General features: G+C 70.4%; 47 protein-coding genes (1 of these 47 running past the window's edge). 19 read left to right on the top strand and 28 right to left on the bottom strand.

All coding sequences use genetic code 11. The annotated features are described in order from the left end of the window. The 4 genes from ACFWHU_RS23805 to ACFWHU_RS23790 form a co-directional block, all read right to left on the bottom strand. Window positions 1–1,431, bottom strand: partial view of a SpoIIE family protein phosphatase gene (locus ACFWHU_RS23805; protein ID WP_387226977.1) — the 5' portion only. Its footprint begins 666 nt before the window's first position; 1,431 of the gene's 2,097 nt are visible here — the first part of the coding sequence; the start codon lies at window positions 1,429–1,431; the stop codon falls past the left edge of the window. Between the two features lie 91 nt (window positions 1,432–1,522). Beyond that, complete coding sequence (locus tag ACFWHU_RS23800) at window positions 1,523–2,737, bottom strand: DUF6777 domain-containing protein (RefSeq protein WP_387226974.1); 1,215 nt, start codon at window positions 2,735–2,737, stop codon at window positions 1,523–1,525. Between the two features lie 196 nt (window positions 2,738–2,933). Continuing rightward, window positions 2,934–3,107: a hypothetical protein gene (locus ACFWHU_RS23795; protein ID WP_385800092.1), complete on the bottom strand. Its 174-nt coding sequence runs from the start codon at window positions 3,105–3,107 to the stop codon at window positions 2,934–2,936. A 315-nt stretch (window positions 3,108–3,422) separates the two neighbouring features. Further along, complete coding sequence (locus ACFWHU_RS23790; protein WP_387227271.1) at window positions 3,423–4,823, bottom strand: SDR family NAD(P)-dependent oxidoreductase; 1,401 nt, start codon at window positions 4,821–4,823, stop codon at window positions 3,423–3,425. Between the two features lie 337 nt (window positions 4,824–5,160). On the opposite strand from ACFWHU_RS23790, the gene ACFWHU_RS23785 reads away from it, so the two are divergent. Further along, window positions 5,161–5,688: an SPW repeat protein gene (locus ACFWHU_RS23785; RefSeq protein ID WP_385800090.1), complete on the top strand. Its 528-nt coding sequence runs from the start codon at window positions 5,161–5,163 to the stop codon at window positions 5,686–5,688. A 117-nt stretch (window positions 5,689–5,805) separates the two neighbouring features. Here the strand turns inward: ACFWHU_RS23785 and ACFWHU_RS23780 are convergent, their stop codons facing one another. From ACFWHU_RS23780 to ACFWHU_RS23770, 3 genes are all read right to left on the bottom strand, one after another. Then, window positions 5,806–6,540, bottom strand: coding sequence for a GNAT family N-acetyltransferase (locus tag ACFWHU_RS23780; protein WP_387226972.1), 735 nt, complete (start codon window positions 6,538–6,540; stop codon window positions 5,806–5,808). Beyond that, window positions 6,537–7,457, bottom strand: a complete 921-nt coding sequence (locus ACFWHU_RS23775; protein ID WP_387226969.1) for an NADP-dependent oxidoreductase — start codon at window positions 7,455–7,457, stop codon at window positions 6,537–6,539. Before ACFWHU_RS23775 ends, ACFWHU_RS23780 begins: the two co-directional genes overlap by 4 nt. Window positions 7,458–7,674: 217 nt before the next feature. Next, on the bottom strand, window positions 7,675–10,266 hold the full coding sequence (locus tag ACFWHU_RS23770; protein WP_385800210.1) for a PA14 domain-containing protein: 2,592 nt from the start codon (window positions 10,264–10,266) through the stop codon (window positions 7,675–7,677). Window positions 10,267–10,487: 221 nt separating this feature from the next. Here ACFWHU_RS23770 and ACFWHU_RS23765 point away from each other — a divergent pair, with 221 nt between their 5' ends. The 5 genes from ACFWHU_RS23765 to ACFWHU_RS23745 all read left to right on the top strand — a co-directional run bounded on the left by ACFWHU_RS23765 (window position 10,488) and on the right by ACFWHU_RS23745 (window position 16,651). Beyond that, window positions 10,488–11,510, top strand: coding sequence for a LacI family DNA-binding transcriptional regulator (locus tag ACFWHU_RS23765; RefSeq protein WP_385800084.1), 1,023 nt, complete (start codon window positions 10,488–10,490; stop codon window positions 11,508–11,510). A 412-nt stretch (window positions 11,511–11,922) separates the two neighbouring features. Further along, complete coding sequence (locus ACFWHU_RS23760) at window positions 11,923–13,011, top strand: ABC transporter substrate-binding protein (RefSeq protein WP_385800082.1); 1,089 nt, start codon at window positions 11,923–11,925, stop codon at window positions 13,009–13,011. A gap of 1 nt (window position 13,012) precedes the next feature. Continuing rightward, the gene (locus tag ACFWHU_RS23755; RefSeq protein WP_387226966.1) at window positions 13,013–14,650 is read left to right on the top strand and encodes a sugar ABC transporter ATP-binding protein; all 1,638 of its coding nucleotides are present in this window, start codon (window positions 13,013–13,015) and stop codon (window positions 14,648–14,650) included. Beyond that, window positions 14,643–15,605, top strand: a complete 963-nt coding sequence (locus ACFWHU_RS23750; protein ID WP_385800078.1) for an ABC transporter permease — start codon at window positions 14,643–14,645, stop codon at window positions 15,603–15,605. The genes ACFWHU_RS23755 and ACFWHU_RS23750 overlap by 8 nt, the downstream gene beginning before the upstream one ends. Further along, entirely contained in the window at window positions 15,602–16,651 is a 1,050-nt protein-coding gene (locus tag ACFWHU_RS23745) for an ABC transporter permease (RefSeq protein ID WP_147877874.1), read from the top strand. The genes ACFWHU_RS23750 and ACFWHU_RS23745 overlap by 4 nt, the downstream gene beginning before the upstream one ends. Window positions 16,652–16,717: 66 nt before the next feature. Here the strand turns inward: ACFWHU_RS23745 and glgC are convergent, their stop codons facing one another. Genes glgC through ACFWHU_RS23730 form a run of 3 tightly spaced genes read right to left on the bottom strand, consistent with a single transcriptional unit; the run spans window position 16,718 to window position 19,982 of the window. Beyond that, window positions 16,718–17,935 (bottom strand): glucose-1-phosphate adenylyltransferase, encoded by a 1,218-nt coding sequence (gene glgC / locus ACFWHU_RS23740; protein ID WP_385800074.1) that lies wholly within the window; start codon window positions 17,933–17,935, stop codon window positions 16,718–16,720. Between the two features lie 54 nt (window positions 17,936–17,989). Beyond that, entirely contained in the window at window positions 17,990–19,171 is a 1,182-nt protein-coding gene (glgA, locus tag ACFWHU_RS23735; protein WP_385800072.1) for a glycogen synthase, read from the bottom strand. Window positions 19,172–19,226: 55 nt separating this feature from the next. Then, a complete protein-coding gene (locus tag ACFWHU_RS23730; protein WP_387226963.1) occupies window positions 19,227–19,982 on the bottom strand; it encodes a (2Fe-2S)-binding protein in 756 nt (251 codons plus the stop codon). Between the two features lie 226 nt (window positions 19,983–20,208). On the opposite strand from ACFWHU_RS23730, the gene ACFWHU_RS23725 reads away from it, so the two are divergent. Then, window positions 20,209–21,357 carry a DMT family transporter gene (locus ACFWHU_RS23725; RefSeq protein WP_387226961.1) on the top strand — a complete coding sequence of 383 codons (1,149 nt, stop codon included), beginning with the start codon at window positions 20,209–20,211 and terminating at the stop codon, window positions 21,355–21,357. Here ACFWHU_RS23725 and ACFWHU_RS23720 read toward each other — a convergent pair. Further along, the gene (locus tag ACFWHU_RS23720; RefSeq protein ID WP_387226959.1) at window positions 21,238–22,524 is read right to left on the bottom strand and encodes a transglycosylase family protein; all 1,287 of its coding nucleotides are present in this window, start codon (window positions 22,522–22,524) and stop codon (window positions 21,238–21,240) included. The genes ACFWHU_RS23725 and ACFWHU_RS23720 overlap by 120 nt on opposite strands. Before the next feature lie 233 nt (window positions 22,525–22,757). On the opposite strand from ACFWHU_RS23720, the gene ACFWHU_RS23715 reads away from it, so the two are divergent. Together ACFWHU_RS23715 and ACFWHU_RS23710 are read left to right on the top strand one after the other, a co-directional pair. Further along, window positions 22,758–25,325, top strand: coding sequence for a glycoside hydrolase family 3 C-terminal domain-containing protein (locus ACFWHU_RS23715; protein ID WP_387226957.1), 2,568 nt, complete (start codon window positions 22,758–22,760; stop codon window positions 25,323–25,325). 16 nt (window positions 25,326–25,341) lie between these two features. Then, entirely contained in the window at window positions 25,342–26,523 is a 1,182-nt protein-coding gene (locus ACFWHU_RS23710; RefSeq protein ID WP_387226955.1) for a LacI family DNA-binding transcriptional regulator, read from the top strand. Window positions 26,524–26,690: 167 nt separating this feature from the next. On the opposite strand, the gene ACFWHU_RS23705 is transcribed toward ACFWHU_RS23710, so the two are convergent. Then, entirely contained in the window at window positions 26,691–27,995 is a 1,305-nt protein-coding gene (locus tag ACFWHU_RS23705; RefSeq protein WP_385800060.1) for an ROK family protein, read from the bottom strand. A gap of 140 nt (window positions 27,996–28,135) precedes the next feature. Between ACFWHU_RS23705 and ACFWHU_RS23700 the strand changes: the two genes are divergently transcribed. The 4 genes from ACFWHU_RS23700 (at window position 28,136) to ACFWHU_RS23685 (ending at window position 32,759) form a co-directional block, all read left to right on the top strand. Next, complete coding sequence (locus ACFWHU_RS23700; RefSeq protein ID WP_385800058.1) at window positions 28,136–29,452, top strand: extracellular solute-binding protein; 1,317 nt, start codon at window positions 28,136–28,138, stop codon at window positions 29,450–29,452. A 10-nt stretch (window positions 29,453–29,462) separates the two neighbouring features. Continuing rightward, window positions 29,463–30,473, top strand: coding sequence for a carbohydrate ABC transporter permease (locus tag ACFWHU_RS23695; RefSeq protein ID WP_385800056.1), 1,011 nt, complete (start codon window positions 29,463–29,465; stop codon window positions 30,471–30,473). Further along, the gene (locus ACFWHU_RS23690; RefSeq protein WP_385800054.1) at window positions 30,463–31,341 is read left to right on the top strand and encodes a carbohydrate ABC transporter permease; all 879 of its coding nucleotides are present in this window, start codon (window positions 30,463–30,465) and stop codon (window positions 31,339–31,341) included. Before ACFWHU_RS23695 ends, ACFWHU_RS23690 begins: the two co-directional genes overlap by 11 nt. A gap of 62 nt (window positions 31,342–31,403) precedes the next feature. Then, on the top strand, window positions 31,404–32,759 hold the full coding sequence (locus tag ACFWHU_RS23685; RefSeq protein ID WP_387226950.1) for a GH1 family beta-glucosidase: 1,356 nt from the start codon (window positions 31,404–31,406) through the stop codon (window positions 32,757–32,759). Window positions 32,760–32,851: 92 nt separating this feature from the next. Here the strand turns inward: ACFWHU_RS23685 and ACFWHU_RS23680 are convergent, their stop codons facing one another. The 8 genes from ACFWHU_RS23680 to ACFWHU_RS23645 form a co-directional block, all read right to left on the bottom strand. Next, a complete protein-coding gene (locus tag ACFWHU_RS23680) occupies window positions 32,852–33,811 on the bottom strand; it encodes a PfkB family carbohydrate kinase (RefSeq protein ID WP_387226948.1) in 960 nt (319 codons plus the stop codon). Continuing rightward, window positions 33,808–34,797 carry a zinc-dependent alcohol dehydrogenase family protein gene (locus ACFWHU_RS23675; protein WP_385800050.1) on the bottom strand — a complete coding sequence of 330 codons (990 nt, stop codon included), beginning with the start codon at window positions 34,795–34,797 and terminating at the stop codon, window positions 33,808–33,810. The genes ACFWHU_RS23680 and ACFWHU_RS23675 overlap by 4 nt, the downstream gene beginning before the upstream one ends. Continuing rightward, the gene (locus ACFWHU_RS23670; RefSeq protein ID WP_385800048.1) at window positions 34,794–35,711 is read right to left on the bottom strand and encodes a carbohydrate ABC transporter permease; all 918 of its coding nucleotides are present in this window, start codon (window positions 35,709–35,711) and stop codon (window positions 34,794–34,796) included. Before ACFWHU_RS23670 ends, ACFWHU_RS23675 begins: the two co-directional genes overlap by 4 nt. After that, window positions 35,708–36,694 carry a carbohydrate ABC transporter permease gene (locus ACFWHU_RS23665; RefSeq protein ID WP_385800046.1) on the bottom strand — a complete coding sequence of 329 codons (987 nt, stop codon included), beginning with the start codon at window positions 36,692–36,694 and terminating at the stop codon, window positions 35,708–35,710. The genes ACFWHU_RS23670 and ACFWHU_RS23665 overlap by 4 nt, the downstream gene beginning before the upstream one ends. Beyond that, a complete protein-coding gene (locus ACFWHU_RS23660) occupies window positions 36,691–38,049 on the bottom strand; it encodes an ABC transporter substrate-binding protein (RefSeq protein WP_387226945.1) in 1,359 nt (452 codons plus the stop codon). The genes ACFWHU_RS23665 and ACFWHU_RS23660 overlap by 4 nt, the downstream gene beginning before the upstream one ends. Window positions 38,050–38,194: 145 nt before the next feature. Next, a complete protein-coding gene (locus ACFWHU_RS23655) occupies window positions 38,195–38,956 on the bottom strand; it encodes a DeoR/GlpR family DNA-binding transcription regulator (RefSeq protein ID WP_385800042.1) in 762 nt (253 codons plus the stop codon). Between the two features lie 646 nt (window positions 38,957–39,602). After that, a complete protein-coding gene (locus tag ACFWHU_RS23650; protein ID WP_385804759.1) occupies window positions 39,603–41,372 on the bottom strand; it encodes a discoidin domain-containing protein in 1,770 nt (589 codons plus the stop codon). A 128-nt stretch (window positions 41,373–41,500) separates the two neighbouring features. Continuing rightward, complete coding sequence (locus ACFWHU_RS23645) at window positions 41,501–42,598, bottom strand: DUF1996 domain-containing protein (protein WP_387226943.1); 1,098 nt, start codon at window positions 42,596–42,598, stop codon at window positions 41,501–41,503. A gap of 366 nt (window positions 42,599–42,964) precedes the next feature. Here ACFWHU_RS23645 and gndA point away from each other — a divergent pair, with 366 nt between their 5' ends. Beyond that, window positions 42,965–44,404 (top strand): NADP-dependent phosphogluconate dehydrogenase, encoded by a 1,440-nt coding sequence (gndA, locus tag ACFWHU_RS23640; protein ID WP_385804755.1) that lies wholly within the window; start codon window positions 42,965–42,967, stop codon window positions 44,402–44,404. Window positions 44,405–44,814: 410 nt separating this feature from the next. Here the strand turns inward: gndA and ACFWHU_RS23635 are convergent, their stop codons facing one another. Then, window positions 44,815–45,168 (bottom strand): GNAT family N-acetyltransferase, encoded by a 354-nt coding sequence (locus ACFWHU_RS23635; RefSeq protein WP_387226940.1) that lies wholly within the window; start codon window positions 45,166–45,168, stop codon window positions 44,815–44,817. A gap of 185 nt (window positions 45,169–45,353) precedes the next feature. Beyond that, a complete protein-coding gene (gene bglX / locus ACFWHU_RS23630) occupies window positions 45,354–47,480 on the bottom strand; it encodes a beta-glucosidase BglX (RefSeq protein ID WP_387227269.1) in 2,127 nt (708 codons plus the stop codon). 428 nt (window positions 47,481–47,908) lie between these two features. On the opposite strand from bglX, the gene ACFWHU_RS23625 reads away from it, so the two are divergent. After that, complete coding sequence (locus ACFWHU_RS23625; protein WP_385804669.1) at window positions 47,909–48,331, top strand: DUF350 domain-containing protein; 423 nt, start codon at window positions 47,909–47,911, stop codon at window positions 48,329–48,331. Window positions 48,332–48,403: 72 nt separating this feature from the next. Here ACFWHU_RS23625 and ACFWHU_RS23620 read toward each other — a convergent pair whose 3' ends face one another. Both ACFWHU_RS23620 and ACFWHU_RS23615 read right to left on the bottom strand, forming a co-directional pair. Next, window positions 48,404–49,060 (bottom strand): 4'-phosphopantetheinyl transferase, encoded by a 657-nt coding sequence (locus ACFWHU_RS23620; protein ID WP_385804667.1) that lies wholly within the window; start codon window positions 49,058–49,060, stop codon window positions 48,404–48,406. Then, window positions 49,057–49,995: a metallophosphoesterase family protein gene (locus ACFWHU_RS23615; RefSeq protein WP_385804664.1), complete on the bottom strand. Its 939-nt coding sequence runs from the start codon at window positions 49,993–49,995 to the stop codon at window positions 49,057–49,059. Before ACFWHU_RS23615 ends, ACFWHU_RS23620 begins: the two co-directional genes overlap by 4 nt. Before the next feature lie 168 nt (window positions 49,996–50,163). Between ACFWHU_RS23615 and ACFWHU_RS23610 the strand changes: the two genes are divergently transcribed. From ACFWHU_RS23610 to ACFWHU_RS23600, 3 genes are all read left to right on the top strand, one after another. Further along, on the top strand, window positions 50,164–50,601 hold the full coding sequence (locus ACFWHU_RS23610) for a VOC family protein (RefSeq protein WP_387227267.1): 438 nt from the start codon (window positions 50,164–50,166) through the stop codon (window positions 50,599–50,601). Window positions 50,602–50,691: 90 nt separating this feature from the next. Then, window positions 50,692–50,847, top strand: coding sequence for a hypothetical protein (locus ACFWHU_RS23605; protein ID WP_385804662.1), 156 nt, complete (start codon window positions 50,692–50,694; stop codon window positions 50,845–50,847). Beyond that, window positions 50,844–51,662, top strand: coding sequence for a 2-oxo acid dehydrogenase subunit E2 (locus ACFWHU_RS23600; RefSeq protein WP_385804660.1), 819 nt, complete (start codon window positions 50,844–50,846; stop codon window positions 51,660–51,662). Before ACFWHU_RS23605 ends, ACFWHU_RS23600 begins: the two co-directional genes overlap by 4 nt. A 37-nt stretch (window positions 51,663–51,699) precedes the next feature. On the opposite strand, the gene ACFWHU_RS23595 is transcribed toward ACFWHU_RS23600, so the two are convergent. From ACFWHU_RS23595 to ACFWHU_RS23580, 4 genes are read right to left on the bottom strand one after another with little or no spacing between them, the layout of a single operon-like run. Further along, the gene (locus tag ACFWHU_RS23595; RefSeq protein WP_387226937.1) at window positions 51,700–52,932 is read right to left on the bottom strand and encodes a 2-oxo acid dehydrogenase subunit E2; all 1,233 of its coding nucleotides are present in this window, start codon (window positions 52,930–52,932) and stop codon (window positions 51,700–51,702) included. Continuing rightward, complete coding sequence (locus ACFWHU_RS23590; RefSeq protein ID WP_385804656.1) at window positions 52,925–53,929, bottom strand: alpha-ketoacid dehydrogenase subunit beta; 1,005 nt, start codon at window positions 53,927–53,929, stop codon at window positions 52,925–52,927. The genes ACFWHU_RS23595 and ACFWHU_RS23590 overlap by 8 nt, the downstream gene beginning before the upstream one ends. Beyond that, window positions 53,920–54,963 (bottom strand): thiamine pyrophosphate-dependent dehydrogenase E1 component subunit alpha, encoded by a 1,044-nt coding sequence (locus ACFWHU_RS23585; protein WP_387226935.1) that lies wholly within the window; start codon window positions 54,961–54,963, stop codon window positions 53,920–53,922. The genes ACFWHU_RS23590 and ACFWHU_RS23585 overlap by 10 nt, the downstream gene beginning before the upstream one ends. Beyond that, window positions 54,960–55,235, bottom strand: coding sequence for an acyl carrier protein (locus ACFWHU_RS23580; protein WP_385804652.1), 276 nt, complete (start codon window positions 55,233–55,235; stop codon window positions 54,960–54,962). Before ACFWHU_RS23580 ends, ACFWHU_RS23585 begins: the two co-directional genes overlap by 4 nt. Window positions 55,236–55,584: 349 nt before the next feature. Between ACFWHU_RS23580 and ACFWHU_RS23575 the strand changes: the two genes are divergently transcribed. Next, on the top strand, window positions 55,585–57,671 hold a 2,087-nt coding region (locus ACFWHU_RS23575), incomplete at its 3' end, for a type I polyketide synthase (protein ID WP_387226933.1).

The raw sequence follows: 57,671 nt of genomic DNA, 5'->3' as shown, positions 1-57,671 counted from the left end.
CTCCGCCGACAGCCCCAGCGGCAGCCCGCCCTCGGCGGGCAGCCGGCGGCAACTGCCGTCCGTGTCCCGGATCATCGGATCGACATGGCCCGCCCGGACCACCCGGACGACGCCCGTGGCCAGGTCGGCCTCCGCGTAGACGCACGTCGCGAAGCGGTCGGTGTCGAGTTCGTGCAGGAAGACCGAGGCGCGCGCCATCACCGTGGCCGGGGTGTGGCCCTCGGCCGCGTACGCCCGCAGGACGATCCGCAACTGTCCCATCACGGCCGCGGCGTCGGTGTCATGACCCTGTACGTCTCCGATGACGGCGCCGACCCGGCCGCCGGGCAGCGGGACGATGTCGTACCAGTCGCCGCCGATGTCCCTGCCGAGCCGGGCCGATCGGTAGCGGACGGCGATCTCGGCGCCGGGCACGGCCGGGATACGGCGCGGCAGCATCGCCTGCTGGAGCCCCTCGGCGAGATCGTGCTCCTGCTCGAACAGGACGGCGCGCTGGAGGCTCTGGGCGATGCTGCTGCCGAGGGCGACCAGCAGATTGCGGTCCTCGGTGGTGAAGCCGATCTTGTCGCCGTAGAGCAGCCCGACGGCCCCGATGGGGCGGCCCTGCGCGATCAGCGGCAGATAGGCCGCCGAGGTGATGCCGAGATGGCTGATGTGGGGCCACAGGCCCGAGTAGGAGACGGCGAAGTCGTCCGCGGACTCGATGAACCGCGGGCTGAGCGTGCGGATCACCTCGCTCATCGGATACTCCTCGTCCACCCGTGTGACACGAGTCCCCGGCACGAAGGAGCCCGCGGGCCCCTCGGCGACGAGATGGATGCGTCCCGAGTCGAGGAGACCCATGACCATGCTGGTGGCGCCCAGGTGTTCGAGTCCGTCGGAATGCTTGAGCACGTCGATGACGTCCTGGACCGTCCGGGCGTGCGCGAGGGCGGCGGTGGCGCCCTCGACGACGGTGGTCCTGCGCCGGCGCTCCTCGTCCAGTTCGAGCCGCGCCATCGAGTCGGCGAGTTCCTGGGTGGCGTCGCGGACGATGCCGATGAGACGGCGCGGGCGGCCGTGCCCGTCACGGCGGACGGCGCCCTGCGAATGGGTCCAGCGCAGGGTGCCGTCACGGCGCCGGACGCGGAAATAGGCACCGTAGCCGTCCCCGCCACCGCCGCCGTTCCCGCCGCCGCTGAGCGCCTCCCCCACGACGGCGTCGAGCCGGTCGCCCTCGCCGGGCGGCAGGCGCTCCAGGAGCTTCGAGCGCGTGCCGTCGTATTCGTCGTCGGTCAGATCGAGGATCTCCAGCGCCACCCCGTCCAGATGGAGCAGACCACTGCCGATGTCCCAGTCGAAGCAGCCCATGCCGTTGAGGGACAGGCTCAGTTCCGGCTTCGCGGGCCAGTCGTCGGGGAGCGACGGGGGCCCCGCTTCCCGATCAACCATGGGGTCACTCTGTCATCATTTGTCGGATATCTCGACTGGTCGGGTGGTACCTGGTGCGGGTACGTGGTTCGGCCGGGCCGGGGACCGCCGGTCAGCCCTGGAAGACGGGCCCGGCCGGGTCGCCATCGGACGCCGACGGCGTGAGGGCGTCGTCGGACAGCGTGCCGCCGTCCGACAGCGCGTCAGGGCCGGACAGCGCGCCGGGATCGCCGTCCGGCGTCAGGTCGGGGCCCTGCCGCTCCGGGGACATCGGCATCACCGGGTAGTCCGGGTCGACACCGCCGTCCGGCTCCCCCGTGGGCGTGGGCGTGGGGCAGTCGGACGGGGCCGCCATGTTCTCCGGCTCGTCGGGCGCCGGGGCGTCCGGGGTGAGGCAGTCGGGCGAGGGCGCCGGGTCGCTGCGGGGGGCGTCGGGCTCCGGGACGGCCGGCGCGGTGTCGTCCGGTGCGGGCGGCTCCAACGACGGGTCGATGATGTCGGTGTCCGGGGGGTAGGGGGGCGGCACGTCGGGCTTCTTGTCCTGGTCGCCGTCGGTGCCGGTCCTGCGCTCGATCCAGGCGTTGTCGGCGACGATCACCAGTGCGCTCAGCACCCGGGTGCTCCGGTTGACCACGACGACCCGGTCGGGCCGGTAGCCGCTCCAGGGCGTCCCCTGGCGGACCACGTCGGCGCGCGGCGCGACGGCAGGGCGCAACGGGTTCCCGCCGGCGCAGCGGACCCTGGGCAGTCCGCGGTCGTCCACGAGTACGGCGGTGCCGCTCTGGAGTACGGCCTGGTGGGCGGCGGCGGCCCCGTCCCGGTAGCTGTGGCTGGTGACACGTACGTCGGCGCGCAGCACGACGGGGGTGAGTCCGCGCAGGAAATTCGGGACCGCGGCACCGCTGACGCCCGCGCCGCGGGCGAAGGCGGTGGCCTTGGCGGGGTCGGCGGTGAGCAGCCGGACCTGGGCGCCGACGTCGCAGCTGGTGACGGATTTCGTACCGCCGTACAGTCCGGCGGTGGCACCGGAGACGGAGCGCATCGCCTGGGCGCCCCTGCCGGAGGCGCTCGGTTCGGCCGGCGCGCTCGACGACGGCGGGACCGAGGGCGTGGCGTCCGGCAGCGGCGCCGCCGTCGACTCGGTGAAGGGGGCGGGGCCCGGGGCGGCGAGCGGCTGGAGGAGGACCTTCTTGGACGCCGCGCTCGCGGCTTTCGCCGCCCGCGGGTCCTCGCCGACACCGTCCTCGCCACAGCCGGCGATGATCAGAATGCCGGCCGACAGCACGGCGAGCGCGGCGTGCCGAGGGCGAATGGGTAGGCATTCCACGGGGTCTCCCAGCTGTTCGTCCCGGACTGTGACTCCATATCTGCCGGACACGGAGCCACCCCGCAAGCGGGGGGACACATGTGGAGCACCTGGGCCCAACCGTCGCCGGGCGGGCCGCACATGCGGCCCGCCCGGCGTTCGAGAACGGTCGATGCATCCAGGGCTCCGGGCCCGGACAGGACTCCGCGGAGACTGTCTAGTCGATGCCCTGGAGGATGTGGGGCTCCGCGAGGTCGTCCTCGTAGCCCGCCAGCCTGATCGGCGCGGACCTGGCCCACACCTCGATGTTCCGGAGCTTCTGGGGGCCGTCGCCCCGTCCACCGACCGGTTCGGCCGGGCCGTTCTCGTGCTGAGCGTTCTCAGGTGTCACCGCGCACTCCTTTGTGTCGCGTAACCCCGGGCGCGCCGACTCCGGACTCGTACCGGGCGCCGACCGCCGAACGGGGCAGGGGCAAGGGCAGTTCGGTCGCGGTGGCGCCGGTTTTCGGGCGGGGCGGTGGCCTGGTTGCAGGCCGGTCCCGGGACGGCCGAGGAACCTTCGTGGGTCCCTGGGTGGCGTCCGTGCGCCATACATTAACCAAATGAGCGCGGGCGCGCTCGATGGGGCCCGTGCATTGGGTCACTTCCGGACAACGATCAGGAGACCATGCCGGACGGCGCGCCGCCCGCCAGGAGTTGGCGAGGGTTACCAGTTGGCCGGCGCGTAGTCCTTGAGGAAGCAGCCGTACAGATCCTCGCCGCCCTGGCCGCGCACGATCGGGTCGTAGACGCGGGCCGCGCCGTCGATCAGATCCAGCGGGGCGTGGAAGCCCTCCTCGGCGAGCCGCATCTTGTCCGGGTGCGGGCGCTCGTCGGTGATCCAGCCGGTGTCGACGGCGGTCATCAGGATCCCGTCGGACTGGAACATCTCCTGCGCGCTGGTGCGGGTCAGCATGTTGAGCGCGGCCTTCGCCATGTTCGTGTGCGGATGGCCGGCGCCCTTGTAGCCGCGGCTGAACACGCCTTCCATGGCCGATACGTTCACGACGTACGTGCGCTCGGCCGCCGCCGCGGCCATCGCCGGACGCAGCCGGCTGATCAGGATGAACGGCGCGGTGGAGTTGCAGAGTTGGACTTCGAGGAGCTCCACCGGATCGACGTCGGAAACCGTCTGGATCCAGCTGTTGGTGTCGTGCAGGTCGGGCACGAGCCCGCCCGCGTCGATCGCCGTGCCCGCCTCGATACGGGCGAGCGTGGCCGAACCGCCGACCAGGGCCAGACCGGTGATGTCCGACGCGCTCAGCGCATCGTCGCCCCCGGCGGGCAGCACGGCCTGCGCACCGCTGCCGAACGCGCCGATGACGTGCGAGGAGGGGAGTTCGCCCGCGGGCAGCGGCGCGGACTCGGCGGCCAGCAGCTCGCTGTAGGCCTGCGGGGAGCGGCGTACCGTCTGCGCGGCGTTGTTGATGAGGATGTCCAGCGGTCCCTCGGCGGCGACGGAGTCGGCGAGGGCGACCACCTGGGCGGGGTCGCGCAGGTCTATCCCGACGATCTTGAGACGGTGGATCCAGTCGGCGCTGTCCTCCATCGCCTTGAAGCGGCGGATCGCGTCGCCGGGGAAGCGGGTGGTGATGGTGGTGTGCGCGCCGTCGCGCAGCAGGCGCAGCGCGATGTACATACCGATCTTGGCGCGGCCCCCGGTCAGCAGGGCGCGCTTGCCGGTGAGGTCCGTACGGGCGTCCCGGCGGGCGCGGTTCTCGGCGGCGCACGCCTGGCAGAGCTGGTGGTAGAAGGCGTCGACCTCGACGTAGCGGGTCTTGCAGATGTAGCAGGAGCGCGGCCGCTGGAGGATGCCGGCGATCTCGCCCGCGACCGAGGACGACGGCAGCAGCCCCTGTGTCTCGTCGTCGATGCGCTCGGCGGATCCGGTGGCCGTGGCCTCGGTGACCGCCTTGTCGTTGGCGGTCTTGGCCGCCCGGCGTTCCTGGCGGCGGCGCTGTTTGACGGTCCGGTAGATCCCGGCGGTGGCGCGGCGCACGGCCACCGCGTCGGGGTGGTCGACGTCGAGCTTGTCCAGTTCGTCGAGCACGGCGAGACAGACGGCCATGCGGTCGGGGTCGATACCGGGGCCGTGGACATACGGGCCGTGGTCGCCGGAGTCGTACGCGGCGACCGGTCCGCTCTCGCCGACCGTGGTCCCGTCATCTGTCAACGTCATCGCCGGTGCCGTTCCCTATCACTCGTCATCACCCGTTCGGAGCCGGTCGGGCCCTTCGCGGATACGGCCGTCCGGCCCAGCGGCCTCGAACAGTTTGCCATGAGGTACGGGGCGGTTTGTTCACCGCCCAACTACACATAAGGGTGAATAGGGGGCAGAATGGTCGTGTACCGCTCGATCCAGAGCAACGCGGTCGAACCTCTCATGACCGAAGGAGTCGAGACTCATGGCCGATGTTTCACACACCAGGGGAGACACAGGTTCTCGCCCCGGTGTTACCGACACCAGGGGAGACATAGGTGCTCACCCTGACGTACCAGAGATGCGGGCCAGGTACGCCCGCGTGCTCGGTGGACGTGATGTGGCACTGCTGGACGGGCCGATCTTTCTCGCCGGCCTGTTCATCGCCCTCTCACCGTGGATCCTCCACTACACGGCCAGCCAGCCGGTGCTGGTGGTCCACAACGTGATCATGGGTGCCGCGATCGCCGGCCTGGCCCTCGTGTTCTCCGCGACCCCGACCCGGACGTACGGCTTCAGCTGGGCTCTGTGCCTGATGGGCGCCTGGATGGTTGCCGCGCCGTGGGTCGTCGGTTCCAGTCCCGACCGCGGTGTGTTCCTCAGCAACGTCATCGCTGGTGCACTCGTAGCCGTCCTGGGCCTCATCTGCGGCGCCGCGGCGATGAGGGCGGGCCGTATGCGTAATCGGACGGGCCGTCGGGCGAGCGAGATGAGTCAGCAGACCCAGACGTAGCCCGGACACCCCCGCCCCAGGGGCGGGCGGACGGCCGTTCACAGGCCGTCCACCCGCCCCATCGGCGTGTGCCCGTGTGTCCGCCCGCCGCCCTTCCTGAGCACGGCTCAACTCGGCTCAGCCGCCCGCCGTCGCCGGGACACGGGACGGCTCCGGGGCGCGGATCCCGAGGAACGCGATACGGCGGCGCAGCCGGAACCCCAGCGCCTCGTAGAGCCGGACGGCGTTCTCGTTGTCCCCGGCCGCCTGGATGAACGGCGTCTCGCCGCGCTCCTTGATCCCCGCGGCCACCGCCAGGATGAGCCGGCCGCCCAGCCCCTGGCCGCGGTACCCGGGCGCCGTACAGACCGCGCTGATCTCGGTCCAGCCCGGCGGGTGCAGCCGCTCCCCCGCCATCGCCACCAGCTCGCCGTCGCGGCGGACGCCCAGATACGTACCCAGCTCGATCGTGCGCGGCCGGAAGGGTCCCGGCCTGGTGCGCTCCACCAGATCCAGCATCTCGGGCACGTCGGCGGCGCCGAGGACCACCGCCTCCTCGTCGTGGACCGCGTCCACGGACTCGTCGACGAGCTGGACGCCGTCCACCTGGAAGGTGATCTCCCAGCCGTCCGGGGGCACCGCGCGCGTACCGGCGAGCGTGGCCGTCCCGTCCGCGCCGACCAGGGGGGCGGCGTCCGCCCAGTCCCGTGCGTCGGGCTCCTCCGGCAGGGCGAGCCAGGTCGACACCTCGGGCTGGTAGCCGAGCACCCGGCCGCGCCGCTCGGCGAAGCGGGCGTGCGGGCCGGTCAGCCCGGCGAGCACGGGATTGTCGAGCGGGTGGTACGACACGGGGGCCGGCCGCCCGGCGCTCACGCGCCGACCTCGATGACGATCTTGCCGAGCGCGTGCCCCTCCTCGACCGCGCGCAGCGCCTGCGCCGCCTCGGCCAGCGGGAAGGTCCGGGTCACGTACGGCCGCAGGGTGCCTCCCACGACCAGTTCGGCCACCTCTTCGAGGACGGCGGCCGTGCGCAGCCGTACCACCGCCGCGCCGCCCAGGGTCGCGACCCGCGGCTTGTCCCCCGCGCTGATCAGCTTCGCGAGGTCGGGGACGAGTCCGGCGACGGCCTCCAGGTCCGCGCCGCCGACGAGGTCGAAGACCGCGTCGACCCCGTCGGGAGCGGCGGCCCTCACCCGCTCCTGGAGTCCGGGGCCCGGCGGGACATGGACGGCGCCGAGCGATTCGACGAAGTCCTTCTTGCCCGCGCTCGCCGAGCCGACGACACGGATGCCGTTCGCGACGGCGATCTGCGTCGCGGCCACGCCGACACCGCCGCCGGCGCCGGTGATCAGCAGCGTCGCACCGGCCGGCAGGTCGAGCTGCTTGATGCCGTCGTACGCGGTCGCGCCCGCGACCGGCAGGGCCGCCGCGTCCCTGAACGACACGGCGTCCGGCTTGTGCGCGGTGATCGCGGCGGGCAGCAGGGTGTACTCGGCGTATCCGCCGGTGACGGGGTTGCCGAAGACGGCGTCGCCCACGGCGAATCCCCGGACGCCCTCGCCGACCTGCTCGACCACTCCGGACGCCTCGCTGCCGAACACGGTGGGCAGCGGCTTCGGCGTGGCGCCCGGCCGGGTGTAGCCGGTGCGCAGCTTCCAGTCGACGGGGTTGACGCCGGCCGCGCGGACGGCGACGAGGAGTTCACCGGGGCCGGGAACGGGCTTCGGCAGGTCGAGGAAGGCTTCGCCCTCCGGACCGCCGAACCGGGTGTAGACGTACGCCTTGGGCATGTGATCCCTCGCTCTGACTGCTGACGTCGGTGGCCGCGCCGGATCGTGTGCGCGGTGGGCAGCAGTTTCAAGTCCGGGCTCCGACCTGCTTATTCCCGGTGCGACACGCTGTTCATCCAACTGATGGAAGGACGGGTGCGAGACGGCGGGAGGACCGGTGGGCCAACAGGTGGGCGCCGCACGGCGGATGAAGCCGTGCGGCGCCCTGAAATCCCGGTCAGGAGTTCGCGCACTCCATCGAGGCCGGGTCGGATGCGTCGCGGATCAGGGCGTCGTGTGCCGCCTTGAGCCGTTGGACGTCGGGCTTCATGACCTTGCGGTCGTAGGTGAGCAGCCCGTTGAGTTCACCCTCCACATCGGTGATCTGGGTGTAGACGGCTCCGTTGCTCCCCCGGCAGGCGAGGTCGCGCACGTTGTCGAGCTGCCCCAGATACTCGTCCGTGTACTTCTCCTGGTCGACACCGACATAGGTGTGCTGGACCGGCCAGGCGTGGCCCGGTACGGCGAGCCCGAGGCCGCCGTACTCGCCGCTGACCAGCGCCCGTTTCCCGTCGGGCGCGGGCAGCAGCGGTGTCGGATAGCCGTGCGCGTCCGCGATGTCGCCGTTCTTGCCGTCGACGGCCCCGCAGCAGTTGACGCCGCTCATGTTGTTGACCAGCCGGGTCGGGTCCCAGCCCTTGGCCTGGTCGGCGATCCGTGCCTGGTCGTACTGGCCCCAGCCTTCGTTGAACGGGACCCACATGATCACCGAGGGGCTGCTGGCGTGCTGGTCGATCATCTCCTTCATCTCGTGTTCGAACTGGGCCGCGGCGGGGGCCGCCGGGGACTTCGGCATCGAGGGCATGTCCTGCCAGACGAGGAGTCCCAGCTTGTCCGCCCAGTAGAACCACCGGTCGGGCTCCACCTTGATGTGCTTGCGCACGGAGTTGTAGCCGAGTTCCTTGTGTTTCTTGAGGTCGAACGCCAGCGCCTCGTCGGTCGGCGCGGTGTGCAGTCCGTCCGGCCAGAAGCCCTGGTCGAGTGTGGCCATCAGGAAGACGGGCTTGCCGTTGAGCACGGTGCGCGGCACCCCGTCGACCTTCTCGACGGCGATGGAGCGCATACCGAAGTAGCCGCCCACCCGGTCACCGTCGGCGCGCTCGCCGCCGATGCGCACGTCGAGCTTGTACAGATGCGGATCCTCCGGCGACCACAGGCGCGGGTCCGGCACCGGCACGCTGAGCGGTGCTCCCGTACGGCCCTTGACCGTGCCGACCTTGCGCTTGCCGTCGTACGCGGTGGCCGTGACCGGCACCCCCGCGCGTACGCCGCGGACCTCGACCGCCAGCTTCTCGGCCGTGATGTCCGGGGTCAGCTTCAGTGAGTCGGCGTGGTCGTCCGCGACCGGCTCCATCCAGACCGTCTGCCAGATGCCGGACGACGAGGTGTAGAAGATGCCGCTCGGGTCGAGGCGCTGCTTGCCCATGGGCGGGTTCTCGCCGTCCGCGGCGTCGGTCGGGTCGTACACGCCGACGATCAGCTCCTGCGTACGGCCGGGCTTGAGCGCGTCGGTGATGTCGACGGAGAACCGGTCGTAGCCGCCCTTGTGTTCGGTGACCTTCTTGCCGTTGACGTACACCTCGGACTGCCAGTCGACGGCGTCGAAGTTGAGCTTGAGACGCTTGCCGGCCTTGCCGTGGTGCTCGCGGTCGTTGATGTCCCAGCTCTTCGGGACGGTGAAGGTCCGGCGGTACCACATCCGGTCCTCGTGCCGTTCGAGCCCGGAGAGCTGCGACTCGACGGGGTACGGGACCAGGATCTTCTCGCGCAGCTTCTTGCCGACCGGGGGGCGCTCGCCCTTCTCGGCGGCGGCGAACTGCCACTCGCCGTTGAGATTGCGCCAGGCGTCGCGGGTCATCTGCGGACGCGGGTACTCGGGCAGCGCGTTGTCGGGGCCGACGTCCTTGGCCCACGGAGTGGCGAGCTGGTACTCGGACTTGTTCGGTCCGCTGCTCCAGAACGCGCCCACGGGGTCGGCGCCCTGTGAAGCGAGCCCGCCCTGGCCGTCGTAGCGGATGTCGGCGGTGCCGCCCTTGCCGACCACGGGTTCCTTCAGGCCGACGAGCAGGCTGCGGGCGTCGGCGGGGTCCTTCTTGACCGATCCGAGCGGCCATTCGGCGCCGCCGATGACCGCGTCGAGGTGGCCGGCGATACCGGCCGGGGGCGCGGCGAGCTCCTGGGCGAACTCCATCCGCACCGTGCGGCCGTCGGCCAGGACGGTGGTGGCGATGGCACCGTCGTACGCGTAGCCGTCGGGGAGACGGAAGGCGGAGGTGGGCACCGGCTCTTTCGCGCCACCGGGTTCGGTCCAGTTGAGATGGAGGTTCGAGCCGCCGACGTTCTCGAAGAACTCGACCTTGATGTCGTACGCCTGGCCTCCGGTGAGCTCGACCGGGTCGCCGGTCTGCTCCTTCTCCCAGTCGTCGACCCAGTGGTCGATGACGATCTCGCCGTCGACCCACAGGCGGAACCCGTTGTCGCCGATCATCGAGAAGGTGTGCGGGCCGCTCTGTTCAGGGACGATCTTCCCGGTCCAGCGGACAGTGGCGTGGTCGGCGCTGCCGGTGGCCGTGGTGAGTCGGGATTCGAGGCTGTCGAAGTCGATCTGCGGGTCGAATCCGGTGGCCTTCAGCTCGTGGAAGTCGAAGGCGCCGGGCGCGGACGACGAGTAGTAGTCGCCCTTGAGTCCATGGGGCACGACCGGGTCGTCCGCGGCCGATGCCGACGGGACCGCCGTGAGTCCGGCGACGCCCAGGACGGCGGCGAGCATAAGAGCGAGATTTCTTCGGATGCGCACAAATCCTCCTTGGAACTGAGGGTGGCGGCTCGTTGCGACAGTCTGTACAACGTTGGAAGGAACGGCAGTTGGCATGACAACATGCCGTTCCACTTGCTGTCCAGGGCAATGACAAAGACCCGTCCCGCAACGTATATAACGTTGTACAGATTGGGCAGGGGCGACCTTCGGGCCGGCCTCGGAGGGGAAATACGGTGACCGTCAGCCTCAAGGACGTCGCGGAACGAGCGGGCGTTTCCATCAAGACCGTCTCGAACGTGGTGAACAACTACCGGCATGTCACGCCGGCGATGCGGGCCCGGGTCCAGCTGGCCATCGACGAACTCGGCTACCGGCCGAATCTCACGGCCCGCCATCTTCGCAAGGGGCGCACCGGGATCATCGCCCTGGCGGTGCCCGAGCTTGGCAACCCGTACTTCGCCGAGCTGGCGGGCTCGGTCATCGACGTGGCGGCGGAGCACGAGTACACCGTGCTGCTCGACCACACCGGTGGCCGCCGCGAGCAGGAGGTCCTGGTCAGCCAGGGTTTCCGGGCACGGGTGATCGACGGGCTGATCCTGAGCCCCATCGAGCTGGAGACCGAGGATCTGCTCGGCCGTGACCAGGACGCGCCGCTGGTGCTGCTCGGCGAGCGGGAGTACGACCTGCCGTACGACCACATCGCGATCGACAACGTGGCCGCCGCCCGGATGGCGGTACGGCATCTGCTGGATCTCGGCCGGTCCAGGATCGCGTTCCTGGGCGCCAGGACCGACAAGGTGAACGAGCCGTCGCATCTGCGGCTGCGCGGCTGGCGCGCCGAACTGAAGGCGGCGGGGCTGCCGTCGCCGGACTCCCTGATCGCCCCGACGGGCGGCTGGGACCACGCCAACGGCGCCGACGCGATGAACCAGCTCCTCGACTCGGGCGTGACCCCGGACGCGGTCTTCGCGTACAACGACCTGATCGCCATCGGGGCGATGCGGGTGCTGTCCGAGCGGGGGCTGCGGGTCCCCGAGGACGTCGCCGTCGTCGGCTTCGACGACATCACGGAGGGCCGCTACGGCGCTGTGACCCTCACCACGATCTCGCCGGACAAACAGACCATCGCCCGCCTCGCGGTGCGCTCCGTCGTCAACCGGCTGCTGGGCACCGGGGACCCGGTCGGCACCGGCCCCCGTGAACTCCGCGCCGATTTTCGGCTGGTGGAACGGGAGAGCACCCTGGGCCGTGTCTGACGGACCCCGCCCGGCGGGCGACGCAGGACACGCACACCGGCCGCGCCGCCGGAGTATCCGCGTACGTCCGGACCGTCCAGCACGCTGATCCTCCGCCTCGCGATCGCACGCACCGACGAGTCATCAGCCGCTCCGCGGCGGGCGCAAGCCACGCCCCGCGGGCGGACGGCGCCATTCGTCGGACCACCGCCTCGGAGCACCGCCTCGGCCGCCGCCGGGACGGTCACCGAGAGCCTCACCGGCCCCCGCACGTACGCCCGTTATCGCGCGAAGGCTTTACAGCCTCCGTACAACGATGTAAAAACCAGTTTCGAACGACTCCAGCACATCCGCAGAGCAGTCCGTCAGTCCGTTGGCGCCGACCTCCCGCGAGCGTCCCGGTCGCCGGGGCCGCGCCGAGATGGGGATCACCATGAAGCTTTCCGCCGTCCGCCGTACCACCACCACTACCGTCCTCGCCGCGAGCCTCGTCGGCGCTCTCGCACTCAGCGGCTGCGCCAAGTCCGAGGACGACGGCTCCGACAAGAGCTCGTCGGCCGGCGACAAGGACAGCGGCCAGGTCGTCGCCACGCCCGGTGCCGACGACAAGACCTGTGACATCGCCCAGTTCGGGGGCGAGAAGATCGACCTGAAGACCGCCACGGTCGGCTTCTCGCAGTCCGAGAAGGAGGCCAACCCCTTCCGGATCGCCGAGACCGCGTCCATCAAGGCCGAGGCCGAGGAGCGCGGGATCAAGCTCCTGTCCGCCAACGCCCAGACTCAGTTCTCCAAGCAGATCAGCGACGTGCAGGACCTGATAGCCAAGGGCGCCGACCTGCTGGTGATCGCGCCCCTCAACTCCGACGGCTGGGGCCCGGTGCTGCGCAGCGCGGCGGCGAAGAAGATCCCGATCATCACCATCGACCGCAAGATCAACGCCACCGCCTGCAAGGACTATGTGAGCTTCATCGGCTCGGACTTCATCGAGCAGGGCAAGCGCGCGGCCGACCAGATGATCGAGGCGACCGGCGGCAAGGGCGAGGTCGCGATCCTGCTCGGCGCCGCGGGCAACAACGTCACCACCGAGCGCACCAAGGGCTTCAAGGACCAGATCGCTGCCAAGGCCCCTGATCTGAAGGTGGTGTTCGAGCAGACCGGTGAGTTCGCCCGCGAGAAGGGCCAGCAGGTCACCGAGCAGCTCATCCAGTCGAACCCCGGCATCAAGGGGATCTACGCCGAGAACGACGAGATGGGCCTCGGCGCGGTCAACGCCCTGAAGGGCGCCGGGAAGAAGGCCGGCGCCATCAAGATCGTGACGGTCGACGGCACCCGCAACGCCGTCCAGGGCATCGTCGACGGCTGGATCTCCGGGGTCGTGGAGTCCAACCCGCGCTTCGGGCCGCTCGCCTTCCAGACCCTCGACACCTTCACCAAGGGTGAGAAGGTCGCGCAGGACATCGTCATCCAGGACGGCGCGTACACCCCGGAGAACGCCAAGGCCGATCTGGGCAAGGCTTTCTGACGTGCTGTCGGTCACCGGTCTGACCAAGACGTTCCCGGGCGCACGCGCGCTCGACGGCGTGGACTTCGCCGCCCTTCCGGGCGAGGTCCACGCGCTCATCGGCGAGAACGGCGCCGGGAAGTCCACCCTCATCAAGGTGCTCACCGGTGTGTACCAGCCCGACGAGGGCGAGATCGTCCACGCGGGCTCTCCCGTGCGCTTCCAGACCCCGCTGGAGGCGCAGCACGCCGGGATCTCCACGATCTATCAGGAGGTCAACCTCGTCCCGCTGATGAGCGTGGCGCGCAATCTGTTCCTGGGGCGCGAGCCCCGGAACAGGTTCGGCCTGATCGACTTCCGCCGGATGCACGGCGAGGCCGACGAGGCGCTGCGCTCGCTCGGGCTGCGGGTCGACGTCAAGCGTCCGCTGCGGACGCTGGGCGTCGGCGCGCAGCAGATGGTGGCGCTCGCCAGGGCGGTCTCCGTCGACGCGCGCGTGGTCATCATGGACGAGCCGACGTCGTCGCTCGAACCGCGCGAGGTGCGCACCCTGTTCGGCGTGATCAGGATGCTCAAGGAGCGCGACATCGCGGTGGTGTACGTGAGCCACCGGCTGGACGAGCTGTACGAGGTCTGCGACAAGGTCACGGTGCTGCGGGACGGCAAACTCGTGCACACGGGCCTGATCTCGGACCTCGACCGGTTGCGGTTGGTGTCGCTGATGCTCGGCCGCGAGATGGGCGAGGTGAGCAGCGAGGGGGTCACCAAGTTCACCGGTGATCATCACGCGGGCCGTGAACCGGTGCTGAGCGCACAGGAGTTGACGGTCCGTCATACGCTGCACCAGGTCTCGGTCGAGGTGCGGCCCGGTGAGGTCGTGGGCCTCGGCGGGCTGCTCGGCTCGGGCCGCAGCGAGACGGCGAAGGCCATCGCGGGCGCGCTGCCGCCGGACTCGGGGAAGGTGGTGGTGGCGGGCTCCGCCGTACGTACGGGCTCCACGCCCGCCGCCATCCGGGCCGGCATCAGCCTGCTGCCTGAGGACCGCAAGGCCGAGGGCATCGTCCCCGGCCTCTCGGTGCGCGAGAACATCGCGCTGGCCGCGCTGCCGGGACTCTCCCGGTTCGGTCTGGTGGACGACGCCAAGGTCGACAAGATCGTGGACACCTTCATGAAGCGGCTGCGGATCAAGGCGTCGGGGCCGCATCAGAAGGTCGGCGAGCTCTCCGGCGGCAATCAGCAGAAGGTGCTGCTGGCCCGCTGGCTGGCGATGCAGCCGAAGGTGCTGCTGCTGGACGAACCGACGCGTGGCATCGATGTCGGTGCCAAGGCCGAGGTGCAGGGCCTGATCGACGAACTCGCCGACGAGGGGCTCGGGGTGCTGCTGATCTCCTCCGACATGGAGGAGCTGATCGAGGGGTCGGACCGGGTGGTGGTCCTCAAGGACGGCGCCGTCGTGGCGGAGCTGACCGGGGACGACGTCACACAGGACCGGCTGCTGCAAGCGATCGCGGCGGCCCCGGAGTCGGACGCGGCACTCAAGACGGTCGCTCCCGACGCCGCCGCGATCGTGGCACCGGGGTCCGCACCGGCACCGGAGCCGGCCCCCGCCGCCGTACCGGTCGACAAGACCTCCTCAGGAGGGGAGAGGGACCATGACTGAACTCGCCCTGAAGGGCGCCCCCGTCGACCGCGCGCGGCTGCTGCGCCTGCTCCAGGACTACGGGGTGTACGCGGGCGTCGCCGTCCTGCTGCTGGTCAACATCGCGCTCACCCCGCACTTCCTGTCCACGGAGAACTTCCGTACCCAGGCCGTGCAGGTGGCGCCGGTGCTGATCGTCGCGCTGGGCATGGCGCTGGCCATCGGCAGCGAGGGCGTCGACCTGTCGGTGGGCTCCGTCATGGCCCTGTCGACCTCGCTGCTGTCGCTGTACCTCGGCTACGGGCCATGGGTGGCGCTGATCGTCGCGATGCTCGGCGGCGCCGTCATCGGTCTCGCGAACGGCTCGCTGATCGCGTTCATCGGCGTCCAACCCATTGTCGCGACACTGGCGTTGATGGTCGCGGGACGCGGTATCGCGCTCGTACTGCTGCCGCAGCTCAAGGACGTACGCGACCCGGGCATGTCCTCGCTCGGCTCGGGCGATCTGTTCGGCATCCCGTATCTCGTGCTGATCGCCGCCGCCCTGGCACTCGCCGTCGGATTCACCGTGCGGCGTACGACCTTCGGCCGCCAGCTCCTCGCGATCGGCGACAGCCGGCCCGCCGCGCAGCTCGCCGGGCTGCCGGTGCGCCGCGTGCTGATCCTCGTCTATGTCATCGCGGGCGTGCTCGCCGCGATCGCCGGTGTGCTCGCCACCGCGAGGCTCCAGGCCAGCGACCCGACCTCGCTCGGCACCCTGATGGAGCTGTCGGCGATCACCGCGGTGGTCGTCGGCGGCACCCCGCTCAGCGGCGGCCGGATCCGGATCGGGGGCACGGTCGCGGGCGCCGTACTGATCCAGCTGCTGACGGCGACGCTCATCAAGCACGATCTGCCGCCCTCCTGGACGCAGATCGCCCAGGCCGTGGTGATCGTGCTCGCGGTCTACGCGGCTCGCGAACGGGGAAAGCGATGACCCACACCCATACGGAGCGTCCGGCCCGCGCCACGGGCACCGGCCCCTCCCCCGGCAAGGATCCGTCCGACGAGGCGCCGCTCGGCGCGAGCCGGGCCGAGCGGCTCAGCGCGCTCGCCCAGCAGCACGGCGCGCTCGTCACGCTGCTGCTCGTCGCCATCGGCGCGTCGATCGGCTTCGACACCTTCCTGACCGGCGACAACCTGGAGAACATGGCGGTCTCGTCGGCGTTCCTGGCGATCGTCGCCCTGGGCATGACCTTCGTGATCATCACCGGCGGCATCGATCTGTCCGTCGGTTCGCTCTTCGCGCTCGGCGGGGTGCTCGGCGCCTGGGGTTCGCAGTACGGCACGCTCGTCGCACTGCTCCTGCCGCTCGCCGTCTGCGGTCTGATCGGGCTGGTCAACGGCCTGCTGATCGCGAAGGCCCGCCTCGCGCCGTTCATCGTCACCCTCGCGGCGATGCTCGCCGCCCGCGGCATCCTGCTGGCGATCACCGACGAGGGCTCCAACACCTATCTGGTGGACGAGAAGTCGTTCTTCGCGAGCCTCGGCCAGGAGAAGCTGCTGGGCGTCGGGGTGCCGGTGTGGATCACGGCGGCGCTGTTCGTCGCGGGCGCCGTGATGCTGCGGCGCAGCCGGTTCGGCCAGTACGTGTACGCGGTCGGCGGCAACGAGGACGCGGCGGCGCTGATGGGCGCGCCCGTGGCCCGTACGAAGATCGCCGTCTACACCCTCTCCGGTCTGTGCGCCGGACTGGCCGGGGCGCTGAACGCGGCCTGGCTGGTCTCGGGCGTCACGATCCTCGGCACCGGCATGGAGCTGGAGGCGATCGCGGCCGTCGTCATCGGTGGCACGCTGCTGACCGGCGGCTTCGGCTTCATCAGCGGCTCGCTGGTGGGCGTGCTGCTGCTGAAGGTCATCCAGAACGTCATCAACCAGATCGGTTCGCTCGACTCGGCGTACCAACAGGTCGTCAGCGGCGCGTTCCTGGCGGTGGTGGTGATCGCCCAGACCTGGCTGGGGAGGCGGCGCCGGATGATGTGAGGGGCGGGTCGTCCACGCGCCGGACGGGACGGACAGGACCGTCCGGCGCGTGAACGAAGAACCGGCCTAGAGCACCGGCTGGCCCTTTCCGAGTGCGATGACCCCGTTCTTCGAGACCGTGTACAGCTCCTCGTCCCGTCCGGGATTGACACCGATCGTGGCGCCGGGCGGGACGTCCACGTTCTTGTCGAGTATGGAGCCGCGAACGACCGCGCCGCGGCCCACCCGTACGTTGTCGTGGAGCACCGACCCCTGCACCACGGCGCCCTCCTCGACCACCACGCCGGGAGAGAGCACGGAGCGGGTCACCTGGCCCCGGATGACACAGCCGGGGCCCACGATGGACTCGCTCGCGATGCCGCCCGCCACGAACCGCGCGGGCGGGAGCTGACCCGCGTGCGTGTAGATGGGCCAGCGTCTGTTGTCGAGGTTGAACTCCGGCTGGTGCGAGATCAGATCCATGTGCGCGTCGTAGTACGAGTCGAGCGTGCCCACGTCCCGCCAGTAGCCGTGCTCGCGCGGAGTCTCGCCCGGTACGTGGTTGTCGTCGAAGTCGTAGACCTGCGCCATGCCCTGCTCGGTGAGCATCGGCAGGATCGAGCCGCCCATGTCGTGGACCGAGGTCCGGTCCTCGGCGTCGCGGTGCAGCGCGTCCACCAGGATCTTGGTGGTGAAGAGGTAGTTGCCCATCGAGGCGAAGACGTGCTCGGGGTCGCCCGGCAGCCCCGGCACGTCGGACGGCTTCTCCTGGAACCGGTCGACACGGGTGCCGTCCGGTCCCGGCGTGATGATCCCGAACGACGAGGCCTCGGCGCGCGGCACCCTGATGCCGGCGACGGTGACCCCGGCGCCGCTCTCGATGTGCCGTTTGAGCATCTGCCGGGGGTCCATGCGGTACACATGGTCGGCGCCGAACACCGCGATGTAGTCCGGCTGTTCGTCATGGACGAGATTGAGGGACTGGAGGATCGCGTCCGCGCTGCCGAGATACCAGCGCGGTCCGAGCCGCTGCTGGGCGGGCACCGGCGTGACGTAGTTCCCCAGCAGGCTGGACATCCGCCAGGTCGTGCTGACATGGCGGTCCAGCGAGTGCGATTTGTACTGAGTCAGCACGCAGTTGCGCATGACGTCGCCATTGACGAGATTCGACAGGACGAAGTCGACCAGGCGGTACGTACCGCCGAAGGTCACCGCCGGTTTGGCGCGGTCGGCCGTCAGCGGCATCAGCCGCTTGCCTTCCCCGCCCGCCAGCACGATCCCGAGCACCGAAGGTCCACCACGCATCGCCGCTCCTTCTGTCCGCGACCCACTACCGGTCGTCCTGATCCATCTACCCGGCTAGCGGGACTTGAGCAGCTCCTCGTACACCTCGTACGTACGCCGGGCCACCCGGTCCCAGCCGAACTCGCGCACCGCGCGGTCCCTCCCCGCCGCGCCCATCGCCGCCGCCGACTCCGGATCGTCCAGGACCCGGTTGAGGGTCTCGGTGAGGGCCGACTCGAAGTCGTCGGGGTGCCGCTCGTCGTAGGGCACCAGCAGGCCCGTACTCCCGTCGTCGACGACCTCCGGGATGCCGCCGACCGCCGAGGCGACGACCGCCGTGCCGCAGGCCATCGCCTCCAGATTGACGATGCCCAGCGGTTCGTACACCGAGGGGCAGACGAACGCGGCCGCGTGGCTGAGCAGTTGGACCACGTCGGGGCGCGGCAGCATCTCGGGGATCCAGAACACCCCGTCGCGGCTGCCGCTCAGTTCGTCCACCAGCCGGCGGAACTCGGCCTCGATCTCCGGTGTGTCGGGCGCTCCCGCGCAGAGCACGAGCTGTGCCTCGGGATCGAGCGCGCGGGCCGCGCGCAGCAGGTGCGGGACGCCCTTCTGCCGGGTGATGCGGCCGACGAACAGGACGAAGGGGCGGTCGGGGGCGATACCGATCCGCTCCAGCACGTCGGTGCCGCGGTCCGGGTGGTAGAGGCGGGTGTCGATGCCGTTGTGGATCACCCGAACGCGGTCCGGGTCGAGCGAGGGATAGCAGCCGAGGATGTCGGCGCGCATACCGTGCGAGACGGCGACCACGGCGTCCGCGGCCTCTATCGCGGAGCGTTCGGCCCAGCCCGACAGCTCGTATCCGCCGCCGAGTTGCTCGGCCTTCCAGGGGCGCAGCGGCTCCAGCGAATGGGCGGTCATCACGTGGGGGATGCCGTAGAGCATCTTGGAGACATGGCCGGCGAGCGCGGCGTACCAGGTGTGCGAGTGCACCAGGTCGCTGCCTGCCACGGCGGCGGCCATCGCGAGATCGACGGAGAAGGTGCGCAGCGCCTCGTTGGCGCCTTCGAGGCCTGGCGCCGCCCGGTGCCGGACGACACCCGGGGCCCGCTCCTCGTCACTGCCGCCGCGCTCACCCCAGCAGTGCACGCCGAGATCGGTCAGCTCACGCAGCTCGCGCGCCAGGAACTCGACATGGACGCCCGCGCCTCCGTACACGTCCGGCGGGTACTCCCGGGTCAGCAGCCCGACCTTCACGCCATACCCCCGTCGCCCGACGAACTCAGCAATGTCATGGTCACCCGGAAACCTCTCATGCGGAAGGGCGCTGCGGTGGCCGGTCGAAGACACAGTCCCCGCAGAGGCCGCCGGAGGGGCAACGGTAGTAGAGGCAGCAGCTCCGGCGCCGGAAGGATCCGCTCCACGAGGCGCCCGTGGTGCGCAGGTCGGGGTGGGTGAAGAGCGCGGCGCCGATGGCGGCGGCCCGCTCCCCCGCCTCGGGCCGGCCCACCCGGCGGCTCCAGGTGCCCAGTTCGCGTACGGCGCCGGCGAGGGCGGAGCCGGCGTTGCCCCACAGCAGTGCGGGCGAGATCCGGCCGTCGGCGCGCAGGGCCGCCGCCAGGGGGACGAGATGGCCGTGCTGGACCACGTCCCGTACGGCCGCCGCGAGATCGGTGGCGGATGTGCCCCCGGCGCCCTCGGTGGCCGGCGAGGGGCGGGGTTCCGGCAGCCGGAGGTCGTCGGGCGAGGAGCCGAGGGGGTCCCAGAGCAGCCGCGCGGGGTCCAGGTCCGGGACCTCGCCGTGCAGCGCGGCCGAGCCCAGGGCGATCGACCAGAGCCGGGCGGCGAGCCCCAGCTGCGCGACGGACGCGGCGATCCGGCGCTCGGGCGCGCCGAGCTTCGCCGCGACCCTGTCGACGCGCGCCGACAGAGGCGCGATGTCGCCCGCGTAGATCTGTGCGAACGGAACGTACGCGCGGGCGTGCGCCCCCGGCTCGTCGGCCCCGCCGACCGCTCCTGTCCGCAGGGCGAAGAACCCGCCCACCGATCCCACCTCCGCGAGATCCACCTGTCCTCCCTCCCTGATCGTCGCCGTACGTCACTTTCCGTAACGTCCGGTGGTCGCGCCGGGTGCCCGGATCGCGGCACCGGATCCACCCCGGTGTCTCCACCCACGGGTCGAGGCCACCGCCGCGGGAATGACTGAGGCCCTCCCGGCGTACTACTACAGCAGTACGTCGGAATGCCGTCTTCAGGACGACGACTTATCGCACCAGGCGAGAGATCGTGGATATATGAGTGCACTCGCGCTGTCCGTGCTGCTGTCACTGGTCTCCGCGGTCGCCTACGCGGCCGGGGCGATCCTTCAGGAGCGCGTCGCGGCGGACACGCCCGCCCGGCCCTACGCACCCCTGCACCACGGCGTGTGGTGGGCCGCTGTGGCATTGAACGGGGTCGGCGCGCTGCTTCACGTCGTCGCCCTGGCCTACGGCCCCCTGAGCCTCGTACAGCCCCTCGGCGCGCTGACGATCGTCTTCGCGCTGCCGATGGCGGCCGTCTTCGTCCGCCGCAAGGCGGGGGCCGCCGCCTGGCGCGGCGCGCTCATGGCGACGCTCGGACTGGCCGGGCTGCTCGCGCTGACCGGCTCCGCGGGCTCCCACTCGCTGGGCTCGGGCGAGCGCATGGTGGTGGCGGGCGCGACCGTGGGTGTGGTGGCGCTGCTGTTCCTGATCGCGCAGGCCGTGCGCCGTCCGGCCGTGCGCAGCGTGCTGCTGGCGGCGTCGGCCGGTGTCGCCTTCGGTATCGCCTCGGTGTTCACCAAGACCGTCGCCGTCAGCTGGACCGAGGGCACGTTCAGCGGTCAGGTGCCGAGCATGCTGGTCATCGCGGGCCTCGCGGCGGCCGGCCTGCTGCTGTCGCAGGCCTCCTACCGAGGCGCGGGGCTCGCCGCCCCGCTGGCCACGGTCACGGTCGTGAATCCGGTGGTCGCCGCCGCCGTCGGGCTCACCCTCTTCGGCGAGGGATTCCGGTACGGCCTGACGGGCGCCCTGCTGGCCCTCGGCTTCGGTGTGGTGACCGCGGGCGGCCTGGTCCTCCTGACGACGGAGCGGCTCGCCGCGCAGACCGCCGCGGCCCTTGAGGAGCCCGCCGTCGAGGAGCCCGCCGAGCAGGTGGCGGCACCCGCCCCCGGGACGGCCGGAGCGACGGCCGCGCACCACCACGCCGGGCCGGACCACCGGCTGCCCTGGCACCTGATCCCGCGCAGGGGGACGCACGAGCCGCAGCACAAGGCGATGCGCCACACCGTGCGGCGGACCGTCCGATCAGATGCGGACGCCGCCCGCCCGCAGGTAGGAGATGGGGTCGATGTCGGAGCCGTAGCCGGGCCCCGTACGCATCTCGAAGTGGAGATGCGGTCCCGTACTGTTTCCGGTCGATCCTGAGCGAGCGATGCGCTGGCCCGAGTTCACCTTCTGACCGTCACGCACGTTGAGCGCGGACAGGTGGGCGTACTGGCTGTACTTGCCGTCCGCGTGCCGGATGACGACCTGGTAGCCGTAACTGCCCTCCCAGCCCGCCGAGACGACCGTGCCGCCCGCCACGGCCTTCACGGACGTGCCGGTGGGGACGGGGAAGTCGACGCCGGTGTGATAGCCGCTCGCCCAGGAGCCGGCCTTGCGGTACGGGGTGCCGGTGCCCGCGCTGACGGGCGCGCTGAAGCCCGACGACTGCTTCGGCTTCTCCGCCGTCTTCGGCTTCGAGACCTGCTGCTTGGGCTGTTCCTTCGGCTTCTCCGCCTGGGGCTTCGGCTTGGGCTTCTCGGCCTGCTTGGGCGGCTGCGCCTTCTGCGCGGCGGGCTTCTTCGCCTCCTCCTTGGGAGGGGCGGGCGCCTGGGCGGCCGGCTTGTCCTTCGCCGGGGCCGGGACATGCAGGACGAGCTTCTGGCCGGGGAAGATCAGATCGGGATCGCTGCCGATGACCTTGCGGTTCTCCTCGTACAGCCGCTGCCAGCCGCCCCGCAGCTCCTCGGCGGCGGCGATGCCGGAGAGCGAGTCGCCGCCCGCCACGGTGTAGCCCTCGCGCTCGGTCGGCACCGACGTGGGTGACGCGGCCTTCTTCGGATCGCTCCGGGGGGCGCTCTTGGCCGTGTCGCTCGCCTTGCGCGCCGACGCGGCGTCCCGGCTGTCCCTGGTGTCGCGGGCCTTGGCCGGTGACACGTCGGGGGCGTCGCCGCCGCGTGTGAGGCCGGCCTTGACCGAGCAGTGGGGCCACGCCTGCGGCCCCTGGCCCTTGAGGACCTTCTCGGCGACGGCGATCTGCTGGTCCTTGGTGGCGAGGTCGGCGCGCGGCGCGTACTGCCCGCCGCCGAACGCCTCCCAGGTGGACTGGCTGAACTGGAGCCCGCCGTAGTAGCCGTTGCCGGTGTTGATCTGCCAGTTGTTCGTGGACTCGCAGGCGGCGACCTTCTCCCAGGTGTCCACGGGTGCCGCGTTGACCGTGCTCGCCCCGATGAGTGGCAGGGCGATGCCCGCACCGCCCGCCGTGACGGTGAGCGACGCACGGTTGATACGGCTCGGCTGGTATCTGCGGTGCCGACCGGTTGCGGCCATGATCTCGGCTCCCCCACTGGCTGGTAAGGACGTCTGGGACACGTCGCAATCGGTCAACTTAGGGCAGTCGCATGTGCAATGACAAGGGCTCACATCGGTAGCCCGCGCGGCATGTGTGCGCCCGTTGTGCGTCATCGCAGCACAAAGGCCGGCATTGACAGGTCCCGCACCCTCCGGAGACTCTGGGGCGAGCCGACGGGAGAGCGCTCTCCGACAGGATTGAAGGGGGCAGCATGGCCGAGGACGAGACCGGGCGACTGCTGGAGAAGCTCGACATCGGGCAGAAGGTCCGTCTGCTGACGGGCGCCAGCAATTGGCGTACGTACGCCGAACCGGCCGTCGGGCTGCGTCCTCTCACGATGTCCGACGGACCCGCCGGAGTACGCGGCGAGACCTGGGACGAGCGGCGGACCTCCCTCGTCCTGCCGTCGCCGACCGCTCTCGCGGCCTCCTGGGACAAGGAGTTGGTGCACGACCTCGGCGGGCTGCTGGCCGCCGAGGCGCGCCGCAAGGGTGTCCAGGTACTCCTCGCCCCGACGCTCAACCTGCACCGGTCGCCGCTCGGCGGGCGGCACTTCGAGTGCTTCTCCGAGGATCCGCTGCTGACCGCGCGCACGGGCGTCGCGTTCGTCAAGGGCGTACAGGAGGGCGGTGTGGCGGCCACGGCCAAACACTTCGTGGCCAACGACGCGGAGACCGACCGGCTGCACGTCGATGTGCGGGTGACCGAGCGGGCACTGCGCGAGCTGTATCTGGCGCCGTTCGAGGCGGCGGTGGACGCCGGTGTCTGGGCGGTGATGTCCGCGTACAACAAGGTCAACGGCGTGACCATGTCGGCGAGTCCGCTCCTGGAGTGGCCGCTGAAGGGAGACCGGCCGCTGAGGGGGAACGGGCCGGTCCAGGGCGGCTGGGGCTTCGACGGGCTCGTCGTCTCCGACTGGGGGGCGGTGCGCTCACTGCTCGGCAGCGCGCGCTCGGGCCAGGACCTCGCCATGCCGGGGCCGGAGAGCCCCTGGGCGGCCGGGCTGCCGGCCGCCGTGACGGCGGGTCTGATCGATGAGGCGCGGATCGACGACAAGGTACGGCGGCTGCTTCGGCTCGCCCGGCGCGTGGGGGCGCTGGGCGAACCGGCCTCGGTCCGGCGGCCGTTGACCCCGCCCTCCGGTGAACGGGCGCTGCTGCGGCGGGCCGTCGCCGCCGGCACGGTCCTGCTGCGCAACGAGCGGGGCGTGCTGCCGCTGGATCCGGCCCGGCTGCGCCGCGTCGCCGTCATCGGCCCGCAGGCCACGGCCGTTCGGATCCAGGGGGGCGGCAGCGCGGAGGTGTTCCCGTCGTCCGTGGTCACCCCGCTGGAGGGGATCGAGGCGGCGCTGCGTGAAGCGGGCGAAGCCCCTGTGGGGGTCGGAGCCGGTGACCGGGCTGAGGTGACGTACACGCCCGGACTGCCGCCGTACACCCGCCCGCGGCCGCTCGACCTGACCTGGACGCGTGATCCGCGCGACGGCGAACCGGGCGTCCTCGTACGGCTGCTGGACGCCCACGGCGCCGAACTGCACGCCGAACACCGCCTGTCGGGCCGCATCGTGGAGCCCGCCCGTGTCGCGGGCGCCGTCACCGTGGAGATCCGCGCGCTCGTCCGGCCCGCGCGGAGCGGGAGTTGGACACTGGGCGTGGGTGGCTGGGGGCTCATCTCCCTGTCCGTGGACGGCCGGACCCTGCTGTCCGACGAGTTCCCGCTCGACAGCGACGACCCGACCCGCGTGCATGTCTCCCCGCCCTACCGGTGTGTACGGGCCGAGTTGACCGAGGGCGTCGAGTCCGAGGTGGTCGCGCGGCGGCGGCTGGACGCCGGGACGGGTGTGGCGACGCTGCTGGCCGCCGCCCCGCCGCCGGGTGACGCGCCGACGGCGCTCGCCGCCGCCGTGGCCGCCGCGCGGGCCGCCGATGTCGCGGTGGTCGTGGTGGGCACGACCGAGGAGAGCGAGTCCGAGGGCCGCGACCGCGAGTCGCTGGCGCTGCCCGACGGGCAGGACGCGCTCGTACGGGCGGTGGCCCGCGCGAACCCGCGCACGGTGGTGCTGGTGAACTCCGGCGGCCCGGTCGCGCTGCCCTGGCACCGCGAGGTGCCCGCGCTGCTCCTTGCCTGGTTCCCCGGGCAGGAGGCCGGACACGGCCTGGCCGACGTGCTGTTCGGCCGCGCGGAGCCCGGCGGGCGGCTGCCGACGACCTGGGCGCTGGCCCAGGAGGACGTCCCCGTGCTCGACACCAGGCCGCGCGACGGACGCCTTCCTTATGAGGAGGGCGTCCACATCGGCCACCGGGCGTGGCTGCGCGCCGGGGCCCGGCCCGCGTACTGGTTCGGCCACGGGCTCGGCTACACGACGTGGGCGTACGAGGGGATGGAGGCGCCTTCCGCCGTGGGCGGGGACGGGTCGGACGGGTCCGTGGCGGGGATCGACGTACGCGTACGGCTGCGCAACACCGGCCCGCGCAGGGGGCGTGAGGTCGTCCAGGTCTATGTGGCCAGGACGGACACGGCGGTCGACCGCCCGGTGCGGGCGCTCGCGGGTTACGCCGCCGTGGAGGCCGGCCCCGGCGAGGAGACCGTGGCGACCGTACGGCTCGCGGCGCGGGCCCTGTCGCACTGGTCGACGGACGGCGGGCGCTGGGAGACGGAACCGGGCGAGTTCACGCTCCTGGCGGGCTCCTCGGCGGGAGAGCTGCCGCTGCGCACGACGGTCAGGGTGGCGGCGTCGGGGCCGCTCGCGCCGGATGCGTCGATGGAGAGCGCTCTCCGCTGATGCTATAAATGCGCTCATGACGGAGGATTCACGAGCGGTCGGCGCGCCCACGCTGGAGGATGTCGCCAAGGCGGCCGGGGTCTCGCGTGCCACCGTCTCACGCGTCATCAACGGCGTGCGCAACGTCGATCCTCAGATCCAGGCGGCCGTACGGGACGCGGTGGCCGTGACCGGGTACACCCCGAACCGCGCCGCCCGCTCGCTCGTCACCCGCAAGGCCGACTCGATCGCCCTGGTGGTGTCGGGCGCCGGCGACGATCCGCCGCCGGTCGCCGCGACGGCGGGGTCCGCCACGTCGGCGGCCGGCGCGACGGGCGGGGTCCGCGACGGTGGCCACGGGGGCGGCCATGAGGGCCGCCGTGAGGGCCGCCGTGAGGGCGCCGGATTCGACGGGGGCGTGGGCTCCTTCATGACGGAGGTCTTCGCCGACCCGTTCTTCGGGCGGGTGGTGACGGGCGTCGTCAACTTCCTTCGCCCGCGCGGGATTCACCCGGTGCTGATGTTCGCGGAGACCTCGCGTGCGCGGGACGAGGCGGTGTCGTACCTCCGGCAGGGCAGCGCCGACGGCGCCCTGGTGGTCTCGACGCACGCCGAGGACCCGCTGCCCGCGCTCATCACCGACGCCGGTCTGCCCGCCGTGCTGTACGCGCGCCCGGCCCGTCCCGTACGGATCAGCTACGTCGACCTCGCCCACCAGGACGGCGCCCGGCTGGCCGCGGAGCATCTGCTCGCCCGTGGCTGCCGGCGGATCGTCACGATCGCGGGGCCGCTCGACGTACCGGCCGGGCAGGACCGGCTGGCGGGCTTCCGGGACACGATGGCCCGGCAGGGGCATCCGTACGTCCCCGTGGCGGAGGGCCAGTTCACCGAGGAGAGCGGCGCGTCGGCGATGGAGCGGCTGCTCGCGGAACACCCGGACCTGGACGGGGTGTTCGCGGCCAACGACCTGATGGCCGTGGGCGCGTGCCAGGTGCTGCGCGAGCGCGGGCGGCGGGTGCCGGAGGACGTGGCGGTGATCGGCTTCGACGACAGCCGCGCGGCGGCGTCCTGCCGGCCGCCCCTGACGACGGTGCGGCAGCCGGTGGAGGACATGGCGGCGGAGATGGCACGGCTGCTGCTGGATCGCCTGGCGCGGCCGGACCGTCCGGTGACGTCGGTGATCTTCGAACCCACGCTGATCCTCCGATCCTCGGCCTGACCGGCCGGGCTCCTGTCCTCAATCGCCGGACGGGCTCGATCGGTGCTCCCCGTCCACGCGGGACCCAGGCCCCACAGGCCTGGGTTTGTCCTCAAACGCCGGACGGGCTGGGTATGCCCGCAAGTCCGGCCACTCCAGCCCGTCCGGCGATTGAGGACCGAGGCCGGCTACGTCGGCGACGGTGCCCATCGTGGGGGTGGCGCGTTGTCCGGCGGCGGCGGCAGCGGGCGCGTGCCGCCGCGGGCGAGGAAGTCCGTCAGGGGCAGCGTCGCCGCGCCGACCGTCACCGCGTCGGGCCCGAGCCGCCCCATCTCGACCGTCGCCCGCGCCGCCGTGTGCCGCAGCGCGTACTCGCGGGCGTAGCGGCGGATGTCCGGCAGCAGGTGCGGGCCGATCAGGAGCCCCGCCCACCCACCGAGCAGCACCCGTTCCGGCAGGAACAGGTTGATCAGGTCGGCGACGGCCGCCCCGAGGCATTCGGCGGTCTCGTCGAGCAGCGCCACCGCGACCGGATCGGGCGCCGGCCCGCCGGGCGGCGGAAAGGCCGCGGCCAGCAGGGCCGCGAGAGCCGTTTCGTCGTCCGCGTCGGCGGGCAGCGGCCCCCCGGCCTCCTGCCAGCGCTCGCGCATCGCCTCCGCGCCCGCGTACGCCTCCAGGCAGCCGATGGAGCCGCAGCGGCAGCGCCGGCCCCGCATCTGCACGGTCGTGTGGCCCCATTCGAGCGCGCTGCTCCGCTGGTTCTCGTCGAGCGTGCCGCCTTCACCACCGTGAATCACGCTGGCGCCGACTCCGGAGCCGATGAGCGCGATCGCGGCGGTGCCGGTCCCCCGCCCGCCGCCGAACCACATCTCCGCCTGGCCCAGCGTCTTGGCGCCGTTGTCGATGAAGAGCGGGACCTCGGCGGGTATGTCGACGGCGGCCCGCAGCAGTTTCTCGAAGGGCACGGCGCTCCAGCCCATGGTCTGGCCGTGGACGACCGCGCCCTCGGGGCCGTCGCGTTCGATGATGCCGGGGACGCCGATGCCGATGCCGAGGAGTTCGCGCGGGTCGGCCCCGGCGTCCCGCAGGACATGGGCGACGCCGGTGCGCACATGCGCGACGATGCGTTCGACGTCGTGGCCGTGCTGGGCCAACAGCCGTTCGGTGCGGGCGAGTTCGGTCAGGGACAGATCGAAGAGTTCGACACGGACTCGGGTCTCCCCGATGTCGATGCCGATGAGGAGCGCGCCGCCGGGGGCGACGCGCAGCAGTGTGCGCGGCCTGCCGCCGTCGGAGTCGACCACTCCGGCCTCCTCCAGGAGGCGTTCGGCGGCGAGTTCGGTGACGACGTTGCTGATGGAACCTGAACTCAGTCCGGTGGCGGGGCCGAGCTCCTGACGGCTCAGGGGCCCGTCGAAATACAACCGTTGCAACACCCTCGCCCGGTTGCCCCTGCGCAGGTCACGCACTGTTCTTCTGTCCCGTTCGGCCATGGTGCTCCTTCCCAGCAGGCAACATACCCCGGTCCCAGACCTTGACGCGACCTTCCCTCACCTCTTAAATCACGACATAAATTAAGCCGTGAGGCAGCGTTCGACTCTCGAACACAGCCACCCCGGAAAGGGGCCGTCCCATGCGCCGAATCAGAGCCGCAGCAGTCATCACCCTCACCACCGCCCTCGCCGCCACCGTCACCGGATGCGGCGGCGGAACCTCCACCGACGAGGGCGGCAGCAACGACTCGCCGAAGACGCTCACCTACTGGGCGTCCAACCAGGGCCCCAACATCGAGGCCGACAAGAAGATCCTCACTCCCGAGCTGAAGAAGTTCGAGAAGGAGACGGGGATCAAGGTCAAGCTCGAAGTGGTGCCCTGGTCCGATCTGCTGACCCGGATCCTGGCCGCCACCACCTCCGGGCAGGGCCCGGACGTACTGAACATCGGCAACACCTGGTCCGCCTCGCTCCAGGCGACCGGCGCACTGCTGCCGTGGGACGACAAGAACTTCGAGGCGATAGGCGGCCGGGACCGCTTCGTCGACTCGGCGGTCGCCTCCGCCGGCGCCGAGGGCCAGCCTCCGGCGGCCGTACCGCTGTACTCGCTCGCGTACGCGCTCTACTACAACAAGCAGATGTTCGCGGACGCCGGTATCGACGGACCGCCCGCCACCTGGGACGAGCTGGTCGCCGACGGCAAGAAGCTGTCCAAGGACGGCAAGTGGGCGCTGGGCGCCGAGGGCGGCAACCTGTCGAACAACATCCACCAGGTCTTCGCGCTCGGCCAGCAGCACGGCGCCGACTTCTTCGACGCGTCGGGCAAGCCGACCTTCACCACCGACGGCAATGTGGCGGCCGTGAAGCAGTACGTCGACTTCATGGCCAAGGACAAGATCATCGCTCCGGGCAACGCGGAGTACGCCCAGAACCAGTCGCTGACCGACTTCGCCAAGGGCAAGACGGCGATGGTGCTGTGGCAGGCCGCGGCCTCGACGTTCGCCTCCCAGGGCATGAAGCCCGAGGACTGGGGCGCGGCGCCCGTACCCGTGCCGTCCGGCGCGCCCGGCGCCGACAAGCAGGTCAACTCCATGGTCGCCGGCATCAACATCGCCGTCTTCAAGAACACCAAGAACGTCGACGGCGCAAAGAAGTTCGTCAAGTTCATGACGAGCGACGCCGAGCAGAAGCTCCTCAACAAGACCTACGGGTCGATCCCGCCCGTCGCCGCGGCCCAGACCGACCCGGCGTTCGCCGCGCCCGACCTGAAGGTCCTGCGCGACACCCTCGCGAACAGCGCGGCGCCGCTCCCCCAGGTGCCCGAGGAGTCGCAGTTCGAGACCGCCGTCGGAACCGCGGTCAAGGACCTGTGGGCGGACGCCGCCTCAGGGACCCCCGTGACGACCGAGTCCGTCAAGAAGCGGCTGGACAAGGCCCAGCAGCAGATGCAGCAGTGAGGCACCGCCCATGACGTCCACCGTGACTCCCCCCGTACGCAAGTCGGGCAGCGGTGCGGACCGGGGCGACGGGGGTGCGCGGCGGCGACGTCTGCCGCGTATCCCCGACCGGATCCGCCACGGCGGGCTGCCCTATCTGCTGCTGCTCCCCGCCGTCCTGCTCGAACTGCTCGTGCACATCGTCCCGATGGTGATCGGGATCGTCATGAGCTTCCGCGAACTGACGCAGTTCTACATCAACAACTGGGACCGGGCGCCGTGGCGGGCGTTCGACAACTACAAGATCGTCGTCGACTTCGACGCCCCGCTCGGCGAGGCCCTGCTCCACTCCTTCTACGTCACCTGTGTCTTCACGGTCATCACGGTCGGCCTGTCCTGGCTGTTCGGCATGGCCGCGGCGATCATGCTCCAGGAGAACTTCCGCGGCCGGGGTCTGCTGCGGGCCGTCTTCCTCACTCCGTACGCGCTGCCTGTGTACGCCGCGGTCATCACCTGGGCGTTCATGTTCCAGCGCGACAACGGCATCATCAACCACGTCCTGCACGACCAGCTCGGCCTCACCGACGAACCGTCCTTCTGGCTGATCGGCGACAACAGTTTCATCGCGCTCGTCGTCGTCGCGGTCTGGAAGTCCTGGCCGTTCGCCTTCCTCATGCTGATGGCGGGGCTCCAGAACATCCCGCGCGAGCTGTACGAGGCGGCGTCCATCGACGGCGCGGGCATCTGGCAGCAGATCCGCAAGATCACTCTGCCGTCGCTGCGACCGGTCAACCAGGTGCTGGTGCTGGTGCTGTTCCTGTGGACGTTCAACGACTTCAACACGCCGTACGTGCTGTTCGGCGACTCCGCGCCCGAGGCGGCGGACCTGATCTCGATCCATATCTACCAGTCGTCGTTCGTCACCTGGAACTTCGGTACGGGCTCCGCGATGTCCGTCCTGCTGCTGCTCTTCCTGCTGCTGGTGACGGCGGTCTATCTGGTGGCCACCTCGCGCGGAAGGAAGGGTTCCGGTGCCGTCTAAGGCCCTGGCCGGCAAGGCCAGATCTCCCCTCGCTCCTCCGGCGTCCTTCCTCTGGACCCGCCGGATCATCCTGGCGTTCCTCACCGCCTTCGCCCTGCTGCCCGTCTATGTGATGGTCAGCAGCTCGCTGAAGCCGCTGGAGGACGTGACGGGCAAGTTCCAGTGGATCCCGTCCGAGATCACCATTCGCCCGTACTTCGACATCTGGGACACCGTCCCGCTCGCGCACTACTTCGTGAACTCTCTGATCGTGGCGGGCGCGGCGACGGTGCTGTCGGTGACGATCGCGGTGTTCTCCGCGTACGCCGTGAGCCGCTACCGGTTCAAGGGCAAGCGCGTCTTCACCGTCACGGTGCTCTCCACACAGATGTTCCCGGGGATCCTCTTCCTGCTCCCGCTGTTCCTGATCTTCGTCAACATCGGCAACAGCACGGGCGTCGCCCTGTACGGGTCCCGGGGCGGGCTCATCCTCACCTATCTGACGTTCTCGCTGCCCTTCTCCATCTGGATGCTGATCGGGTACTTCGACTCCATCCCGAGGGATCTGGACGAGGCCGCGATGGTGGACGGCTGCGGTCCGTTCGGCGCCCTGTTCCGGGTGGTCGTACCGGCCGCGATCCCCGGCATCGTCGCCGTGTCGGTCTACGCGTTCATGACGGCCTGGGGAGAAGTGCTCTTCGCGTCGGTCATGACGAACGACGAGACCCGCACGCTCGCCGTCGGCCTCCAGGGCTACGCCACCCAGAACGACGTGTACTGGAACCAGATCATGGCGGCCTCGCTCGTCGTCAGCGTGCCGGTCGTCGCGGGGTTCCTGCTCCTCCAGCGCTATCTCGTCGCGGGTCTGACGGCGGGAGCGGTGAAGTGACGTCGCGTCAGGTGATTCATCGTCAACCGATCCCTCAAGTGACCTCTGCGGAAAGGCAGTCAGTGAACGACCTCAACGCCCTCCCCCACGATTTCCTCTGGGGCGTCGCCACCGCCGCGTACCAGATCGAGGGCGCCGTCGCCGAGGACGGCCGCTCGCCCTCGATCTGGGACACCTTCTCCCACACCCCCGGCAAGGTCGACAACGGCGACACCGGGGACATCGCCTGCGACCACTACCACCGGGTGCCCGAGGACATCGGCCTGATGAAGCGGCTCGGGGTCGGCTCGTACCGCTTCTCGCTCGCCTGGCCGCGCGTCGTACCCGGCGGCGACGGGCCGGTGAACGAGGCCGGGATCGACTTCTACGACCGGCTGGTGGACAGCCTGCTGGAGGCGGGCATCACCCCCTTCACCACGCTCTACCACTGGGACCTCCCGCAGACGCTCCAGGACCGCGGCGGCTGGCCGGTCCGCGAGACGGCCGAGCACTTCGCGGCCTACGCCTCCGTCGTCGCCGAGCGCCTGGGCGACCGGGTCAAGGACTGGGCGACCCTCAACGAGCCGCTGTGCTCCGCGTGGATCGGCCATCTGGAGGGCAAGATGGCGCCGGGGCTCACCGACATCAAGGCCGCGGTGCACGCCTCGTACCATCTGCACCTCGGTCACGGTCTCGCCGTCCAGGCCATCCGCGCGGCGTCCTCCGACGCGCGTGTCGGCATCGTCAACAACCTCAGTCCGATCGAGGCGGCCACCGACCGCGAGGCGGACCGGGCGGCGGCCGTACGGGCCGACGGGCACATCAACCGCTGGTGGCTGGACCCGGTCCACGGGCGCGGCTACCCGCAGGACATGCTCGATCTGTACGGGGTGGAACTGCCCGAGCGCTCCGGCGATCTGGAGACCATCGCCGCGCCGCTGGACTGGCTGGGGCTGAACTACTACTTCCGCCAGGTCGTCACCGACGACCCGGCCGGGCCCGCGCCGTACGCCAAGCAGGTCTATCTGCCGGGCGTGCGCCACACGGCCATGGACTGGGAGGTGCACGCGGACGGCCTGGAGGAGCTGCTGGTGCGGCTGACCGAGGAGTACGGCGCACAGCGCATCCACGTCACCGAGAACGGCTCGGCCTACCCGGACGTCCTGCGGGACGACGGCACGGTCGACGACCCGGAGCGCACCCGCTATCTGGAGGAGCATCTGGCGGCCTGCGCGCGTGCCGTACGCAAGGGGGTACCGCTCGCCGGGTACTTCGCGTGGTCACTGCTGGACAACTTCGAGTGGGCGTACGGCTACGACAAGCGGTTCGGTCTCGTCCACGTCGACTACGCGTCGCAGCGCCGGACGATCAAGTCCAGCGGACACCGGTACGCCGAGATCATCCGCGAGTCGGCGGCCCGGAACCACAAGGCGGCCTGAGCCGCAGGGCACCGGGCCCCGTACGCGCCCGTCCCCGGCAGCGGTCGATGCCGTTGCCGGGGACGGGAGTTGAGCATGCATCTGATGACGCGTCAGACGCGGGCCTCCAGGAGTGAGGGCTCCGTGCCCGTCTGGGCGACGACGGAGGCCGCCACCCGCGAGGCGAAGCCCAGCATGTCCAGGGCCTGCGTACGGGTGAACTCCCGTGCGCCCGCGGCCGGGTGGACACCGCCGGAGACCATCCAGGTGATCATCGCCGCCATGAAGGCGTCACCCGCGCCGATGGTGTTGACCACCTCGACCGGCACGGCGGGCACGGACACCGGTTCGGCGGAGCCGGTGTAGGCGGTGCTGCCCCGCGAGCCCCTCGTCAGGACGACCAGCCGGCCGCCGGCGGCGAGCCTGCGGCACGTCTCGTCGGGCGTCGAGTCCGGCCACAGGCGCGCCAGGTCCTCGTCGCTCGCCTTGACGACCTGGCCCAGCTCGCACAGTTCGCGCAGCTTCGCCGCCCCGCTCTCCGCGTCGAGCGTGCGGTCCTCGCGCACGTTCGGGTCCACCACCAGCAGCGGGCCGCCGGCCGCCGCGGCGCGCGCCGTCGTCACCACGGCCGAGGCCGCGGGTTCGACGACCGCCGCGAGGCCGCCCACGTACACGGCGGCGAAGCGCTCCACGTCCGTACGGTCGGGCAGCTGGAAGGTCGCCGTGTACTGGAGGTGGAAGTGGTAGCCGGTGCCCTCGGGGCCGGGGTCCGCGACGGCGAGCGCCGTGGGGAGGTCCGGTCGGGCGCAGAGGCCGAGCTCGACTCCCGCCGAGACCAGCCGCCGCTCGATCGACCGGGCGAACCCGTCGTTTCCGAGGGCGCCGGCGAACCAGCTCGGCGTGGAGAGCCGGGCCAGTCCGGTGGCCACGTTCGCCGGCGCGCCGCCGGGCTGGGCCCGGTGCGCCTCCGCGTCGTCGGCCGTCGGCACCAGGTCGATCAGCGCCTCGCCCATCACCAGGACGGCGCCGGAACCCGGTTCGGGGCCCGGTGCCGCGCCGGGCGCCTCGGTCACGGCTCCACCACGATCTTGCGGCCCTGACCCGCCTTGAACCGCTCGATGGCCTGCGGGTACTGCTCCAGCGGCAGCCGGTCGCTGATGAACACCGCGGGGTCGAGGACCCCGGTGGCGAACAGCGCGGCGGCCCGCTCGTAGCTGTGCAGCACCGCCATCGAGCCGGTGATGGTGATCTCCTGGTTGTAGATCTTGTACGGCTCGATGACCGCCGTCGTCGCGTAGTCCGAGACACCGAACTGAAGGAACGTTCCGCCCTTGGCGACCCGGCCGAGGCCGTCCTGGATGGCGCCCGCGTTGCCGGTCGCGTCTATGACGACGTCCCAGCCGCGCGGCCGCTCGAACTCGTCCGCCGACGCGCCCGCCCTCGAACAGCCGAGCTTGGACGCGGTGGCCAGCCGCTCGGGGTTGATGTCCAGCATGTCGACGCCCGCGGCGCCGGTGCGCTTGGCCAGCTCCAGCATCATCAGGCCCATCGTGCCCGAGCCGTAGATCAGCACGTCGGCACCGAGCGTGCTGCTCAGCACGTCGTAGCCGCGTACGGCGCAGGACAGCGGCTCGATGAGCGCCGCGTCCCGCACGTCCACGTGGTCGGGGAGTTTGACGCAGTTGGCCACGGGGGCGACGGCGAACTCGGCGGCGCCGCCGGGCACGGAGACCCCGATCGCGTTCCACCGGTCGCAGAGGTTGCCGCGGCCGGCCCGGCAGTAGCGGCACTCGTGGCAGTACAGGGACGGGTCGACGGCGACCTTGTCGCCCACCACCAGCTCCGTGACCTCGCCGCCGACGCCCACGACCTCGCCGGCGAACTCGTGGCCCGGCAGGATCGGCAGGGTCGGCGCGAACTCGCCCTGGAGGATGTGCAGATCGGTGCCACAGATGCCGCACGAGGCGACGGACACGACGACGTCGCGCGGGCCCGGGGTCGGATCGGGGACCGTGGTGACGGACACCTTGCCGACACCTTCGACGATCGCTGCCCTCATTTGACGGCTCCAAGAGAAAGGCCCTGGACAAGCTTGTCCTGGGCGGCGAAGCCGGCGGCGAGCACCGGCAGGGACACGACGACGGAAGCGGCGCACAGCTGGGCGAGGAAGAGGCCCTGGCTGGTGACGAATCCGGTCAGGAAGACGGGCGCTGTCTGAGCTGTGACGCCGGTCAGGACCCGGGCGAAGAGCAGTTCGTTCCAGCTGAAGATGAAGCAGATCAGCGCGGTCGCCGCGATACCGGGGGCGGCGACGGGCGCCACGACCCGCATCAGGACGGTGGGCAGCCGGGCGCCGTCCACCTGCGCGGCCTCGATGATGGAGACCGGCACGTCCGCGAGGAAGGACTGCATCATCCAGACCGCGATCGGCAGATTCATCGAGGTGTAGAGGATGACGAGCAGCCAGATGTTGTCCAGCATCCCCACGTTCTTGGCGAAGAGATAGACCGGCAGCAGTCCGGCGACCACCGGCAGCATCTTCGTGGAGAGGAAGAAGAACATCACGTCCGTCCATTTGCGGACGGGCTTGATGGACAGCGCGTACGCCGCCGGCAGCGCCAGCACGAGGACGAACAGGGTGGAGAACACGGACGCCGTCACGGAGTTGATGAGCGGCGGCCAGGGGCTCGCCCCGCCCTCGGCGCCGAAGAACGCGCTGAAGTTGTCGAAGGTCAGCGGCGCGGTGAGGGACGGCGGGTTGGTCGCCGCGTCCGACTCCGAGTGCAGGGAGGTCAGAAGCATCCACAGCGCGGGGAAGCAGAAGACGATGCCGATCACCCAGGCCAGCAGACCCAGCGCGGTGGAGCGCCGCTTGGCGCGCCGGGCCTCGGGGCCGTACTTGTCCTGCCGCTGGGCGGGGGTGGACGACTTGCCGGGGGCGCCGGCGGTCTTCGGTGCGGAGAGTGTGCTCATGCGCGCCTCGCCTCCTCACTGAAGAGGGACGAGACGACGCGCAGGGCGAAGGTCGCGATCACGATGGTGCCGATCACGACGACCACGCCTGCCGCGGAGGCAAGTCCGTACTCGTGAGCCTGGTAGAAGGTCTGGTAGATGGTGTAGGGGAGGTTGGCGGTGCCGAGTCCGCCCGCGGTGATGGTGAACACGGCGTCGAAGTTCTGCACGATGTAGATCGAGCCGAGCAGGACACCGAGTTCGAGGTAGCGGCGCAGATGCGGCAGGGTCAGGAAGGCGAACATCTGCCAGGCGTTCGCGCCGTCCAGGCGCGCTGCCTCCATCATGTCGATGGGCCTGCTCTGGAGCCCGGCCAGCAGGATGAGCATCATGAACGGTGTCCACTGCCAGACGAGGGACGCCTCGACGGCGAGCAGCGGCATGTCCGAGATCCAGTCGGGCTGCGACGGGTCCTCGACGCCGAACAGTCCGGTGAACCAGGCCCAACCGCCGTTCAGCAGGCCGTACTCGGGGTTGTAGAGCACGTGCTTCCACAGCAGCGCCGCCGAGACGGGCACCAGCAGGAACGGCGTGATGAGCAGCGTACGGACGAAGCCGCGGCCCATGAACTTGCGGTCGAGCAGCAGGGCGAGCAGCAGTCCGAGCACCACGCTGGCGATCACGACGGTCGCGGTGAGCAGCATCGTCGTGAACACCGAGTCACGCAGGTCCGCGTCGGTGAACACGGAGCCGTAGTTGGACAGTCCGGAGAAGCTCCGGGCGTCCGGGTTGAGCGAGTTCCAGTCGAACAGCGAGATGAACAGCGTTGCCACGAAGGGCAGTTGGGTGACGGCGATGAGGAAGATCAGGGCCGGCAGGAGGGGGGCGCGGGTGGCCCAGGCGCGGGCCCGTCCGGTCCGGGGCCCCGCCGGGCGGCGGGACTTGGCCGGTGGGGACGGGTCCGTCGGGGCCGGCGGCGGCGCTGCGCTGACGGAAGTGCTCACCGGTACTCCTCGGCTACCTTCTCGGCCAGCTTCTGGGAAGCCTCCAGGGCCTCGTCGACGGACTGGCGGCCGGCGATGGCCTCGCTGATCTCCTGGGAGACCTTCGTACCGAGGTCGGTGAACTCGGGGATGCCGACGAACTGGATACCGACGGTCGGGCGGGGCTGGGTGCCCGGGTCACGCGGGTTGGCGCTGGAGATCGCCTCCGACGTCACATCGGCGAACGCGGCGGCCTCCTTGCGGTAGTCCGGGTTGATGTAGGTCGAGGCGCGCTTGCCGGCGGGGACGTTGGACCAGCCGATCTTCTCGCCGACGAGCTTCTCGTACTCCTTGCCGGACGCCCAGGAGATGAACTTCCAGGCGTTGTCGGTGTTGTTGGACGCCTTCTGCATGCCCCAGGCCCAGGTGTAGAGCCAGCCGGAGCTGTCCGTCTTGTCGACGGGCGCCGGCACGTAGCCGATCTTGCCCTTGACCGGGGAGTCCTTGGCCTCCAGCGAGCCCGCGCCCGCCGTGGCGTCGTACCACATGGACGTCTTGCCCTGCGTCATGTTGTTGAGGCACTCGGCGTAACCGGCCTGCGGGGCGCCCGCCTCGCCGTGCTCGCGTACGAGGTCGACGTAGAACTTGGTGGCCTTCTTGAACTCGGGCGAGGTCAGCTGCGGCTCCCAGTCCTCGGTGAACCAGGTGCCGCCCATCGTGTTGACGACGGTCGTCAGCGGGGCGATGACCTCGCCCCAGCCCGGCAGACCGCGCAGACAGATGCCCTTCATGCCCTTCTCGGCACCGTCGGTCTTGGCCGCGAGGTCGGCGACCTCCTGCCAGGTCGGGTTGGCCGGCATCTTCAGGTTCTTCTCGGCGAACACGTCCTTGCGGTACATGAGGAAGGACGACTCGCCGTAGAACGGCTGGCCGTAGAGCTTGCCGTCCTCGGCCGTCAGCGACTCCTGGAGCGGCTTGAGGATGTCGCCCTGGTCGAACTCCTTGTCCTTCTGCGCGTACTCGTCGAGCGTGTGCAGCCAGCCGTTCTTCGCGAAGAAGGGCACCTCGAAGTTGCTGATGGTCGCGACGTCGTACTGGCCGGCCTGGTTGGAGAAGTCCTGGCTGATCTTGTCGCGTACGTCGTTCTCCGGCAGCACCGTGAAGTTGACCTTGATGCCGGTGTCCTTGGTGAAGTTGGCGGCGGTCAGCTTCTGGAGCTCGACCATCTGCGGGTTGTTCACCATCAGCACGTTGAGCGTGTCACCGCCGTCCGAGCCGGTGCCGCCGGCGCCGCTGCACCCGGCGAGGAGTGCCGTCAAGGCCGCTCCCGCGCCCACACGTACGCCTATTCCACGTCGCCGCTGCTGGAGGGACATGAGTTTCTCCTGATCATTCGGTTGCGAAACTGCTGTTGGCTGAGGGGTTGAAAGGGTGGGGGGTGAAAATCCGGGGGCGTCGTCGGGCCGTACCGATCCCGCCCCCTGGCCGGTACGGCGGGGGTCCGGGAGCAGGTGCGGCAGGTCAGACGCGGATGACCTGTGGGCCTAGCAGCGAGTAGCGCTGCGCCTCCGCCGAGGGGAGTCCGACGTCGGTGACGATCGTCTCGAAGTCGCCGACATCGGCGAACCGGCAGAAGCTGACGGCGCCGAACTTGGTGTGGATCCCGGCGAACACCTTGCGGCGCGCGCTGCGCATGGCCTGGGCCTTCACCTCGCTGACGGCCGGGTCGGGGGTGGTCAGCCCGTACTCGCGGGAGATGCCGTTCGCGCCGACGAACGCCAGGTCGATGACGAAGTCGGCTAGCATCCGCGTCGCCCAGTGGTCGACGGTCGCGAAGGTGCCGCCGCGCACCCGGCCGCCGAGCAGCAGGACGGCGATCTTGTCCGCGTCGGCCAGTCCGTTGGCGACCGCCAGGGACGCGGTGACGACGGTCAGCGGACGGTCCCTTGGCAGTGCCTCGGCGACGAGCTGGGGGGTGAAGCCCTCGTCGATGAAGACCGTCTCGGCGTCGCCGATGAGATCGGCTGCGGCTGCCGCGATCCGTGACTTCTGCGGTACGAGGCGGGTGGTCCGCACCGCGAGAGTCGTCTCGTAGCCGGCGCTCTCGACGGGGTAGGCGCCGCCGTGGGTGCGCCGTACCAGGCCGTGCTCCTCCAGGGCGTGCAGGTCACGCCGGACGGTCTCCTTGGCCACGCTCAACTTCGTGGCAAGCGTGGTGACTTCCACCGACCCGTCACGTCGGGCGATCTCAAGAATTTCTCGTCGGCGTTCGTCCGTGTCCACGACACACACTTCCCTGCTCCGCTGTGGCTCAGCACCCGTTCGGGCTCATGGGTCGTTTGTACAAGCAAGGGACCCGGCTCGACCAGGCTCTTCGCAGCTTTGAGTGTGACCGTTCATGCCCGTTTCCCCATCAGCGTATGTGCAGGTGGTACGGGGGGTAACCCCCTCCCGCGCCCGGTTCGGTGCCCGATTGGCGCTGATCACTGCCCGAACGGCGCCCGAAGCGGTGGGCGGACTTCCGCGCACCGGCCGTCTAAACGTGAGCTGCGTCCCGTCCGACCCCCCAAAACGGTCAGCGAAACGGGCACGGAAACGTGTACGGCCCACGTACGAATCGCGATGGACACGCACCCGAAATACGGGCCGGGGAAGCGCGGAAACGGGCGGGCTCGGGCAGGGGGAACAGGAGGGCTCGGGCAGGGGGAACAGGAGGGCTCGGGCAGGGCGGCGTGGGCGGACTCGGGCCGGCTCGGGCACGGGAAACGGCCGGTGCGGCGGGCACGCGAAATGCCCGCGGCGGGCCACGGATCCTCCGTGACCCGCCGCGGGACCACCGCGCCGCCGGCGGGGAGAGCGCGGCGCGGCAGGAGTGGTCGGCCGTGGGTGCCCGGCCGGAGACGGCCGGTCGGGCACCCACGGCCGGCGGTCAGCTGTAGACGCCGAACTCGTAGAGCGAGTAGCCCCACGGCGTGCCGCGCTCGGTCGCGTTCACCCGTACGTAGCGGCCCTCGCCGTTGACCGCGATGTCGTCGATCCCTCCGTCGCCGCCGGTGACGGTCCTCACCGTGTTCCAGTCCTGCCCGTTGTCGGACGTCTGGACGGTGTAGCTCTTGCCGTACGCGGCCTCCCAGGCGAGCTGTACGTGCTTGAACGCGGTCCGCGTGCCCAGGTCCACCTGGATCCACTGCGGGTCGGCCCAGTCGCTGGCCCACCGGCTGCCGAAGTCGCCGTCGACGGCGTTGGCCGCCGGGCAGGGGCAGCCGACGCTGTCGGGCTGGAAGGACGAGGCGGTGGCCGGCTTGCCCTTGGCCACGTTGGTGCCGTCGACGGGCGGCGGCACGACCTTGAAGGACTTGGTCTCGATCCCCACGTTGCCCTTGCCGTCGGACGCCTTGATGTACACCTTCCACACGCCGAGTTTGTCGGGCGCGGTCACGGTGAAGTCCCCGTTGCCCTCGGCGGTGAACGGAGCGGGCGTCAGCTGCCCGCTGTTGTCTATGTACTTGCTGTTGACGAGGACTTCGTAGCTCAGCGCGTCACCGTTCGGGTCGGTCACGTCCGAGGTGACCTTGAACGGGCGTCCGGCGGGGACGGACGTGGCGCCGTCGACGGCCATGTTCGAGATCACCGGCGGCTTGTTGTCGCCGGCGGTGCTCCTGCCGTACGCCTCCTTCACCGCGTAGTACGAGAGGCGCTTCTGGCCCGCGGGGAGCAGGTTGAACCAGACGCCGCCGAAGTCGTACTCGGTGCCGTAGTGGAAGAGCGTCGCTCCGAGCGCGACACCCTCGTGGCCGGCCACGCAGTTCCAGGCGTCCTTGTAGCCCTGGGCCTTGGCGACGTCGGCGGGCTCGGACGCGACGCCGTTGACGTCGTCGTCCACCTCCCACTCACCGGCGGGGCCGCCCTCGGTGACGATGTAGGGCTTCGTGTAGCCGCCGGCGTTCCAGGTCTCCTCGATGTTGCACACGTCGGCGTAGGAGTTGACCGCGTACAGGTCGAGGTCGGGCGAGTTGCGCTGGTAGTAGGGCCACGCGCCGGTCCAGGCGTCGGTCGAGGTCACCGGGTGGTTGGGGTCGACGGAGTGGATCTTCTTGGCGATGTCGTTGACGAAGGTGGTGTACGCGTTGCGCTGCTGCTCCAGAGCGTCGCCGCTGTAGCAGTTCTGGAGACCGAGTACGGACTCGTTCCCGACGTTCCACATCAGCACACCCGCGTGGTCCTTGTAGGTCTCCACCCACTTCGGGAACTCGGCGAGCATGTCGTTCTTGTACTGCGTGTCGGTGAGGTAGTTGACGCAGCCACCGCTGCCGGGGCCACCGCCGGGCTGGAGCCAGAAACCGGCGATGACCTTGACGCCGTTGGCGGCGGCCGAGTCGAGGAGGGGCTTGGTGGTGCCGTCGGTGCCCCAGGTCCGGATGGTGTTGACGCCCATGGACGCCACGTCGGGCATGTACTTGCCGGCGTCGGCGACGGACGGGCCCCAGGTCAGACCCTTGACCTGGTACGGCGCCCCGTCGACGGTCAACTGCCAGGCGCCTTGTGATCCGGTGACCTTGACGACGCTGCCCGCGGCGTGCGCGGGCTGGGCGGCCGGGAGGGTCACGGCGAAGGCGGCGAGAAGTGTGGTGGCGGCGACCGATGCCATGGTGCGCAGCCGGCCGGGCGCGGATCTCGGGAAGAGTCGTGAATCGCTCATGAGTCACCTGTGGGGAGAGTGCGGGCGGGGGATATGGGAAGCGGGCGGCGGCGGTACGGGGCGGAAGATCAATGGGAGAGCGCTCTCCCGCCAGGGCGGAGTGCGCCCCGGCGGGAGAGCGGTCCCGGTCACGGCAGTTCGTAGTCCTCGTTCAGGGCCGCACCGGCCTGTGGATTGTTCTGGTCGTAGCCGCGCGCGTCGCACTGGAGGCCGCCGACGACGCAGTGGTTGACCATGGCGGCCAGCGTGGCGTTGTCCCAGGCGTTGAAGAAGTCGTAGTGGAACGAGTGCCCTGTCCCACTGGCGAGTCTCACCTTGGACATGTCGCCGTTCACCGGCCAGGCCATCTTGAACTCGACCATCGGGAGCGCCACCGGGTGCGACGTCGGGCAGACGTCCTGGTTGGCGCCCTGGACGAGCGGATAGGCCATGTGACTCTTGTGGTCCGGGGTGTCCAGATACTTTCCGTCCCAGCAACTGGGGGCCTGGAAACGGAGGTTGAGCTGGACATCACGGGTGGCCGGGCAACTGGCCGGGATCTCGGTGTTGTTGAACGAATTACCGCACTCCCAGCCCTCCACCCAGCCCGGGTGGTCGCGGAACTGCTCGGCGGTCTGGGTCGGGCTGCCGACGACGAACCGCAGGCCCTTCGGGAACGGCCTGACGGTCCGGTAGTCGGTGACTCCCGCCTTGTAGTAGATGACCTGCGGGCCGATGGGCCGTACCGGCTGGTTGTCGTTGAGCAGGGTCGGCATCCAGTACGCGGACCGGTCGCCCTGCGCCTTGCACGCGGTGGTGCCGGCGTCCAGCGAGGCCGTGGTGCTGGCGGCGTCGGTGGTCCGGTTGCCCATGAAGGTGTGGTCGTGCGACGCGCCCGGCTGACCCGGGTAGACGATCGGGTCGTCCGGCCTGGTGTGGGTGACGTCGCAGTTCGCCTGGAACTCGTGGAAGTAGCGGTGGGGCGGGATCTCGTCCGACGGTTCGACCCCGGTGACCGGCGGGTTCGCCGGTATGTAGCCGTCGCCGTCCGGGTCGTCGCCCGAGGGGACGGGGACGACCGGTGGCATCTTGTGTCCCGCGTGGGACGCGGCCGTGGTGCCGCGGTCGTTCTTGGGCTCGGCGGTCGCGGTGTCCGTGATCGCGGTCAGCCCCATGGCCACCAGGGCCAGGGCGGTGAACACGAGCAACGCGGACACCAGGGTGGTTCTGCGAAGTCTTTCGGCCATGCGGACCTCCATGCCGCTCTTCGTCCGCATACGCGCCGTATGCGGTGGGGGGAGAGAGTGGTACTGGACGGTGCACCGCGGACAGCGGCTCTCCGGTCCGGGAACGTCAGGAACACTGGAATCACTGCGGGAGAGCGCTCTCCAAAGCCAGGCCAGTGTTACGCCGCCGCTGAGAGAGTGTCAAGAGTTGGTGAACGATGGACCGCATCGACGCCCCTTCCGCCCAAGAGGTGAACGGTCACGACGCGTCCGACCCGGAATGCGACAGAATGCGGGCGGCTTGAAGATCGATGAACAGCCTCGTCCGGCGGTACGTACCCCTACCGCCGGACGAGGTACATCCGACGGAGACCCAGGAGCACACGCATGAGTGGTACTGCCCAGATCGGCGTCACCGGGCTCGCGGTGATGGGCCGCAATCTCGCCCGGAACTTCGCCCGCAACGGTTTCACCGTCGCCCTGCACAACCGCACGGCGTCGAAGACCCACGCCCTGGTCGACGAGTTCGGCGAGGAGGGCGTCTTCGTGCCCGCGGACTCCGCGGAGGAGTTCGTCGCCGCGCTGGAGCGCCCGCGCCGTCTCGTCATCATGGTCAAGGCCGGCGACGCGACCGACGCCGTGATCCAGGAGTTCGCCCCGCTGCTCGAAGAGGGCGACGTCATCATCGACGGCGGAAACGCGCACTTCGCAGACACCCGCCGCCGTGAGAAGGAGCTGCGCGAGCGCGGCATCCACTTCGTCGGCGTCGGTATCTCGGGCGGCGAGGAGGGCGCGCTGCACGGTCCGAGCATCATGCCCGGCGGCTCCAAGGAGAGTTACGAGTCGCTCGGCCCGCTCCTGGAGCGCATCGCGGCGAAGGCGCCGGACGACACCCCGACGGTGGCCCACATCGGCCCCGACGGCGCCGGACACTTCGTCAAGATGGTGCACAACGGCATCGAGTACGCCGACATGCAGCTGATCGCCGAGGCGTACCACCTGCTGCGCGCGGTCGCCGGCTACTCCCCCGAGAAGATCGCCGAGACGTTCCGGACCTGGAACACCGGGCGGCTCGACTCGTATCTGATCGAGATCACGGCCGAGGTGCTGGCCCATCAGGACGCCGCGACCGGGAAGCCGTTCGTCGACGTCGTCGTCGACCAGGCCGAGCAGAAGGGCACCGGGCGCTGGACGGTGCAGATCGCCCTCGACCTCGGTGTGCCGGTCTCCGGCATCGCCGAGGCGGTCTTCGCGCGCTCGCTCTCCGGGCACGCCGCGCTGCGGGACGTCTCGCAGACGCTGCCGGGCCCGAAGGCGACCGCGCTGAGCGAGGACGAGGCGGCGCGCTTCGCGGACCGGGTGGAGCAGGCGCTGTACGCGTCGAAGATCGTGTCGTACACCCAGGGCTTCCACCAGATCCAGGCGGGCAGCGAGGAGTACGGCTGGAACATCGACCTCGGGTCCGTCGCCGCGATCTGGCGTGCGGGCTGCATCATCCGGGCGGCGTTCCTGGACCGGATCCGGGGCGCCTACGACGCGCAGCGCGATCTGCCGAGCCTGCTGGCCGACAAGCAGTTCGCCGAGGAGATCGGCGCGGCGCAGGACGACTGGCGCGAGGTGATCGCGACGGCGGTACGGCAGGGTGTGCCGACACCGGGCTTCGCGGCGGCGCTCTCGTACTACGACGCGCTGCGCGCGGAGCGGCTGCCCGCGGCGCTCACGCAGGGGCAGCGCGACTTCTTCGGTGCGCACACCTACCGGCGTACGGACCGCGAGGGCTCGTTCCACACGCTGTGGGGCGGGGACCGCTCCGAGGTCTCGGGCTGACCTGCCCGCGCTTGTCCTCAATCGCCGGACGGGCTCTGTATGGAGCCCGTCCGGCGATTGAGGACACCCACTAGCCGAGCGGTCCCGGTGCCGGTTCCGGGTCAGGGACCGGGTCGGGGCCCGGCGGGCTGGGGATCGGGTCCGGTGACGGGCCCGGAGGCGGCCCGGGGACGGGCGCCGGTCCCGGCACCGGTCCGGGCGCCGGACCCGGTTCGGGTCCGGGCGGCCCCGGCGGCGGGGTGGGCGAGGGCGGTACGGGGTCGGGATACGGATGGGTCATGCCAGTCCTCCAAAAGTACGGACTCGTGCTTTCCCAATGTCTCCCGATGCGCGTGCCCACGCGCGCCGGGTCCACTCATGATCGACCCGGCGTACCGGCATCCGGGCGAGCCGTCGATGCCCCGCCGGCCTCACCAGCGCCCGGAGTCCGCCTTGAGCTGGGCCTCCGCCGCGCGCACCGTCTCCTCGGACGCGGCGGGAGCCACCGCCGCCTCGTCCGGGTGCCGCTGCGTCCACCTGGCCGCGTACGGGCACAGCGGTACGACGGGCACGCCCTCGCGGGCCGCCGTCGCGTAGAACTCCTTCACCAGCGCGCCCGCGATGCCCTTGCCCTCGTGGCCCTGCTCCACGACGGTGTGCACGGCCACGAGCGCGGCGGGGGCACCGGCCATCACGAAGTAGCCGATGACGCCGACGAGCTCGTCGCCCTCGTACGCCTCGAACCTGCCCCGCGCCCGGTCGTCGCGGATGTCGGTCTCTGTCATGGCGGATGTCTCCCTGGTCGTGGTCGTCGGGCGAGCGCTCCCCAGGGGCTCCCCGGGGCGCTCTCCGCACGGGAGAGGGGCCCGCCGAAATCATCCGGCGGGTCCCTCCGTGAGGCAAGCTCACGCTGTGGGAGTGTGCCCGCGGCCTCCGGGCAGCACTCCTTACCACCTGGGGCGACGTGCCCTCAGACGATCTTCAGCGTGTCCTTGGCGGTGGCCGTCGAGTCGGCGCCGACGATGATGTCGACCGTGCCCTCCTCCACCACGAACCGGCCGTCCGGGTCATTCGTCCAGAAGCCGAAGTCCGCCGCGCCGAGACTGAAGCGCACGGTGGTGGACTTCCCGGCCCCGACGCTCACCCGGCTGAATCCGCGCAGCCGCCGGACCGGCTGGACGATGCTCGCGACGGGATCGCGCAGATAGAGCTGGACGACTTCGTCCCCGTCGCGCTCGCCCGTGTTGCTTACGGTGACGGTGACCTCCACCGTGTCGCCCTCGCGCAGGTCCTGCGCACCGACGGAACCGCGGCTGAGCGAGGGCTCGGAGATGGTGAAGGTCGTATAGCTCAGACCGTGGCCGAACGGGTAGCGCGGGCCGTCCGGCACATCCAGGTACCGGGAGACGTAGCGCTGGTCCGGATCGGCCGGGTCGTAGGGGCGGCCGGTCCGCTCGTGGTTGTAGTTGACCGGGATCTGGCCGACCGTACGGGGGAAGGACGACGGGAGCCGGCCACCGGGGTCGACGTCCCCGAACAGCACGTCGGCGATCGCGTTCCCGGCCTCCATGCCGGGGTGCCACGCCTCCAGCACGGCCGGGGCGGCGTCGGCCCAGTCGCCGAGGGCGAGCGGACGGCCGTTGACGAGGACGACCACGTACGGCTTGCCCGTGGCCGCGACCGCCGCGATCAACTCCTCCTGCCTGCCCGGCAGTCCGATGTCGCTGCGCGAGTTCGCCTCGCCGCTGATGTCCGGGCTCTCCCCCACGACGACGACGGTGACGTCGGCGGCCCGCGCCGCGGCGACGGCGTCCTGGAGCGTGCCGGTGTCCTGGCCGGTGGCGTCGATGCCGAGGGCGTGGGTGACGGTGGCGTCCGGGAGGGCGGTCCGTACGGCGTCGAGCACGGTGACCGACCGGAACTTCTCCGCGCCGGGCCCCGCCCAGGTGCCCTGGAGATCGTCGGAGTCGGCGAACGGCCCGACGACGGCGAGGGAGCGGACCGTCTTCGCGAGCGGCAGCGCGCCGCCCTCGTTCCTGAGCAGCACCATGGAGCGCGCGGCGGCCGTACGGGCCGCGGACCGGGCCTCGACCGTCGGCCCGGCGATCTCGGCCTGCTCGGGGACGTACGGATCGTCGAAGAGTCCGAGCCGGAACTTGACGCGCAGGACACGGGTGACGGCGTCGTCGAGTCGACCGGCGTCGATCCGCCCCTCGCTCAGCAACTTCCCTCCGTGGTCCGCGACATGGGTGCTGACCATCTCCATGTCGACACCGGCGCCCAGCGCGAGCCGGGCCGCGTCCTCGCCGTCGGCGGCGAATCCGTGCGGGATCAGCTCCTGGACTCCGGACCAGTCGCTGACGACGAAGCCGTCGAATCCCCAGTCCTCTTTGAGGATCCGGGTGAGCGTGTGCGCGTTGCCGTGTGCGGGGACGCCGCTGATGGTGTTGAACGCGGCCATGACCGTGGCCACTTGGGCGTCCACGGCCGCCTTGAACGGCGGCAGGTAGTGGTTGCGCAGGCGCGCCTCGGACACGTCGACCGTGTTGTAGTCCCGGCCGCCCTCGGCGCCGCCGTACGCGACGTAGTGCTTGGCGCAGGCGGCGATCCGGTCCTTCGCCTTCAGGTCGTCGCCCTGGTAGCCGCGTACCTTGGCAGCCGCCAGCACGCCGTTCAGATAGGGGTCTTCACCGCCGGATTCGGCGATACGGCCCCAGCGGGGCTCGCTGGTGACGTCCATCATCGGCGCGAACGTCCAGTGCACGCCGTTGGACCGCGCCTCGGCCGCCGAGACCGAGGCGTCCAGCTCGGACACGGCGGGATCGAAGCTCGCCGCCTGCGCGAGAGGGATCGGGAAGGTGGTCCAGAAGCCGTGGATGATGTCGAGACCGAAGATCAGCGGGATGCCGAGCCGGGACTCCTCGACGGCGATCCGCTGGAGGGCGTTGCTCTCCTTGGCTCCGTGGATGTTCAGCACGGAGCCCAACAGGCCCGCGCGGGCCGCCTCTTCGGCCTCCCGGGTCTGGGTGCCGCCGGGGCCGGTGGCACCCGCCCAGGCGAGCTGCTGGAGCTGGCCGAGCTTCTCCTCGTCGGTCATCCGGGCGAGCAGTTCGGCGACGGGACGGTCGTACGGATCGTTCCTGGCCGGCGGGGTGTCCGGGGAGCTGACCGGGGTGGCGGCTTGCACGACTGGGGTCCTTTCGGTGGCGGGCGCGGAGCCGCCGTTGGCGGCGGACGCGCGTGCCGGCGCGGCTGCCGCGACGGCGGTCGCACCGATCGTAGTAACAGCGTGCGCCGCCTCGTGTGGTGCGTGTCCGTGCCTGTTCTGTGTGCGCCGCACGGATGGACAAAGCGGGAGCATGGGCATGTTGATCGATAATTCGGACGAGGAACGCGAGCTTCCGGCCACGGTCCGGACGCGGTTCGGCTGCGGTTCCCGGCTCCCCCTCGCAGCTCGCGCACCGTGCGATACATTTTGCGACGCCTTTGCCACGATCATCTTCAGCAGCGGAGACGGGCTTCTCAATGAACGACATAGTCAACGGACTTGGCCGGGCCGGCGCCTACGGCGCGCTCGGTGTGGTCCTTCTGATCCTCGGTATCGTCCTCATCGACGTGCTGACGCCGGGGAAGCTCGGGAAGCAGATCTGGGAGGACCGGAACCGCAACGCCGCACTCCTGCTCAGCTCGGCGCTCCTGGGTATCGGCGGCATCGTCTTCACGTCCATCTGGACGACGTACGACGACTTCGGCAAGGGCCTTGCGTCCACAGCCGCGTTCGGGATGCTCGGCCTCGTGATGATGGCGGTGGCGTTCCTGGTCGTGGACCTGGTGACCCCGGGCAAGCTGGGCGCGACGCTGGTCGAGGCCGAGCCGCATCCCGCGGTGTGGGTGACGGCGTCGTGCAACATCGCGGTGTCGGCGATCGTGTCGGCGTCGATCGCCTGAGTGCGCCAAGTCTGAGTGTCCGGAGCGCCGGACGGGCCGCCTGTGCGGACCGTCCGGCGCTCCGGTCGTTGCCTACGCCGGGACCGTGACGGACGTGAGCACGATGCCTTCGTCCGACAGCCAGCGTCCGTCGAACGTGTGCAACGTACGGCCCCCCGCCCGCGCCGGCCCGGCGAGGAGGTGCGCCGTGAACGTCCCTCCCGCCGGGTCGAAGACGAGCCTGGCCTCCTCGAACTCCAGGAAGCGCCTCGTCAGCGGGTACCACGCCTTGTAGACCGACTCCTTGGCACTGAACAGCAGCCGGTCCCAGGCGACGCCCGGCGCGGACGCCAGGAGTTCCTTCACCGCGATCTGCTCGTCGGGCAGGGCCACCGCCTCCAGGACGCCTTCGGGCAACGGCAGCGCGGGCTCCGCGTCGACACCGATCGCGGCGGCGTGCGCGGGGCGGGCCACCACGGCCGCGCGGTAGCCCGCGCAGTGCGTGATGCTGCCGACCACGTCCTCCGGCCACAGCGGCGCGCCGCGCTCGCCGGTGAGGATCGCCCCCGCCGGGGCGCCCAGCCGCGTCAGGGCCTGGCGCGCGCAGTGCCGGGCGGTGGTGAACTCGTCGCGGCGCTGCGCCACCGCGGACTTCACCAGAAGCGCCTCCTCGGGGAAGAGCGTGGCCTCGGGGAGGTCTCCGTACGCCTCGGCCGTCTCCGCCTCGGCGGGCACGATGCGCTCGATCATCGCGGCACCCCCGCTTCGTCGCGGACCGGCAGCGGCAGTATCTGCACGGGCCGGCCGGCCTCCCGCGGGCGCCGTGCCCACTCCCTCGGGTAGCCGAGCGAGACCTCCTGATGAGGCACTCCGTCGCACCACATGAGCCGGGGTATGTGCAGATGCCCGTACACGACCGAGGCGGCCCGGAATCTCTGCGGCCAGTCCGCCGAGCCCTCCGTACCGCACCACAGGGCGAACTCCGGTCGCCACAGCACGTTCGTGGGTTCGCGCACGATCGGCCAGTGGTTGATCAGGACGGTGGGCAGCTCGGGCGGGATCTCCATGAGCCGGCGCTCGGTGGCCGCGAGCCGGGCGCGGCACCACGCCTCCCTGCTGGGATACGGGTCGGGGTGGAGGAGGAACTCGTCGGTGCAGACGACACCGGCGGCCTCGGCCACGGCGAGGGCCGCTTCCTTGGAGTACGTTCCGGCGGGCCGGAAGGAGTAGTCGTACAGCAGGAACAGCGGCGCGATCACGACGGGGCCGCCCTCGCCCTCCCAGACGGGGTAGGGATCCTCCGGCGTGACGACGCCCATCTCCCGGCAGAGCTCCACGAGATGACGGTATTTGGCGTCGCCCCTGAGCTTGACCGGATCGTCGGGGGCGGTCCACAGTTCGTGGTTGCCCGGCACCCAGATGACCTTCGCGAACCGCTCGCTCAGTGTGCGCAGGGTCCATTCGATGTCGGACACCAGCTCGCCGATGTCACCGGCCACCAGCAGCCAGTCGTGCTCCGACTCGGGCCACAGGGAGTCGGCGATCTTCCGGTTCTCGGGATACCGGATGTGCAGATCGCTCGTCGCGACGAGCCGTCCGGGCCTCGCCGGGGACGGACCGGGCTCCGCCGGCGAGGGAGAGACGACGGACGTGGCCGGGGACGCGCCACGTATCTCATAGGTCATCGGCAAGGCTCCGAACTCGACAGGCACGCAAGTAGCGCATTCGACAAGAATTGGGTATGCGCCCGCGCCGATCAACCCCTACTCTCCCCTGCCGCGCCGGCTCCGCGGCGTGCGGACGCACTGTCAGTGCCGCCCGATATGGTTCGCACACACGACCGAGGAGGCATGGTGGCCACTAAGTGGAGTATGACGATCGACTGCGCGCACCCCGCGAAGCTGGCGGAGTTCTGGGCACTCGCCCTGGGGTACGTCGAGAAGGCGCCACCCACCGGATTCGGCACCTGGGAGGCGTGGTTCGCCCACCACGGGGTTCCGGAGGAGGAGTGGGACGACGGCGCGTACCTCTCGGATCCGGACGGGGTGGGCCCGAGTCTCTCCTTCCTCAAGGTCCCTGAGTCGAAGGTCGTGAAGAACCGGCTGCATCTGGACATCCAGGTCGGTGGCGGCCGGGACACCCCTTGGGAGACACGGTGGCCGCGGGTCGTCGCGGCGGTCGAGCGGCTGACGGCGGCGGGGGCGACGGTGATCCGGGAGCACGAGTCGCAGGGCAGGCCGGATCATGTGGAGATGGCCGATCCGGAGGGGCACGAGTTCTGTCTCGTCTGATTCCGTACGGTCCAGCGCGACTCGTCCATGATTTAAGAGGCTTTTTAGCTTCGGGCGCGAGTATCCGATTCGACCATCGGAGGAAATTGCGTGAACGCCATCGACGACTTCACCGCCCTGACCCGCGACAAGCCCGGCCCGGCGGCGACCGCGCCCGAAAAACGTGCCGGGCGCAGCGTCCCTGGGCAGGATCGGCCGGAGACCGGCGCCCCGGCGGGCACGCACAGGGCAGTGGCGCGGCGATGAGCGCGACCGCGTTCCACCCCGAGCGCCGCCACACTCTCTACCTCTGCGAGGAGAACCGGGCCGCGGCGGCGGCCTTCCTCGACACCGAGGTCGACATGAGCAGGGTCCAGCAGCACCGCGTCAGCGCACGCGAGGCTCCGAAGGCCTACGCCGTGGTCGCCTACGTCATGCACGCCGTCGGCCGGGTCCTCAGCAACCATCCAGAGGTCAACGCCGCGATCCGCGGCCGGATGCGTCCCCGCGTCGCGCGGTACTCGATGGTCAGCGGGAAGCTCACCCTCGACGCCTCGCTGAACGGCAGGCGGGTCGTCCTGTCCACTGTCATACCGTCCCTGGACGACGCCTCGCTCGACACCATCCAGGAACAGGTGAACCACTTCCGGGGCGGCGATCCCGACACCATGCCGGAGTACGCGCGTATACGTGCCCTTCACCGGCTGCCGACCCCCCTCGGCCGGGCGCTGTTCAAGCTGACGACCCGGTCGCTGCGACACCGCCCGGAGCTGATCGGTACGGTCGCCATCACCTCTCTCGGTCACCGCGCCGTGGACAGCTTCCACTTCGTCGGAGGCACCGCCGTCACCGTCGGCGTGGGCCGGGTCGTGGACCGCGCGGTCGTCCGCGGAGGCGTGGTGACGGTGGCGCCCATGATGCGGCTGAGCCTGGCTGTCGACCACCGCATCGTCGACAGCGCCGAAGCGGCCGACGTACTCACCGAACTCAAGAGCAGGCTGGAAGCGTTCACACCGGACTACCAACCGCCCGGGTACGGTGCACTCGGCTACGGTCCGGACACGCGGCCGCGGTCCCCCTGACATCGGGGCGGACCGCAGCCGGTCGCTTCACATCGTGTCACGCCTCGCCGAGCAGCTTCTCCGGCGACTGCAGCAGCGCCTTGACGCGCTGGAGGAACAGCACGGCGTCCCGGCCGTTGAGAAGCCGGTGGTCGTAGGCGAGGCCCACGTTGACCACCGTCCGCGCCGTCACCGCTCCCTCGGAGTCCAGGAAAAGCTCCTGCTGGGGGCCCGCGAGGGCGAGCGCGCACGCCTGCCCGGGGAAGACGAACGGCACTGCCGCCACCACATCGAGGTCGTTGTGCAGGGTGACCGTGATGTTGCCGCCCGACAGCTCCGACTCCCGGAACGTGCCCGACATGACGGTGCGCCGGAAGCCCGACACCGCCTCAACGATCTCCTCGAACGTCAGGTCCGACGCACGCTCCACCACCGGCACGAACAGTCCCTGGCCGACGTCCATCGTGACACCCACATGGGCGGCGTCGGCGAGTTCGGCCGTGCGGGCGTCGGCCAGGCGGGCGAAGCACAGCGGGAAGGCTCGATACGAGCGGGCCACCGCCGACAGCAGCAGCTCCGGCAGACCCACCAGTCGCCGGAGCCGCTTGCCCTCCTGCGCCGCCAGGGTCTGGGCCCTTGTGACGTCCACCTTCACCACGGTGTACGCGGCGGGAATCGTCTGATGTGACGTCAGAACGCTGCGTCCGACCGCCTGTTGCACGGACGGCAGCGCCTGCGACAGCGTCGGAACGGTGCCCTTCGTGGAGTGCGTAGGCGCGGTGGGAGCAGTGGCAGTGGGAGCTGGGGAAGCGGGCATCGTCTCCGCCTCCCCCATCGTCTCCGTCTCCCCGGTCGGCGCCGGCCCGGCGAGGCGCTCGACGTCCGTCCGCCTGACGACCTTCAGCCCCCACCCCAGGACCCGCTCCTCGCCGATCCCCCACTCCGTCATCAGCACCCGTGCCGGCTTGGTGATCGTCACGCCGGCGGGAGACGACTCGGCCCCTGGAACGGGAGCGGCGGACGCGACAGGAGCGACGTGGGCCGCCTCCACCGTCTCGCCAGGGGCGAGTACATGCCCGATGACATCACCAGGAGCACAGACCGCCCCGGCCACCAGCGACTGACGCAGAACACCCTCGGCCGCGGACTCCAGCTCCTCCGCCGCCTTCGAGGTCTCCACCAAGGCCACCGGATCGCCCTCGGCGATCGGCTTGCCGTCATCGACCAACCACTCGACGAGTGTGTACTCGGTGTCGTTGTTATTGAGCTTGGGCACACGGATCTCAGTCACGCAGGGCCTCCACAACCGCTTGCCTAATCGTGTCTCCGCTCACCAGAACGCGCTCCTCCAGGTGGGCGGCGCTCGGAATCACGCTGTCCGCGGAGTGGACGAGCCGTACCGGACGGCGCAGCGTCCCCCACAGCCGTTGGTGCAACTGCTGCGCCACCTCCGCGCCCCAGGTGCCGCCGGCCGTGCCCTCCTCGGCCACACAGATCACATCGGCCGCGCCCAGCGTGGCGAGCAGCGGCTCCGCCGCGAAGGGGTAGAGGCGGGTGGGCACCAGCAGCAGCGCCGTGATCTCGTCCTCGACGAGCAGGTCGCGCACCGCCTCACAGGCCCGGTGCGCCATGCCGCCAGCCGCGATCAGCACGACGTCGTAACGGTCGGGATCATCGACGAACACCCGTGCTACGTCCGGCGCTTGAGGATGCCGGTCGAAGGAGAGCAGGTCGTCCACGACGCCGTCGGTGAACATCTGGCTCGTGTAGAGCACCTTGTCCTCGAAGAGCATCGCCGGCTCTTCCCGCTCCACGATCTCCGACAGCAGCTCGTAGGAATCGCGGAACGGAGACAGTTCGTAGAGCGAGAGACCGGGCGCGCCGATGAAGTGCTTCTGGAGGCTCTGGCTGTGGGTCGCCCCGTAGCCGCGCCTGCCGCCCATCGGGCAGCGTGCCACCAGCGGCATCGGCACCCGGCGGCCGTACATCGATACGGATTTGCTCGCGAAGTTGACGATCTGGTCGAAGGCGAGCGCGACGAAGTCACCGAACATGATCTCGACGATCGCCACGTCACCCGCGAGTGCCAGTCCCGCGCCCGCGCCGACGATCCCCGACTCGCTGATGGGCGTGGTGAGGACGCGGCCCGGGAAGCTGTCGCTCAGGCCCTTGGTGACCTTGAACGCTCCCCCGTACGGATCGGCGATGTCCTCCCCGAGGACGTACGCCCGGGGCTCCGCCTCCAGCAGTGTGCGGAGCGACTGATTGAGGTTCTCGGCTACGCGCATGAGCCACTCCACACCGCGGGCGACCGTCCGGCGACGTCCCGCGCGATCTCGTCCACCTCGGCCCTGACCTTGCTGTCCCAGCTCTCGAAGTGCTCCGGGAAGGCAGCGGCGTAGAGCCGGTACCAGTCGTGCTCCCGGGCATGCGCCAGTTGCTCGCGCGTCCGGGTGTCGTCCCCCTTGCTGTGCGGTCCGATCCGATGCGTGACGAACTCGACCACCAGCGGGCCGCGTTGCTCCCGCACCTCTCGCACCAGTGGCGCCAGGCCGGCACGGACGGCGTTCACGTCCAGCGAGGCGACCCGCTGGTACCGGATTCCGAAAGCGGCGGCCCGGCCCTCGATGGTGCCGGCCATGTTCGCCTCGGCCGGGGTCGACTGGGCGATGCCGTTGTGCTCCACTGCCACCAGCAGCGGAACCCGCCAGAGCTGGGCCATGTTCAGCGCCTCGTACACCGCGCCCTCGCCCCATGTGCCGTCACCGATGAACGCGCAGACGAGCGCGCCCGGGTCGGTCCGCAGCTGGTGCAGTCCCGCGCCGACGGCCACCGGGAGGCTCTGACCCTGTACGCCCGTGGAGAGATAGCGGTCACGCAGGATGTGCTGGCTGCCGCCGACACCGGAACACACGGCCCCCTCACGGCCCATGATCTCGGCCAGCAGACCGGCCGGGTCGCGGAATCGGGAGAGGTAATGGCCGTGGCCCCGGTGGTTGCTGAAGACGAAGTCGCGATCCTCCAGCAGGGGACGCAGCGAGACCGGCACGTACTCCTGTCCCAGACAGGTGTGGGTGGTGCCGTTCAGCTCGCCCTGCCCGAAGAGGTCGAGCAGTTTGCGCTCGAAGTGCCGGATGAGCAGGAGCAGTTCGAGATCGTCGTCCGCCAGCTCGGTGAGGGGGCCGACCGCCGTCACATCGGCGTTCGCGTCCGTGTTCGCGTTCCCGTCGGCGTTCGCGTCGCCGTTCGCATTCGCGCCGGTGTTCGTGTTCGCGCCGGTGTTCGTGTTCGTGTCAGGTGTCTCGCCGGAGACATCGGTCATCGGGAGCCCGCCTCCGGGTCCATCTCCACGATGGATTTGGCGAGTTGGTCAATCGTCCGCGTCTCGATGAACGTTTCCAGCGGTACGTCGACACCGATCTCACGCTGAATACGCATCGCGATCTCGATGATCAGGATCGAACGCGTCCCAAGGTCGGGCAGATCCGCGTCAATGGTGAGTCCGTCGCTATCCACCTGGTGTGTATCCAGGACGTCACGCCAGATGGCGAGCAATCGCTGAGGAAGGGGCACGGACGTGGAGGTGCTGGTCATGGTGGAGGACTTCCTGTGTGCGTCGGACGAATTCATTCGCATGCGTCGCACCTGCGGCGCGCACCCTACCCGGCCTCACCTTGTCCATGACCGCTAAAGCCCAGCTAAGAGCGGTGGAAGCCCGCCCGGAGCAGGGGCTCGGCGGACGGAACGGACTCTTAGGTCCGCTTTAGTCGGCGTGCTTAGCGTCAAGCCGCTTGTACGGATCAAGTAGCGCCCTCCTGCGTACCGGGACCCCGTTCACCGTCACATGCCGCTCCTCGCCCGAACTACGCAGGCGGCGCAGGCCGATTTCCTGTGCGGCTCGAAATCGGGCCCGCCAACGCTGTGAAAGGGCGGACGGTAGCGGATGAGTATCAGCACCGAGGACAAACTTCGCGACTACCTGAAGCGCGTCACAGCCGACCTCCGTCGCACACGGCAGCGACTCGACGCCGCCGTGTCGGGAGAGCAGGAACCCATCGCCATAGTCGGCGTGGCGTGCCGCTTCCCCGGCGGTGTCGCCTCCCCCGAGGACCTGTGGCGCGTCCTGGCCGACGGTGTCGACACCGTCTCCACGTTCCCCACCGATCGCGGCTGGGACCTGGAACGCGCCGTGGGCGAGTCCGAGACGCTGCGTCCCGAAGGCCGCGAACCGCAGGGGGCGTTCCTCGACGACATCGCGGGATTCGACGCCGAGTTCTTCAACATCTCGCCGCGCGAAGCGCTGGCCATGGACCCCCAGCAGCGGGTCATTCTGGAGATCGCCTGGGAAGCGGTGGAGCACGCCCGCATCGAACCGCGCTCACTGCGCGGCGGGCGTACGGGCGTGTTCATCGGTGCCACCCACCAGGACTACGGCCCCCGGCTCAGCGAGCCGACCGAGGGCGTCCAGGGCCATCTGATGACCGGCAGCCTGCCGAGCGTCATCTCGGGCCGTGTCGCCTTCGCCCTTGGCCTGGAGGGACCGGCGGTGACGGTGGACACGGCGTGCTCGTCGTCGCTGACGGCGCTGCATCTGGCGTGCCAGTCTCTGCGGCAGAGCGAGTGCGACCTCGCGCTGGCCGGCGGCGTCACCCTCATGGCCACGCCGGGCATGCTGGTCGATTTCGACTACCAGGGTGGTCTGGCGCCGGACGGCCGGTGCAAGGCGTTCTCCGACGAGGCGGACGGGACTGGGCTTGCGGAGGGCGCGGGAGTCGTGCTCGTGGAGCGTCTGTCGGACGCCGTACGCAACGGGCACGAGATCCTGGCGGTGGTGCGGGGTTCGGCGGTCAATCAGGACGGTGCGTCGAACGGGCTGTCGGCGCCGAACGGGCCTTCGCAGCAGCGGGTGATCCGTCAGGCACTCGCGAACGCGGGACTGTCGGCGGCGGATGTCCAGGCGGTGGAGGCGCACGGGACGGGTACGACGCTGGGTGACCCGATCGAGGCGCAGGCCATCCTCACTACTTATGGTCAGGACCGACCCGATGACGCTCCGTTGTGGCTCGGATCGCTGAAGTCGAACATCGGGCACACGCAGGCGGCTGCCGGTGTGGGCGGTGTGATCAAGATGGTCCTGGCAATGCGGGAGGGCGTGCTGCCGCGCACCCTGCATGCGGATGAGCCGTCGTCACACATCGACTGGTCGTCGGAGACCGTTCGCCTGCTGAGGGAGAACACTCCCTGGCCGGAGGGTGAGGGCAGGCCGAGGCGGGCGGGTGTCTCGGCATTCGGCATCAGCGGTACGAACGCGCACGTCATCCTGGAACAGGCCCCGGCAGCCGAGCCGGTCGAGACCACGGAGACGGATGACTCGTCCGGGTCTTCTTCGGGTGTGGTGGTGTGGCCGGTGTCCGGTCACACATCCGACGCGCTGCGTGCCCAGGCTTCCCGGCTGTACGCTCACCTTGCCGCGCATCCGGAGGTCACGGCCGGTCAGGTCGCGCATGCGCTGACCACCACGCGTACGGCTCTGTCTCACCGGGGTGCGGTTGTCGCGACGGACCGTGGCGAGCTGATGGACGGCCTGGCGGCTCTGGGCGAGGGTGCTCCGAGTGCGCATGTGGTGAGCGGTGTGACGCGTCCGCAGGGTAAGACGGTGTTCGTCTTCCCCGGCCAGGGCGCCCAATGGCCCCTGATGACCGCTGATCTCCTGACCACCGAGCCGGTTTACGCCCAGTCGATCGACGCATGCGCTGCGGCGCTGGCGCCGTATGTCGACTGGTCGCTGCGAGACGTCCTGATCGACCCGACCGGAGCGTTGCTGGAGCGCGTGGACGTCGTCCAGCCGGCGCTGTTCGCGGTCATGGTGTCCCTGGCCCGGTTGTGGGAGCACCACGGCACGCGTCCGGATGCCGTCATCGGTCACTCGCAGGGCGAGATCGCCGCAGCACACATCGCCGGGGCGCTGAGCCTGGAGGACGCGGCGAAGATCGTCGCGCTGCGGAGCAAAGCCCTGACCTCGCTGACCGG

This window comes from Streptomyces sp. NPDC060366 (genome assembly GCF_042725135.1).
Lineage (GTDB): Bacteria > Actinomycetota > Actinomycetes > Streptomycetales > Streptomycetaceae > Streptomyces.
This window is presented reverse-complemented; position numbering and strand designations above follow the sequence as displayed.

Bases quoted from the DNA above. Each gene is read 5' to 3' on its own strand.
- ACFWHU_RS23790 (WP_387227271.1), bottom strand. From the start codon at position 4,823: ATGGCCGTCTGTCTCGCCGTGCTCGACGAACTGGACAAGCTCGACGTC.
- ACFWHU_RS23725 (WP_387226961.1), top strand. From the start codon at position 20,209: ATGAGTGCACTCGCGCTGTCCGTGCTGCTGTCACTGGTCTCCGCGGTC.
- ACFWHU_RS23580 (WP_385804652.1), bottom strand. From the start codon at position 55,235: ATGACCAGCACCTCCACGTCCGTGCCCCTTCCTCAGCGATTGCTCGCC.
- gndA (WP_385804755.1), top strand. From the start codon at position 42,965: ATGAGTGGTACTGCCCAGATCGGCGTCACCGGGCTCGCGGTGATGGGC.
- ACFWHU_RS23745 (WP_147877874.1), top strand. From the start codon at position 15,602: ATGACCCACACCCATACGGAGCGTCCGGCCCGCGCCACGGGCACCGGC.
- ACFWHU_RS23750 (WP_385800078.1), top strand. From the start codon at position 14,643: ATGACTGAACTCGCCCTGAAGGGCGCCCCCGTCGACCGCGCGCGGCTG.
- ACFWHU_RS23710 (WP_387226955.1), top strand. From the start codon at position 25,342: ATGACGGAGGATTCACGAGCGGTCGGCGCGCCCACGCTGGAGGATGTC.
- ACFWHU_RS23660 (WP_387226945.1), bottom strand. From the start codon at position 38,049: ATGTCCCTCCAGCAGCGGCGACGTGGAATAGGCGTACGTGTGGGCGCG.
- ACFWHU_RS23615 (WP_385804664.1), bottom strand. From the start codon at position 49,995: ATGACCTATGAGATACGTGGCGCGTCCCCGGCCACGTCCGTCGTCTCT.
- ACFWHU_RS23775 (WP_387226969.1), bottom strand. From the start codon at position 7,457: ATGCCCAAGGCGTACGTCTACACCCGGTTCGGCGGTCCGGAGGGCGAA.
- ACFWHU_RS23675 (WP_385800050.1), bottom strand. From the start codon at position 34,797: ATGAGGGCAGCGATCGTCGAAGGTGTCGGCAAGGTGTCCGTCACCACG.
- ACFWHU_RS23650 (WP_385804759.1), bottom strand. From the start codon at position 41,372: ATGAGCGATTCACGACTCTTCCCGAGATCCGCGCCCGGCCGGCTGCGC.
- ACFWHU_RS23590 (WP_385804656.1), bottom strand. From the start codon at position 53,929: ATGCGCGTAGCCGAGAACCTCAATCAGTCGCTCCGCACACTGCTGGAG.
- ACFWHU_RS23695 (WP_385800056.1), top strand. From the start codon at position 29,463: ATGACGTCCACCGTGACTCCCCCCGTACGCAAGTCGGGCAGCGGTGCG.
- ACFWHU_RS23760 (WP_385800082.1), top strand. From the start codon at position 11,923: ATGAAGCTTTCCGCCGTCCGCCGTACCACCACCACTACCGTCCTCGCC.
- glgC (WP_385800074.1), bottom strand. From the start codon at position 17,935: ATGCGTGGTGGACCTTCGGTGCTCGGGATCGTGCTGGCGGGCGGGGAA.
- ACFWHU_RS23785 (WP_385800090.1), top strand. From the start codon at position 5,161: ATGGCCGATGTTTCACACACCAGGGGAGACACAGGTTCTCGCCCCGGT.
- ACFWHU_RS23705 (WP_385800060.1), bottom strand. From the start codon at position 27,995: ATGGCCGAACGGGACAGAAGAACAGTGCGTGACCTGCGCAGGGGCAAC.
- ACFWHU_RS23720 (WP_387226959.1), bottom strand. From the start codon at position 22,524: ATGGCCGCAACCGGTCGGCACCGCAGATACCAGCCGAGCCGTATCAAC.
- bglX (WP_387227269.1), bottom strand. From the start codon at position 47,480: ATGACCGACGAGGAGAAGCTCGGCCAGCTCCAGCAGCTCGCCTGGGCG.
- ACFWHU_RS23715 (WP_387226957.1), top strand. From the start codon at position 22,758: ATGGCCGAGGACGAGACCGGGCGACTGCTGGAGAAGCTCGACATCGGG.
- ACFWHU_RS23625 (WP_385804669.1), top strand. From the start codon at position 47,909: ATGAACGACATAGTCAACGGACTTGGCCGGGCCGGCGCCTACGGCGCG.
- ACFWHU_RS23670 (WP_385800048.1), bottom strand. From the start codon at position 35,711: ATGAGCACACTCTCCGCACCGAAGACCGCCGGCGCCCCCGGCAAGTCG.
- ACFWHU_RS23645 (WP_387226943.1), bottom strand. From the start codon at position 42,598: ATGGCCGAAAGACTTCGCAGAACCACCCTGGTGTCCGCGTTGCTCGTG.
- ACFWHU_RS23770 (WP_385800210.1), bottom strand. From the start codon at position 10,266: ATGCTCGCCGCCGTCCTGGGCGTCGCCGGACTCACGGCGGTCCCGTCG.
- ACFWHU_RS23700 (WP_385800058.1), top strand. From the start codon at position 28,136: ATGCGCCGAATCAGAGCCGCAGCAGTCATCACCCTCACCACCGCCCTC.
- ACFWHU_RS23620 (WP_385804667.1), bottom strand. From the start codon at position 49,060: ATGATCGAGCGCATCGTGCCCGCCGAGGCGGAGACGGCCGAGGCGTAC.
- ACFWHU_RS23585 (WP_387226935.1), bottom strand. From the start codon at position 54,963: ATGACCGATGTCTCCGGCGAGACACCTGACACGAACACGAACACCGGC.
- ACFWHU_RS23635 (WP_387226940.1), bottom strand. From the start codon at position 45,168: ATGACAGAGACCGACATCCGCGACGACCGGGCGCGGGGCAGGTTCGAG.
- ACFWHU_RS23600 (WP_385804660.1), top strand. From the start codon at position 50,844: ATGAGCGCGACCGCGTTCCACCCCGAGCGCCGCCACACTCTCTACCTC.